The organism is Streptomyces sp. NPDC090045 (assembly GCF_044747975.1).
Taxonomy (GTDB): domain Bacteria; phylum Actinomycetota; class Actinomycetes; order Streptomycetales; family Streptomycetaceae; genus Streptomyces.
In genome coordinates this window covers 173,015-229,752 of the sequence record NZ_JBIVFA010000010.1, presented here as the reverse complement: position 1 = coordinate 229,752, position 56,738 = coordinate 173,015, and the positions used below count along the sequence as shown (strand labels likewise).

48 protein-coding genes and 1 pseudogene (2 of these 49 running past the window's edge) are annotated in these 56,738 nt (G+C 72.0%); 27 read left to right on the top strand and 22 right to left on the bottom strand.

Going from position 1 to position 56,738, the window contains the following annotated elements:
* From ACIPYQ_RS26045 to ACIPYQ_RS25995, 11 genes are all read left to right on the top strand, one after another.
* On the top strand, nucleotides 1-200 hold the 3' portion of the coding sequence (locus ACIPYQ_RS26045; protein ID WP_401255553.1) for a hypothetical protein. 7 nt of this gene lie to the left of the window's left edge; the window shows 200 of its 207 coding nt (coding positions 8-207); its start codon lies off the left edge, out of view; its stop codon occupies nucleotides 198-200.
* A 9-nt stretch (nucleotides 201-209) separates the two neighbouring features.
* Nucleotides 210-590: a PPOX class F420-dependent oxidoreductase gene (locus ACIPYQ_RS26040; protein ID WP_361763084.1), complete on the top strand. Its 381-nt coding sequence runs from the start codon at nucleotides 210-212 to the stop codon at nucleotides 588-590.
* Between the two features lie 45 nt (nucleotides 591-635).
* Nucleotides 636-2,627, top strand: a complete 1,992-nt coding sequence (locus ACIPYQ_RS26035; protein WP_401255549.1) for a hypothetical protein — start codon at nucleotides 636-638, stop codon at nucleotides 2,625-2,627.
* 599 nt (nucleotides 2,628-3,226) lie between these two features.
* Nucleotides 3,227-4,069, top strand: a complete 843-nt coding sequence (locus tag ACIPYQ_RS26030) for a nitrilase-related carbon-nitrogen hydrolase (protein ID WP_327417421.1) — start codon at nucleotides 3,227-3,229, stop codon at nucleotides 4,067-4,069.
* On the top strand, nucleotides 4,066-5,361 hold the full coding sequence (locus ACIPYQ_RS26025; RefSeq protein ID WP_361763090.1) for an aspartate aminotransferase family protein: 1,296 nt from the start codon (nucleotides 4,066-4,068) through the stop codon (nucleotides 5,359-5,361). The genes ACIPYQ_RS26030 and ACIPYQ_RS26025 overlap by 4 nt, the downstream gene beginning before the upstream one ends.
* Before the next feature lie 10 nt (nucleotides 5,362-5,371).
* Nucleotides 5,372-6,772, top strand: coding sequence for a dihydropyrimidinase (gene hydA, locus ACIPYQ_RS26020; RefSeq protein ID WP_361763093.1), 1,401 nt, complete (start codon nucleotides 5,372-5,374; stop codon nucleotides 6,770-6,772).
* Between the two features lie 18 nt (nucleotides 6,773-6,790).
* Complete coding sequence (locus ACIPYQ_RS26015) at nucleotides 6,791-7,792, top strand: TIGR03842 family LLM class F420-dependent oxidoreductase (RefSeq protein ID WP_401255544.1); 1,002 nt, start codon at nucleotides 6,791-6,793, stop codon at nucleotides 7,790-7,792.
* Nucleotides 7,793-8,160: 368 nt separating this feature from the next.
* On the top strand, nucleotides 8,161-9,888 hold the full coding sequence (locus ACIPYQ_RS26010) for a S8 family serine peptidase (RefSeq protein ID WP_401255541.1): 1,728 nt from the start codon (nucleotides 8,161-8,163) through the stop codon (nucleotides 9,886-9,888).
* 149 nt (nucleotides 9,889-10,037) lie between these two features.
* A complete protein-coding gene (locus ACIPYQ_RS26005; RefSeq protein WP_401255538.1) occupies nucleotides 10,038-10,979 on the top strand; it encodes an endonuclease/exonuclease/phosphatase family protein in 942 nt (313 codons plus the stop codon).
* A 15-nt stretch (nucleotides 10,980-10,994) separates the two neighbouring features.
* Nucleotides 10,995-12,089, top strand: coding sequence for an LOG family protein (locus ACIPYQ_RS26000; protein ID WP_401255535.1), 1,095 nt, complete (start codon nucleotides 10,995-10,997; stop codon nucleotides 12,087-12,089).
* A gap of 300 nt (nucleotides 12,090-12,389) precedes the next feature.
* Nucleotides 12,390-13,556, top strand: coding sequence for a DUF418 domain-containing protein (locus ACIPYQ_RS25995; RefSeq protein WP_401255532.1), 1,167 nt, complete (start codon nucleotides 12,390-12,392; stop codon nucleotides 13,554-13,556).
* A gap of 168 nt (nucleotides 13,557-13,724) precedes the next feature.
* Here the strand turns inward: ACIPYQ_RS25995 and ACIPYQ_RS25990 are convergent, their stop codons facing one another.
* The 3 genes from ACIPYQ_RS25990 to ACIPYQ_RS25980 form a co-directional block, all read right to left on the bottom strand.
* A complete protein-coding gene (locus ACIPYQ_RS25990) occupies nucleotides 13,725-13,955 on the bottom strand; it encodes a hypothetical protein (protein ID WP_401255529.1) in 231 nt (76 codons plus the stop codon).
* A gap of 44 nt (nucleotides 13,956-13,999) precedes the next feature.
* Nucleotides 14,000-14,209: a hypothetical protein gene (locus ACIPYQ_RS25985; RefSeq protein WP_361763117.1), complete on the bottom strand. Its 210-nt coding sequence runs from the start codon at nucleotides 14,207-14,209 to the stop codon at nucleotides 14,000-14,002.
* 430 nt (nucleotides 14,210-14,639) lie between these two features.
* A complete protein-coding gene (locus tag ACIPYQ_RS25980; protein ID WP_401255525.1) occupies nucleotides 14,640-16,235 on the bottom strand; it encodes a serine/threonine-protein kinase in 1,596 nt (531 codons plus the stop codon).
* A gap of 172 nt (nucleotides 16,236-16,407) precedes the next feature.
* Here ACIPYQ_RS25980 and ACIPYQ_RS25975 point away from each other — a divergent pair, with 172 nt between their 5' ends.
* The 5 genes from ACIPYQ_RS25975 to ACIPYQ_RS25955 all read left to right on the top strand — a co-directional run bounded on the left by ACIPYQ_RS25975 (nucleotide 16,408) and on the right by ACIPYQ_RS25955 (nucleotide 21,670).
* Nucleotides 16,408-18,384: an FHA domain-containing protein gene (locus tag ACIPYQ_RS25975; protein WP_401255522.1), complete on the top strand. Its 1,977-nt coding sequence runs from the start codon at nucleotides 16,408-16,410 to the stop codon at nucleotides 18,382-18,384.
* A 138-nt stretch (nucleotides 18,385-18,522) separates the two neighbouring features.
* Complete coding sequence (locus tag ACIPYQ_RS25970; RefSeq protein ID WP_362243430.1) at nucleotides 18,523-19,359, top strand: inositol monophosphatase family protein; 837 nt, start codon at nucleotides 18,523-18,525, stop codon at nucleotides 19,357-19,359.
* Between the two features lie 72 nt (nucleotides 19,360-19,431).
* Nucleotides 19,432-20,850 (top strand): phytoene desaturase family protein, encoded by a 1,419-nt coding sequence (locus ACIPYQ_RS25965; RefSeq protein ID WP_401255518.1) that lies wholly within the window; start codon nucleotides 19,432-19,434, stop codon nucleotides 20,848-20,850.
* 24 nt (nucleotides 20,851-20,874) lie between these two features.
* Complete coding sequence (locus tag ACIPYQ_RS25960; protein WP_401255515.1) at nucleotides 20,875-21,087, top strand: hypothetical protein; 213 nt, start codon at nucleotides 20,875-20,877, stop codon at nucleotides 21,085-21,087.
* Between the two features lie 64 nt (nucleotides 21,088-21,151).
* Nucleotides 21,152-21,670 (top strand): O-acetyl-ADP-ribose deacetylase, encoded by a 519-nt coding sequence (locus ACIPYQ_RS25955; protein WP_401255512.1) that lies wholly within the window; start codon nucleotides 21,152-21,154, stop codon nucleotides 21,668-21,670.
* Nucleotides 21,671-21,695: 25 nt separating this feature from the next.
* Here the strand turns inward: ACIPYQ_RS25955 and ACIPYQ_RS25950 are convergent, their stop codons facing one another.
* Nucleotides 21,696-22,178 (bottom strand): Lrp/AsnC family transcriptional regulator, encoded by a 483-nt coding sequence (locus tag ACIPYQ_RS25950; protein ID WP_361769755.1) that lies wholly within the window; start codon nucleotides 22,176-22,178, stop codon nucleotides 21,696-21,698.
* A 136-nt stretch (nucleotides 22,179-22,314) separates the two neighbouring features.
* Here ACIPYQ_RS25950 and ACIPYQ_RS25945 point away from each other — a divergent pair, with 136 nt between their 5' ends.
* Nucleotides 22,315-23,334, top strand: a complete 1,020-nt coding sequence (locus ACIPYQ_RS25945) for a DMT family transporter (protein ID WP_362237134.1) — start codon at nucleotides 22,315-22,317, stop codon at nucleotides 23,332-23,334.
* Nucleotides 23,327-24,541: an aromatic amino acid transaminase gene (locus ACIPYQ_RS25940; protein WP_401255507.1), complete on the top strand. Its 1,215-nt coding sequence runs from the start codon at nucleotides 23,327-23,329 to the stop codon at nucleotides 24,539-24,541. The genes ACIPYQ_RS25945 and ACIPYQ_RS25940 overlap by 8 nt, the downstream gene beginning before the upstream one ends.
* 84 nt (nucleotides 24,542-24,625) lie before the next feature.
* On the opposite strand, the gene ACIPYQ_RS25935 is transcribed toward ACIPYQ_RS25940, so the two are convergent.
* A complete protein-coding gene (locus ACIPYQ_RS25935) occupies nucleotides 24,626-27,124 on the bottom strand; it encodes a discoidin domain-containing protein (RefSeq protein WP_401255504.1) in 2,499 nt (832 codons plus the stop codon).
* A gap of 450 nt (nucleotides 27,125-27,574) precedes the next feature.
* Between ACIPYQ_RS25935 and ACIPYQ_RS25930 the strand changes: the two genes are divergently transcribed.
* Both ACIPYQ_RS25930 and ACIPYQ_RS25925 read left to right on the top strand, forming a co-directional pair.
* On the top strand, nucleotides 27,575-28,717 hold the full coding sequence (locus ACIPYQ_RS25930; RefSeq protein ID WP_401255501.1) for a molybdopterin-dependent oxidoreductase: 1,143 nt from the start codon (nucleotides 27,575-27,577) through the stop codon (nucleotides 28,715-28,717).
* Nucleotides 28,718-28,863: 146 nt separating this feature from the next.
* Nucleotides 28,864-30,930, top strand: a complete 2,067-nt coding sequence (locus ACIPYQ_RS25925) for a SpoIIE family protein phosphatase (protein ID WP_401255498.1) — start codon at nucleotides 28,864-28,866, stop codon at nucleotides 30,928-30,930.
* 73 nt (nucleotides 30,931-31,003) lie between these two features.
* Here ACIPYQ_RS25925 and ACIPYQ_RS25920 read toward each other — a convergent pair whose 3' ends face one another.
* Nucleotides 31,004-33,790 carry a SpoIIE family protein phosphatase gene (locus ACIPYQ_RS25920; RefSeq protein WP_401255495.1) on the bottom strand — a complete coding sequence of 929 codons (2,787 nt, stop codon included), beginning with the start codon at nucleotides 33,788-33,790 and terminating at the stop codon, nucleotides 31,004-31,006.
* Nucleotides 33,787-34,782, bottom strand: coding sequence for a GlxA family transcriptional regulator (locus ACIPYQ_RS25915; protein WP_401255492.1), 996 nt, complete (start codon nucleotides 34,780-34,782; stop codon nucleotides 33,787-33,789). The genes ACIPYQ_RS25920 and ACIPYQ_RS25915 overlap by 4 nt, the downstream gene beginning before the upstream one ends.
* 107 nt (nucleotides 34,783-34,889) lie before the next feature.
* On the opposite strand from ACIPYQ_RS25915, the gene ACIPYQ_RS25910 reads away from it, so the two are divergent.
* A complete protein-coding gene (locus ACIPYQ_RS25910; protein ID WP_401255489.1) occupies nucleotides 34,890-35,471 on the top strand; it encodes a cysteine hydrolase family protein in 582 nt (193 codons plus the stop codon).
* Nucleotides 35,472-35,675: 204 nt separating this feature from the next.
* Here ACIPYQ_RS25910 and ACIPYQ_RS25905 read toward each other — a convergent pair whose 3' ends face one another.
* On the bottom strand, nucleotides 35,676-36,824 hold the full coding sequence (locus ACIPYQ_RS25905; RefSeq protein WP_401255486.1) for a glycerate kinase: 1,149 nt from the start codon (nucleotides 36,822-36,824) through the stop codon (nucleotides 35,676-35,678).
* A 273-nt stretch (nucleotides 36,825-37,097) separates the two neighbouring features.
* Here ACIPYQ_RS25905 and ACIPYQ_RS25900 point away from each other — a divergent pair.
* The 4 genes and pseudogenes from ACIPYQ_RS25900 to ACIPYQ_RS25885 form a co-directional block, all read left to right on the top strand.
* Nucleotides 37,098-37,283: pseudogene (locus ACIPYQ_RS25900) on the top strand (BCCT family transporter); the annotation flags it as partial.
* Between the two features lie 98 nt (nucleotides 37,284-37,381).
* Nucleotides 37,382-37,513 carry a hypothetical protein gene (locus tag ACIPYQ_RS25895; protein ID WP_401255483.1) on the top strand — a complete coding sequence of 44 codons (132 nt, stop codon included), beginning with the start codon at nucleotides 37,382-37,384 and terminating at the stop codon, nucleotides 37,511-37,513.
* An 18-nt stretch (nucleotides 37,514-37,531) separates the two neighbouring features.
* A complete protein-coding gene (locus ACIPYQ_RS25890) occupies nucleotides 37,532-38,032 on the top strand; it encodes an NUDIX hydrolase (RefSeq protein WP_361762057.1) in 501 nt (166 codons plus the stop codon).
* Between the two features lie 35 nt (nucleotides 38,033-38,067).
* A complete protein-coding gene (locus tag ACIPYQ_RS25885) occupies nucleotides 38,068-38,496 on the top strand; it encodes a hypothetical protein (RefSeq protein WP_361762054.1) in 429 nt (142 codons plus the stop codon).
* A 15-nt stretch (nucleotides 38,497-38,511) separates the two neighbouring features.
* Here the strand turns inward: ACIPYQ_RS25885 and ACIPYQ_RS25880 are convergent, their stop codons facing one another.
* The 12 genes from ACIPYQ_RS25880 to ACIPYQ_RS25825 form a co-directional block, all read right to left on the bottom strand.
* A complete protein-coding gene (locus ACIPYQ_RS25880) occupies nucleotides 38,512-38,907 on the bottom strand; it encodes an SHOCT domain-containing protein (RefSeq protein WP_361762051.1) in 396 nt (131 codons plus the stop codon).
* Between the two features lie 117 nt (nucleotides 38,908-39,024).
* The gene (locus ACIPYQ_RS25875; RefSeq protein ID WP_401255478.1) at nucleotides 39,025-39,549 is read right to left on the bottom strand and encodes a methylated-DNA--[protein]-cysteine S-methyltransferase; all 525 of its coding nucleotides are present in this window, start codon (nucleotides 39,547-39,549) and stop codon (nucleotides 39,025-39,027) included.
* Between the two features lie 10 nt (nucleotides 39,550-39,559).
* Nucleotides 39,560-41,044 carry an AlkA N-terminal domain-containing protein gene (locus tag ACIPYQ_RS25870; RefSeq protein ID WP_401255475.1) on the bottom strand — a complete coding sequence of 495 codons (1,485 nt, stop codon included), beginning with the start codon at nucleotides 41,042-41,044 and terminating at the stop codon, nucleotides 39,560-39,562.
* Between the two features lie 194 nt (nucleotides 41,045-41,238).
* A complete protein-coding gene (gene pssA / locus ACIPYQ_RS25865; RefSeq protein ID WP_401255472.1) occupies nucleotides 41,239-42,099 on the bottom strand; it encodes a CDP-diacylglycerol--serine O-phosphatidyltransferase in 861 nt (286 codons plus the stop codon).
* Nucleotides 42,086-42,742 (bottom strand): phosphatidylserine decarboxylase, encoded by a 657-nt coding sequence (locus ACIPYQ_RS25860; protein WP_030010161.1) that lies wholly within the window; start codon nucleotides 42,740-42,742, stop codon nucleotides 42,086-42,088. The genes pssA and ACIPYQ_RS25860 overlap by 14 nt, the downstream gene beginning before the upstream one ends.
* Nucleotides 42,743-42,928: 186 nt before the next feature.
* Nucleotides 42,929-44,134 (bottom strand): acyl-CoA dehydrogenase family protein, encoded by a 1,206-nt coding sequence (locus tag ACIPYQ_RS25855; RefSeq protein ID WP_327412601.1) that lies wholly within the window; start codon nucleotides 44,132-44,134, stop codon nucleotides 42,929-42,931.
* A gap of 2 nt (nucleotides 44,135-44,136) precedes the next feature.
* Nucleotides 44,137-44,649 (bottom strand): MaoC family dehydratase, encoded by a 513-nt coding sequence (locus ACIPYQ_RS25850; protein ID WP_030715386.1) that lies wholly within the window; start codon nucleotides 44,647-44,649, stop codon nucleotides 44,137-44,139.
* Nucleotides 44,650-44,654: 5 nt separating this feature from the next.
* A complete protein-coding gene (locus ACIPYQ_RS25845; RefSeq protein ID WP_361762038.1) occupies nucleotides 44,655-45,629 on the bottom strand; it encodes a CoA ester lyase in 975 nt (324 codons plus the stop codon).
* Nucleotides 45,626-47,695: a protein meaA gene (locus ACIPYQ_RS25840; protein WP_401255466.1), complete on the bottom strand. Its 2,070-nt coding sequence runs from the start codon at nucleotides 47,693-47,695 to the stop codon at nucleotides 45,626-45,628. The genes ACIPYQ_RS25845 and ACIPYQ_RS25840 overlap by 4 nt, the downstream gene beginning before the upstream one ends.
* 31 nt (nucleotides 47,696-47,726) lie before the next feature.
* Complete coding sequence (gene ccrA / locus ACIPYQ_RS25835; RefSeq protein ID WP_361762032.1) at nucleotides 47,727-49,064, bottom strand: crotonyl-CoA carboxylase/reductase; 1,338 nt, start codon at nucleotides 49,062-49,064, stop codon at nucleotides 47,727-47,729.
* Nucleotides 49,065-49,465: 401 nt separating this feature from the next.
* Nucleotides 49,466-50,278 carry a TetR family transcriptional regulator gene (locus ACIPYQ_RS25830; protein ID WP_401255462.1) on the bottom strand — a complete coding sequence of 271 codons (813 nt, stop codon included), beginning with the start codon at nucleotides 50,276-50,278 and terminating at the stop codon, nucleotides 49,466-49,468.
* A 163-nt stretch (nucleotides 50,279-50,441) separates the two neighbouring features.
* Nucleotides 50,442-52,238, bottom strand: a complete 1,797-nt coding sequence (locus ACIPYQ_RS25825; RefSeq protein WP_401255459.1) for a 3-hydroxyacyl-CoA dehydrogenase family protein — start codon at nucleotides 52,236-52,238, stop codon at nucleotides 50,442-50,444.
* A gap of 434 nt (nucleotides 52,239-52,672) precedes the next feature.
* On the opposite strand from ACIPYQ_RS25825, the gene ACIPYQ_RS25820 reads away from it, so the two are divergent.
* Nucleotides 52,673-53,224: an adenylosuccinate lyase gene (locus ACIPYQ_RS25820; RefSeq protein ID WP_401255456.1), complete on the top strand. Its 552-nt coding sequence runs from the start codon at nucleotides 52,673-52,675 to the stop codon at nucleotides 53,222-53,224.
* 49 nt (nucleotides 53,225-53,273) lie between these two features.
* On the opposite strand, the gene ACIPYQ_RS25815 is transcribed toward ACIPYQ_RS25820, so the two are convergent.
* Nucleotides 53,274-54,857 carry an alpha/beta hydrolase gene (locus ACIPYQ_RS25815; protein ID WP_401255453.1) on the bottom strand — a complete coding sequence of 528 codons (1,584 nt, stop codon included), beginning with the start codon at nucleotides 54,855-54,857 and terminating at the stop codon, nucleotides 53,274-53,276.
* A 122-nt stretch (nucleotides 54,858-54,979) separates the two neighbouring features.
* A complete protein-coding gene (locus ACIPYQ_RS25810; RefSeq protein WP_401255450.1) occupies nucleotides 54,980-56,011 on the bottom strand; it encodes an Rv2578c family radical SAM protein in 1,032 nt (343 codons plus the stop codon).
* A gap of 112 nt (nucleotides 56,012-56,123) precedes the next feature.
* On the opposite strand from ACIPYQ_RS25810, the gene ACIPYQ_RS25805 reads away from it, so the two are divergent.
* A protein-coding gene (locus tag ACIPYQ_RS25805; protein WP_401255447.1) for a hypothetical protein crosses the window boundary here: on the top strand, nucleotides 56,124-56,738 show its 5' portion. The gene runs 216 nt beyond the window's last position; 615 of the gene's 831 nt are visible here — the first part of the coding sequence; its start codon is at nucleotides 56,124-56,126; its stop codon lies beyond the right edge, outside the window.

Here is a 56,738-nt window from a genome sequence, read left to right as displayed (position 1 = left end):
CCACGAACGCATCCCAGCGACTCGGTTTCGGAATCCTCGGCGCCCTCCTCGCGGGCGGCCTGCTGCTCGCGGCGTGCGCCGCCCCCGACGGCCCGGCACGCGCCGAAGAGGAGGGCCGCGCCCCCTCGAAGGCGGCCCGCGGTCCCGCCCCGGCGAACGGAACGACGCCCCCGCCCCCGCCGGAAGGCCCTCGGGGCTAGGGTCGCGTCATGGATCTCGAGGAACTCGGCAGAGCGCGCTACATAAGCCTCACCACCTTCCGCAAGGACGGCACGCCCGTGGCGACGCCGGTCTGGGCGGTGGTGGACGGGGGTGAGCTGTACGTGTGGACGCGTACCGAAACGTGGAAGGTCAAGCGCATCCGCAACAACGGGCGGGTCACCGTCACCGCGTGCGACGTGCGCGGGCGCGTCCGGGAGGGGGCGCCGGTGTACGAGGGCGAGGCCCGGCTGCTCGACGAGACGGGGCTGCGGCGGGTGCGGAAGCTGATGTCGCGCAAGTACACCTGGCAGTACTGGTTGGTGGACGTGCCCGCCACCGTGGCCCGGCGCGGGAAGCGGCCGCACACCGCGATCGCCGTCAAGCTTTGAGACTCCCGTAGCCCGCCCGTAACACGGGTGGGATCCAATGCGGTCATGGAGACCGCGACTTCGCTGGCGATCAGTCAACTCTCGGGATATCTGCGGGGGTTGACCCAGAGGCTGGATCCCGGGGCAGGCTGGTACGGGGAGTTCCTGCGCCGGGATCCGGAGGGCATGCGGGCCTGCCTGGAGGGTGCCGCGATGCCGCCGTGGGACGTGGTGGAGTCGCTGCTGCGGGACCTGGAAGCGGCGCGCGGCACGGAGTTCGCGGCGCGCGAGACCGTATACGCGGCGCGGCTGCGGGCGGCGGCGGTCACCGCGTGGGACCGGCTGCCGGGCGGTGAGGAGGAGCTGCGGACCCTGCTCGTGGCGTCGGCCGCGCAGCGGGCGGAGGCGGAGAAGGCCCTGCGGGACCTGACGGCACGGCTCGGCGGGGCCGCCGGCCCGGCGGAGACGGACGCCCTGACCCGCGAACTCTCCTGGACCCAGGACGACGTGGCCCGCGCCGCGGCCCGGCACGAGGACCTCGCGGCCCGCCTGACGTCCCTGCGGACCATCCCCTTACCCGGCGTCCCCCGCCAGCGCCCCCAACCGACCGCCTGGCCCGAGGCCCACCAAGCGACCGACGGGGCCGAACACGCCCACCACCCGACCGGCTGGACCGAAGCCCCGGCCGCCTGGACCGAAGCCCCACCCGAGCGCTCCCACCCGCCGGCCGAAACGCCGGCCGCGCCGCTGCCCGAGACGCCGGCCGACTGGTCCGAAGGTTCGCCTGCGCGGGGCAGCCAGTCGTCCGACGGGGCCGATGCGACACCCGGGTCGTTCCGCCACTCCGTCGGCTGGGCCGGGGTGTCGGACGGCCGGACGGGAGCATCGTCCGGTTGGACGCCGCAGCGGGCCGAGGAGGCCCCGTTGTCGACCGAGGCGGCCGAAGCGCAGGCCGGGTGGACCGGAGCTTCGTCCGAGCAGCCCCGCCACCCGGCCGGCTGGACCGGGGCGCCTGCCGACTGGTCCGAAACGGCGGCCGAGAGAGCCGAGGTGCCACCCGAGCCGCGTCACCCCGCCGACTGGACGGGGGCGCCGTCGGGGTGGACGGGGGAAGGGGACGACGGGGCTGAGCCGTTGAACGGACGGGCCGAAGCGCAGGCCGGGTGGAACGGAGTTCCGCCCGACCCCGGTGGCCGAACGGCCGATGGGGTCGGGGCGCCGGTGGGGCGGGCCGAGGGGCGGTGGCTGCGTGGGGGACGGCGTTCCGGGGGTGCCCGGTACGCCGGGTCGGCGGCCCCCGACGTGCCGGCCTTCACCCCGCCGCCGGGGCAGCCGGCGGGCACGGAGCTGCCGGGGGCCGACGGCCTCGGCCCGGAGCCCGGCCGGCCCGCCCCGCGCGGAGCGCGTTTCGGGCCGCCGCAGGATCCGCTGCCCCGTGGCATCCGGTTCGGCCGGCCCCGGCCGGAGCCCGTGGCACCCCAGGAGGCGGCTCCGGCGGTCGGCGAAGCCGCGCCGCCCCACCCCGCGGCCCCGGCCGGGCCCCCGCGGGCCGTCGCCGCCGAACTGGTCGCGCTCCGCGCACAGGGCCGCAGCGGCGAGGCGCACGTGCTGCTGTGCGAGGCGGCGTTCGGGCCCGCCGAGCGGCTGCCCGGGCTGGCCGCCGAGCTGGGCCGCGCCGGGCTCGCGGCCGACTGGGCCACCCTGCTGTGGGAGGCGGGCTCGCTCCCGCCCGGACAGCTCGCGGCGGCCGCGGCCGCCCTCGGGGACGCCGGCCGGGAGGCCGACTGCGACGCCCTGCTGCGCCAGGGCGTGGCCCGCCCGGCCGCGGAGGTCGCGGACGCCGCGCTCGCCCTCGGCGACGCGGGCCGCCTCCGCGAGGCCGACGCCCTGCTCGGCGCCTTCGTCCGGGTCCGTACCGCCGAGGAGGCGGCCGGGCTGGCCCGCCGCGACCCCCAGTGGTTCGCCCCGCGCCTGCTCCAGGCGGCCCGCGCCCTGCCCGGCTCCCGGCACCGCGACCTCGTCCACGCCCTGCGGGTGGCCGGCATCGGGGCCGGCTAGGCACGGATGGCCGGTTGTGTCAGGGTCTGGCGGAGGGGTGGGGCCGTGCGCCGCTGGCCTTGCCGGCCGGGATGCGGGCTTCGGCGGTTCGGGTGGGGCCGGGTGTGTTCCGGTGCGTCTCCTCGGGCGTCGAACGTGTCGGGGGGTCGGAGGGCCGGGGCACCTTGTGTTCGACGCCCTGCGGGGAGCGCCCCTGCACACACCCGTCCCCCCACTATCCAGCCTCGCCGCACCAACTCCAGCCCCTCCGGCGTTTGAGGAGTGGGGGTCCCCCCGGACGGAGTCTGGGGGAGGGTGCGGGGCGGAGCCCCGGTCTTTGAGCCGCGCCAGCCCTCCCTGCCGGAGCCGTCCTGGGGGCGGGCCCCTCGGAAGCGCTCCGTGGGCCGGGGTTCGGCCGGTGAGGCCACCGGTGGTCCGACAAGCTCCCCCTAACCCGCCCGTCTGCTGACCGCAATCGACCGCGGGGCGACGTAACCTGATCGACTACTCCAACAGCGCACGGCGGTCTTGCCCCACGCTGTGACGGGGCCTACGTTCTACTCCCTACGGACATCATCTACGTGCGTAGAACTCGGCGTTCCCGTCGCGAGGAGCAGCTCATGGCCCAAGTCGTCCGCGCCGCGCTGGTCCAGGCCACCTGGACCGGAGACACCGAATCGATGATCGCCAAACACGAGGCGCACGCCCGCCGGGCCGCCGCCCAGGGGGCGAAGATCATCGGCTTCCAGGAGGTGTTCAACGCCCCCTACTTCTGCCAGGTCCAGGAGCCCGAGCACTACCGCTGGGCCGAGGCGGTCCCGGACGGCCCGACCGTCCGCCGCATGCAGGAACTCGCCCGCGAGACCGGCATGGTCATCGTCGTCCCCGTCTTCGAGCTGGAGAACGAGGGCTTCTACTACAACACCGCCGCCGTCATCGACGCCGACGGCAGCTACCTCGGCAAGTACCGCAAGCACCACATCCCCCAGGTCAAGGGCTTCTGGGAGAAGTACTACTTCCGCCCGGGCAACCTCGGCTGGCCCGTCTTCGACACCGCCGTCGGGAAGGTCGGGGTCTACATCTGCTACGACCGCCACTTCCCCGAGGGCTGGCGCGCCCTGGGCCTGGCCGGGGCCCAGCTGGTCTACAACCCCTCCGCCACCCACCGGGGCCTGTCCTCCTACCTGTGGCAGCTGGAGCAGCCCGCCTCCGCCGTCGCCAACGAGTACTTCATCGCGGCCATCAACCGGGTCGGCCAGGAGGAGTACGGCGACAACGACTTCTACGGCACCAGCTACTTCGTCGACCCGCGCGGGCAGTTCGTCGGCGAGGTCGCCAGCGACAAGGAGGAGGAACTCCTGGTCCGCGACCTCGACTTCGACCTGATCAAGGAGGTCCGCGACCAGTGGGCCTTCTACCGCGACCGCCGCCCCGACGCCTACGGAGGGCTCGTACAGCCGTGACCAACCCGATCCCCCTGCACAGTCGCCACGCCGCCGTCCTGCCCGACTGGCTCGCGCTCTACTACAAGCACCCCCTCGAGCTCACCCACGGCGAGGGCCGCCACGTCTGGGACGCCGACGGCAAGCGCTACCTCGACTTCTTCGGCGGCATCCTCACCACGATGACCGCCCACGCCCTGCCCGAGGTCACCAAGGCCGTCTCCGAACAGGCCGGGCGGATCATCCACTCCTCCACCCTCTACCTGAACCGGCCGATGATCGAGCTGGCCGAGCGGGTCGCCGCACTGTCCGGCATCCCCGACGCCCGGGTCTTCTTCACCACCTCCGGCACCGAGGCCAACGACACCGCCCTGCTGCTCGCGACGACGTACCGCCGCTCCAACCAGATCCTGGCGATGCGCAACAGCTACCACGGCCGGTCCTTCTCCACCGTCTCCATCACCGGCAACCGCGGCTGGTCCCCGACCAGCCTGTCGCCGCTGCAGACGTACTACGTGCACGGAGCCGTCCGCTCCCGCGGCCCCTTCGCCCACCTCGACGACGCCGCCTTCACCGCCGCCGCCGTCGCCGACCTGGAGGACGTGCTCGGCCAGGCCCGCGGGGGAGTGGCCGCCCTCATCGCCGAGCCGATCCAGGGCGTCGGCGGGTTCACCTCCCCGCCCGACGGCCTCTACGGGGCCTTCCGGGAGGTGCTCGACCGCCACGGCATCCTGTGGATCAGCGACGAGGTGCAGACCGGCTGGGGCCGCACCGGCGAGCACTTCTGGGGCTGGCAGGCGCACGCCCAGAACGGCCCGCCCGACATCCTCACCTTCGCCAAGGGCATCGGCAACGGCATGTCCATCGGCGGCGTCGTCGCCCGCGCCGAGGTGATGAACTGCATCGACTCCAACTCCATCTCCACCTTCGGCGGCTCCCCGATCACCATGGCGGCGGGCGTCGCCAACCTCGGGTACCTGCTGGAGCACGACCTCCAGGGCAACGCCCGCCGGGTCGGCGGCCTGCTCCTGGAGCGGCTGCGCGGCATCGCCGCACACGCGCCGGCCGTACGGGAGGTCCGCGGCCGCGGTCTGATGGCCGGGCTGGAGCTGACGAAGCCGGGCACCGACGAGGCCGACCCGGACGCGGCCTCCGCCGTCCTGGAGGCGGCCCGCGAAGGCGGCCTGCTGCTCGGCAAGGGCGGCGGGTACAACACGAGCGTGCTGCGCATCGCGCCGCCCCTGTCCCTCACCGTCGCCGAGGCGGAAGAGGGCGCCGAGATCCTCGAACAGGCCTTGCGCAGCATCGAGTAGGGGGACTCCCATGAGCATCCGCACCCTGATCAGCGGCGGCCTCGTCATCACCGCCGCCGACGAACTGCACGCGGACGTCCTGATCGAGGACGGCCGCGTGGCGGCCCTGGCCGCACACGGCTCGGCGGCCGCCGACGCCTGGACGGCCGACCGCACGATCGACGCGAGCGGCAAGTACGTGATCCCGGGCGGGGTCGACGCGCACACCCACATGGAGCTCCCCTTCGGCGGCACCTCCGCCTCGGACACCTTCGAGACCGGAACCCGGGCCGCCGCCTGGGGCGGCACCACCACCATCGTCGACTTCGCCGTGCAGAGCGTGGGCCACTCCCTGCGCGAGGGACTCGACACCTGGTACGCCAAGGCCGACGGCAACTGCGCCGTCGACTACGCCTTCCACATGATCCTCTCGGACGTCAACGAGGGGACCCTGAAGGAGATGGACCTCCTCGTCGGGGAGGGCGTCACCTCCTTCAAACTGTTCATGGCCTACCCGGGCGTCTTCTACAGCGACGACGGGCAGATCCTGCGCGCCATGCAGCGGGGTGCCTCGAACGGCGGGCTGATCATGATGCACGCCGAGAACGGCATCGCGATCGACGTCCTCGTCGAGCAGGCCCTGGCCCGCGGCGAGACCGACCCCCGCCACCACGGCGAGGTCCGCAAGGTGCTCCTGGAAGCCGAGGCCACCCACCGGGCCATCCAGCTCGCGCGGGTCGCGGGGGCGCCGCTGTACGTGGTCCACGTCTCGGCGGAGGAGGCGGTGGCCGAGCTGGCCGCCGCCCGCGACAAGGGTCTGCCGGTCTTCGGGGAGACCTGTCCGCAGTACCTGTTCCTGTCCACCGACAACCTCGCCGAGCCCGACTTCCAGGGCGCCAAGTACGTCTGCTCCACGCCGCTGCGGCCGAAGGAGCACCAGGCGGCCCTGTGGCGGGGGCTGCGGACCAACGACCTCCAGGTGGTCTCCACCGACCACTGCCCGTTCTGCTTCCGCGGCCAGAAGGAGCTCGGCCGGGGGGACTTCTCCAAGATCCCCAACGGGCTGCCGGGGGTGGAGAACCGCATGGACCTCCTCCACCAGGCCGTCCTCGACGGGCACATCAGCCGCCGCCGCTGGATCGAGATCGCCTGCGCGACCCCGGCCCGGATGTTCGGCCTCTACCCCCAGAAGGGCACCATCGCGCCGGGCTCCGACGCCGACATCGTCCTCTACGATCCGCACGCCGAGCAGGTCATCTCCGCCGAGACCCACCACATGAACGTGGACTACTCGGCGTACGAGGGCAGGCGGATCACCGGACGCGTCGACACCGTTCTGTCGCGCGGCGAACTCGTCATCGACCAGCGCGAATTCACCGGCCGGGCCGGCCACGGGGCCTTCGTTCCCCGCGCCACCTGCCAGTACCTGTAAGCGTCAAGGAGCCGCCCCATGGACTTCGGCCTCGTCCTGCAAACCGATCCGCCCGCCTCGCAGGTGATCAGCCTCATGCGCCGTGCCGAGCGCAACGGCTTCCGCTACGGCTGGACCTTCGACTCCGCGGTGCTGTGGCAGGAGCCGTTCGTCATCTACAGCCAGATCCTGGAACACACCCGCAAGCTCCACGTGGGTCCCATGGTCACCAACCCGGGCACCCGCACCTGGGAGGTCACCGCCTCCACCTTCGCCACGCTCAACGACATGTTCGGCAACCGCACCGTCTGCGGGATCGGCCGCGGCGACTCGGCGATGCGGGTCGCCGGGCGCAAGCCCAACACCCTCGCCCGGCTCGGCGAGGCCATCGACGTCATCCGGGACCTCGCCGAGGGCCGTGAAGCGGAGGTCGACGGCAACCCGATCCGGCTGCCGTGGGTCCGCGAGGGCCGGCTGCCGGTGTGGATGGCGGCGTACGGCCCGAAGGCCCTCGCCCTCGCCGGGCAGAAGGCGGACGGGTTCATCCTGCAGCTCGCCGACCCGTACCTCACCGAGTGGATGGTCAAGTCGGTCCGCGAGGCGGCCGCCGAGGCCGGCCGCGACCCGGCCGCGATCACCATCTGCGTCGCGGCGCCCGCGTACGTGAGCGAGGACCTCGCGCACGCCCGCGACCAGTGCCGCTGGTTCGGCGGGATGGTCGGCAACCACGTGGCCGACCTGGTCACCCGGTACGGCGAGCACTCCTCGATGGTGCCCGACGAGCTCACCGAGTACATCAAGGCCCGCCAGGGCTACGACTACAGCCACCACGGCCGCGCCGGGAACCCGTCCGCCGACTTCGTCCCCGACGAGATCGTCGACCGCTTCTGCCTGCTGGGCCCGGCCGCGGCCCACATCGAGAAGCTCCGGACCCTGCGCGACCTCGGCGTCGACCAGTTCGCCGTGTACGACATGCACGACGCGAAGGAGGCCACGATCGACGCCTACGGCCAGCACATCATCCCGGCGTTCAACACCTGACGTCACCGGTGCGGACGGGCCCGGCGTGGTCCCGCCGGGCCCGTACCACAGGCCCTCGGCCGCGGACTGATCGAGTTGCAACGGTCCTCGGCTGAGAGGAACCTGGTGGTGTGTGATGGGGCTCTCCCATGGAATCGGTCAGCGGCGAGGGCTCCGTGCCGCCAGACCATCTCCTCCACCGCTGCGCGATAGCGGCCGCCGTCATGGCGCTCGGCTTCGGCGTGGGCTCTGCGATGTTCCGTGACAACTGGTCCGGCCCCCCACGGGCGGCGCACGAATGAGCGCCAGTGAGCGCCAGCGCCCCCTCCCCGTGGTGAGCGCCGCATTTCCCGCACGTGGCCCGATGGCCTTGATGAGGGAGAACGCTCATGGACTACAGCAAGCTTGCCCCGTCTCTTGCGATGGCCTTCGACGAGTACGCGGAGGGCCGCGAAGCACTCGCCGACCACGTTCAAGAAGACCAGATGCCGGGTTTCGTGGCGCCACGGGACTTCGCCAAGCCCGCTCGGGTCGTGGTCACACTGGACTGTTCGCCGGACGCTGATTTCAGCGACCTGGAGGGCACCGCCGGAATCCAGATCAACGACGGTGGGTCGAGGGTGCGCACGGCCATCGTCTCGTTCGACGACCTGGCGAGACTGGCCGAGCACCCGGGGGTCGAGCGCATCGCCCCGGCGCAGAGAGTCCGTCCTCTGATGGACGTCGCGCCGGGCGCAGTGGGGATTCCCGGCTTCCGGACGAAGAACCACCTCACCGGCAAGGGCGTCATCATCGGCGTCGTCGACAGTGGGATCGACGCGGGGCACCCGGCGTTCGCCGGCCGCATCCTGCGGATATGGGACCAGGAGGCGCGTGGTGGCGCAGGGGTGCCGGAAGGCAGGTACGGCATCGAGTACACCGGCGCTGATCTGGTCAAGTCCAAGGACGACGACGGGCACGGCACCCATGTCGCGGGCATAGCTGCCGGCTCGGACAGCAAGTACCAGGGTGTGGCGCCGGAAGCGGAGCTCGTCGTGGTCAAGACGGACATGACGAACGCGGGAGTCATCGACGGCATCCAGTACGTGTTCCGCGTGGCCAGGGACCTCGGCAAGGCGGCCGTGGTCAACCTCAGCCTCGGCGCCCACGGCGACCCGCACGACGGGACGGACTCCATGTCCAAGGCGATCGACGACGAGTCGGGTCCCGGCAGCATCGTCTGCTGCGCGGCGGGCAACGAGGGAGAGGACAACATCCACGCCCAACTCGCCCCGGAACCGGGAGAGGTCCTCAGAGTTCTCTGTCTGCACAGTCCGGACCGTGACGGCGTCGTCCAGGAACTGTGGTTCAACGGCTGGTACGCGGGCGGCGACCGGGTGGAAGTGGCGCTCGCCGCGCCGGACGGTCTGACCACGCCGTTCCAGGGTGTTCTGCCGAACGGTCCACTGGGCAACCCGAACAAGGCGTACCGGCTGGGTGACTGGAGGGCGCAGATCGCCACCCCGGGGCGCGACAGCAGGAACGGTGACCACCAGATCACCGTGCGCCTGCGGCCCCCTGCCAACGCCACGGGCTCGCGCACCTGGACGCTGCTGGTCCGGGGGAAGGAGGCGGCCAATCAAAGGACGCGGGTGGACGTATGGGCCCTCGGCGACGGCAGCTTCTCCGGGCCGCACGCCAGGAACTCCATGACCATCGGAGCTCCGGGAACCGCGACGACCGCGATCACGGTGGCCGCCTCCACGACCAAGACCCGCTGGACGGACATCGACGGCACCAGCCGCGAGGCCAGCTGGCTGCCGCCGGACAGCATCGCGCCGTTCAGCAGCATGGGGCCGCGACGTGACGGCAAGGCCAAACCCGATCTCACCGCTCCCGGCGCCATGATCGTCTCCGCGCAGTCCCGCGACTCCAAGCACAGCCGCCGCTGGATGATCGACCAGAAGCACGTGGCGTTGCAGGGCACGAGCATGGCGGCGCCCTTCGCGGCCGGAGCGGTGGCGCTCCTGCTGTCGCAGGACGAGAGCCTCGACCCAGGGAAGGTGCTGTCCACATTCACCTACAAGCAGAAGCCCGACGGGGACACCTGGGGACGCGGCCTGATCGACTTCCCCTAGTCGTCGCGCCGCCGTACCCGTACCGAGGGGGGCTTGCCCGGCTTGCCTGACAAGCCCCCGTGCGGCCCTGCGGCTTCGCCCGTCCCGCGGAGCTGCCCGACGGGGTCGTTTCGAGTTACCGGTCCTTATTCCTCCATGGGAGGACTCTCATGACCACACTGCGATTGGCCACTTTCAATGTGGAGAACCTCTTTGCGCGTTGGCGCTTCAAGGAGGACGTGAATCCGGCGGATGCCAATTCGCGCGGCTGGATAGTCGAGCAGACCCACTTCGTCGAACTGGGCCAGGACGACAAGGCCATCACCGGAGCCGCGGTGCGTGAGATCGACGCGGACGTGCTCGCGCTCCAGGAGGTGGAGAACGTTGACACGCTCAAGCACTTCCGTGCCCGCTCGCTCGGTGGGCGCGAGAAGTATCCGTACGTGGCCGGGGTGGACGGAAACGACATGCGGCTGATCGACGTGGCCGTCCTTTCCAAGTTCCCGATCACGCACATCCGCTCCCACCAGCACCACCTGGACCCCGCCAGCCCCACGACGGGGCTGTTCTCCCGAGACTGTCTCGAAGTCGACGTGGAGGTCGGGACGGGCCCTTCGAAGAGGACCGTGACGATCTACGTCAACCACTTCAAGTCGATGAACGGTGGGCGGAACCAGACCAGGGCGAAGCGGGAGCGGCAGTCCGCGAAGGTGATGGAGATCGTCACCGAACGGTTCGGCCAGACCTCCCCGGGCGACAGTCCCTTCGTGATCCTGGGAGACCTCAACGACTACATGGAGACGAACGGGGACGGGAGTCCGGGCATCGACGAGCTGGTCGGCTGGGATCAGGTGGAGAACGTCGTGACCCGGCTGCCGGAGGAAGACCAGTGGACCCATTTCTGGGCCGGCGGGAACGAATACCGTCAGCTGGACTATCTGCTGCCGTCGGCATCGCTCGCCACGGCGACACCGGCGGCCCCGGAAATCTTCCGTAAGGGGCTGCCGTTGCGGGCGATCCGCTACAAGGGCCCCCGGTTCATGGGCATCGGACTCGACAAGCCGAAGGCCTCCGACCACTGCCCGGTCATCCTCGACATCGAGGTCGGCTGAGGCGAGGTGGACACGATGACCGCATACGAGGCGAGAACGACCCTCTACACGGCGGACGAGCTGCTCGAGGGCTTCCTGCCCGACGACGAACTGGGTTTCACCGAGACGTACGACTTCTCCGTCTACCGCAGGTTCGTCAAGGACGGAGGCACCGCGCCGTTCTCGCCCGAGGTCCGTCTGCGGCAAGCCGCGCACGATGCCGGCATCTCGGGCGCCCTCGCGGAGCATCTCGGTACGGCGCCACCGCTCGTCGGAGTGATGGGAGGCCACAGCCTGAGCCGCAAGGAGCCCGCGTACCTCCTCGTAGCCGACCTCGCGAGGCACCTGACGAGGAACGACTTCCTCATCGCCACGGGCGGCGGGCCCGGCGCGATGGAGGCCGCGCACTTGGGCGCCATGTTCGCCGACGCCGATGACGCCGCCATGGAGAAGGCGCTGGAGGTCATCGGTGGAACCCCGAAACTCCCCCGTCTGAACGGCGAGCTGTTCGGCGCCGACGGCTCGGTCCTTCCCGAGCGGCGGGAGGATCTGCGGGCGGCTCACCTCTGGCTCAAGGCCGCGTTGCAGGCCAAGGACCTCTGCCCGGGACAGCAGCACGGCAAGAGCCTCGCCATCCCGACGTGGAAGTACGGACAGGAACCCACCACGCCCTTTGCCACCGTCTACGCGAAGTACTTCCAGAACAGCATCCGGGAAGAGGCGCTGGTGGCCAGGGCCAGGACGGGAATCATCTACGCACGGGGCGGCGGTGGCACCATCCGGGAGATCTTCCAGGACGTCGAGGAGAACTACTACGAGGAGGACACCGCCAAGTTCACGCCGATGATCTTCTTCGACCCCGACGGATACTGGCAGAACGACGTCGACATCGACCCGGAGACCGGGCGGAACCTACGCCGCCAGGGCGTCAGGCTCGACGGCGTGCTGGAGGAGATCTTCAAGATCGCCCGAGCAAGGCATCACGACACTGCAGAGTGCCTCGCGAAGATCCGGTTCACGGTCGACTTCGACGACATCGTCAGGCTGCTGAAGAGCCACCAGGACGCCGCCCAGGAGAACCGCGCACTGATGCTCAAGCACTACGCCGACGCTCGCCCCGCCGCCCTCTGACGGCGCTGTCCGGGGCCGGCCCTTCGATGCTGGGACGCCGTACCGGCACAGCCGGACGGCGTCCCAGCCACACCGTGCAGAGGCACTTGCTCCGGGGCTCGACGTGATCCGGGAGTTGTGCCACCGACGGCTAAGGTGAGCTCGGATCGAACAGAGGGGCGTGCCGACCCTTCCCCCACGCCGGGCGTCGCTGACGACAGCAGGGAGCAGGACCCCTGCACGCCCATGACAACCTGGGGGGAAGCAGTGCCCGTAGCGGCTGCGCAGACACGAGGAGACCGGCCGACGCGCATACCGGAGGTGGATGCTCTGCGCGGGTTCGCGCTCATGGGCATCCTGCTGGTCAACGCGCTGATGATGGCCGGTCCGTACGGCCTCGGAGGCGTCACCGATCCGGATGCCTCGGCACTCGACCGGACGGTCGAGGGTGTCGTCCAGACCTTCGCGGTCGGCAAGTTCTACCTGATGTTCTCGTTCCTCTTCGGCTACAGCTTCACCCTCCAGCTGGCCTCCGCCGAACGCGCCGGCACGAGCGCCGTTCCCCGCCTGCTGCGCCGCTCACTCGGCCTGCTCGTCCTGGGGGTTCTCCACGCCGTACTCCTCTACACCGGCGACATCCTCACGACGTACGCGGTGCTCGGCCTGATCCTGATCGCCGCACGCAACTGCACCCCCGGCGCGGCACTGCGCGCCGCCCGGATCCTGTACGGCTGCCTCAGCGCCCTCCTTCTCTTTGTCGGCGCGGGGACCCTGCTCATGTCGGATGCCGAAACGGCCGAAGCGGACGCCGAGCTCGCGGAAGGCGTGCCCGAACTGATCGCCGGCTACCGCGGCGACGCCTCGTCCGTCGTGCGCACCAACATCGGTGAGCTGCCCGACCAATTCCTCGCCGCACTGCTGCTGAGCGGCTTCGTCATGGCGGCCTTCCTGATCGGGCTGCACTGCGGCAAGCGGCGCCTGCTCGCCGACACGGGGCACCACCTCGTACAGATGCGCCGCATCCTCCTCGTCGGTGCCGCCGTGGGCCTGCCCGGCAGCCTCTTCGCGGCCCTGACCGTCGGCGGCCTGCTCGGTCCCCGGTGGTCGACCTTCAGCCAGATGGTGGGAGTCGTCGCGGCCCCCGGCCTCACCGCCGCGTACATCTGCGGGATGCTCCTGCTCATGAGGACCGCCCGCGGCGCGCGCATCGCAGCGGTATTCGCCCCCGCCGGCCGGATGGCCCTGACGAACTACCTCACCCAGTCCCTGATCATGGCCCTCGTCTTCACCGGCTACGGCCTGGCCCTGTACGACCGCCTCAGCCCCGCCGCCGTCGTACTCGGCGCACTCGTGCTCTACGCCGGTCAACTCGTCCTCAGCACATGGCTCACCGCGCGATACCGCTACGCCCCGGTCGAATGGCTCCTCCGCACGATCACCCTCGCACGGCCTCCCCACGACCGTGAACGGTCAACAGCCACACGGTGACGCAGGCGCCCCCGGCTGCGCACATGACCGGCCGGACAGGTCCTAGGCGACCACCCCCGCCGCGATCACCTGCTCACCCTGATCATGGACGGCCTCGCGAACCCCGGTGCCAGGTGAACCGCGCCGGCCGGGTGCTGTCCGGGGCTGCAGGGATCGCCCGGACGGGTTCTAGCCGGGCTCGTCGTACACGTGCGGCCTCCCGCCCTGCCAGGCGATGACCTCGGAGTCACCGAGGACGAGGCCGTCCGGGTCGGGGATGTCGATCCGCCGCAGGAACTCCACCAGATCGCGGTCGCTGTAGGCGACGCCGAGGACGGTGTCGACACCGCGGATCCGGATCACGACCCGCCGGCCGCCCGACGCGGAAATCCGGTGCACGAGGATCGGCGCCTGCTCCATGGCCCCATCCTGCCGCCGACACCCCGCCAGGGCATCCGGAGCCCTTACTCGCCCCACTCCTCCGGGCCCCCGCCGAGCCACCGGATCGGTGGCCAGCCGTCCGCGGTCTCCAGGCCGGCCGCGCGGAGCAGTTCCTCCACGCCCGGGAAGGAGTGCGCGATGCCCAGGGCCCGGTCCTCGGCGTGAACGTGCGCCACGACGGCTCGGCCGTCTCCGCCGAGCGGGTGGACGACGATGTACACGCTGTCGGCCATACCTCCAGGATGCGGCTGTCCGGTCGGTCCGGCACGCCGGGTCAGGCAGGGAGTCGGGCATATGTTCGAATGATGCTCAGCGGGAGCCCTCGCCCGCCCCCGGCTCCCAGAGGTGACTGACGGCCTCGCGACGGTCGGCGCCACACGCCTTGCACTGCATCCGAGCCGACGTCACGCCGTGCTCCGTGGAGAGGTCACTCCACTCCACCTGGTTCGAGTCCTGACTGCCGCACGCCCGGCACGGCCACCAGCTCATCGAGTCCGTCACGGCGCACCTCCTGTAGGCCACGAGCCTCCGTCTGCGCAGGGGGGCCGGGGCCGGGCGCATGGGCTTGGCGTGGCCCCTCCCTGCTCAGCGTGCGCCAGATGTGTCTCAACGGCATGCGGAGCTGGTCGTCCCCCGGCGTCCCATCACCTGCACCGGCCGGGATCAGCCGGTGCAGGTGATGGAGAAGGGGACGGGGTTGGAGGTGGTGCGGGTGGGGCTCTGGAGTTCCACGGCCATCCCGGTGGTCAGGGTGCCGGTCTTGGCGTAGGTCGTGAGCCGTACGGTGTCGTGGCCGGTGGGGTTGTCCTTGTTCCCGATGGACAGGGTGCGCCAGTGCGGATCCACCACCGAGCCGTCGCCGGACACCCAGCGGTAGGAGATCAGGGTCGGCTCGGAGGCGGTGAAGGTCGCGGTGAACGCCGGGGCCCGGCTCTCGGGGGTCGGGCATCTGCCGGTGTAGGTGGTGTTCGCGCCCGCCACCGACATCCGTACGCCCGAACCGGAGGCGGCGTCCCCGTCGTTGCCGTCGAGGGCGTGCACCAGCCCGGCGGCGACCAGTACGCAGGCGGCCGCGCCGGCCGCGACGAAGGCCACCGTACGGCGCTTGCGGGGCGGGGCTTCGGGCGTCGCGTGCGCGAGCGGTGCAGGCGGCGTCGCCGCGGCGGGCTCCGACGGCTCCGTGGTGGTGGTGGTGGCGGCCGGTGCCGGCGCGGGGACGGCGGCCGTGGCCGTTTCGGGCTCCGCGGGAGCCGGCAGGACGCGGGCGGCGGTCGTGGTGGCGTCGGGTTCGTGGGCGATGCCCCGCAGGGCTTCGGCGGCTTCGGCGGCCGGGGTCCGTTCGGCCGGCTCCTTGCGGAGCAGCCCGGCGATGACCGGCGCGAGCGGCCCGGCCCGGGTCGGCACCGGAGGTTCCTCGTCCACGACGGCCCGCAGGGTGCTCAGCGCACTGTCCTGCCGGAACGGGGAGATCCCCTCCACGGCCGCGTACAGCATCACGCCGAGGGACCACAGGTCCGACTCGGGGCCCGAGGGGCGGCCCAGCGCCCGTTCCGGCGGCAGGTACTCGGGGGAGCCGACCACCTCGCCGGTCAGGGTCAGCGCGGTGCTGCCCTCGACCATCGCGATGCCGAAGTCGCTGAGCACCACCCGCCCGTCGTCGGCGAGCAGCACGTTCGCCGGCTTCACGTCGCGGTGCTCCACGCCGGCGGCGTGCGCGGCGCGCAGCGCGCTCAGCACCTCCGCGCCGATGTGCGCGGCATGGCGCGGGGTGAGCGGCCCCTCGGCGCGCAGCAGATCGGCCAGCGACCGCCCGCGGACCAGCTCCATGACGATCCAGGGCCGGTCGTCCTCCATGACCACGTCGTGGACCGTCACCACGTTGCGGTCGGGTATCCGGGCCGCCGCCCAGGCCTCCCGCTCCAGCCTGCTGTACATCCGCGCGATGTCGCCGGCCCGCAGATGCGCCGGGGCCCGGACCTCCTTGACGGCGACCTCGCGGTGCAGGGTCTCGTCGCGGGCCCGCCACACGGTGCCCATACCGCCCTCGCCGAGCCGGGACAGCAGCCGGTAGCGGCCGGCGATCAGCCGTTCCCCGCCCGGTACGCCCAGTACGTCCGGTGCACCCGGGGCGGCGGCGGTCGCGGCCGTGTCTGCGCAGGCCGCGGTGGTGGCCGCCGTGGTGGCCGTGCCCGCGGTGGCGCCTGCCGTGGTGGCCGCGAGCGTGCTGTCCGTCACGGTCTCGGATTCCTCGTTGTGCATGGGGGCGGTTCTCCCTCTGATCGCCTGCCGACGCCAACATCACGTACGGACCCGGATCCCCGGTTCAACGATGTGACCGGAAATTTTCGAAAATGGTTGAACCGAACACGTTCGCGACGGCGTGTTGCTGTCGTACGAGGAGTCAGCAGGCGTCTTTTTCAAGGAGTGTGGAGTGCCTTCGGTCATCGTTGGACGCACGGGTCCCTTCACCGGGCAGAGCGTGGTCCTGGGCGGCGAGCCCCTCAGCTTCGGGCGCAAGAGCGACAACAGCGTCGTGATCGTCAGTCCCAGTGCCTCCCGGCTGCACGCCGAGATCCTTACCGAGGACGCCGGTTTCGTCCTCTACGACCGGGACAGCCGGAACGGCACCTTCGTCAACGACCAGCGCGTCACGCGGCATGTGCTGCGTCCGAACGACTGCATCCGGATCGGCGACGAAACGTTCCTCTACGAGGCCCAGGACGCCATGGAGACGGTCATGGACCTCTCGCTCCTGGACGTGCCCCGCCCGAGTGCCGCGGACCCCGGCACGCTGCGGGTCACCATCACCGGCGGCGGCCCGGTCGGCCTCGCCTTCGCCCTGGCGCTCGACGAGATGCTGCCCGGGCGCACCGCCATCACCGTCTTCGACGGGCGCTGGACCAGGAAGGGCTCCTCCGTCGTCTGGAAGGACGAGACCCAGGGGAACTTCCGCCGCCAGCAGGTGGTGACCGTCCAGAGCCGGCAGTACCTCGCCCTGTCCGAGGAGGTGCTCGCCGCCCTCTTCGACGACGAGGGGGCCTACTCCGAGATGTGGCCCGTTGGCCCGGACTCGGTCGACGGCCGCCCGCCCCGCAACATCCGGATCGCCCACATCGAGGACCGGCTGCTGGACCTGGCCAACCGGAAGTCCTCGATCCGGCTGGTTCCCAAGCGGTTCGACGTGGCGGAGGAGCAGAACCGGATCACCCAGGAACACGTTCTGGTGGTCGCCGAGGGCGGCCGCTCCCGCACCCGCGAGCACTACGCCGACCGCTTCGGCGCGGCCGACGCCTCGATCTACTCCCTCGACGGCGAGCACCTCCAGGACGTCGTACTGGGGCTGCGCGTCAAGTCGAGGCTGCCGGACCCGATGAGCGTGCTGCTCACCGTGTCGCAGAACCGCTTCCTGCTCAACTCGCTGCGCGGCGAGGGCTTCCTGAACATGCGGCTCACCCGGGAGGAGGTCAAGAACGTCATCGGCATCGACCCGGTCCGCCACGTCTTCGAGGAGTGCATCGCCGCCCGCCCCTGCCTGATGAGCCGGCAGGAGGAGGACAACGAGTTCCGCTGCCCCACCCACGGCACCCTCTTCCTGCCCGCCCTGCTGCGCGGTTCCCCGCTGTGGAAGGAGATCCGGCAGGGCCTCAGCCTGTTCGGGGTGGCCGAGGAGGACCTGTCCGCGATCACCTCGTTCCGGCTGGACATGGTGCAGCGCCCGCGGTTCACCGCACAGCTGCACCGCCCGACCGCGACCACCCCCGGCACTTTCGGCTTCCTGCTGGGCGACGCGGCCAACGCCATCCACTTCTGGCCGGGCCGCGGCCTCAACAGCGGCCTCGCCTCGGCCACTTCGCTGGCCCGCTCGCTCAGCCGAGCCTGGCAGGGCAAGCCGCTGCGGGACGCCGACTTCATCCGGCACGAGGCGGCGATGTCCATGCTCCAGTACCGGCACAAGAGCCGGGCCTGGAACGCCATGGTGACCACCGACGAACAAGGTGTCACCCGCGCGATCAAGGACATCATCGGGCGCAGCGCGGAGGCCGGTGTGGGTGCCGGTGCGGCCGCCGGTGCCGGTGCCGGTGCCGGTGCCGGTGCGGCCGCTGGGGCCGGCGCTGCGGGCGCGGCCGGTGCCGCGGACGGGAGCGACCTGGACGCGCTGCTGGACCGTATGGCGGGCATCCGCGAACGGCTCGCGCCCCGCATGCCCGGCCTCCCCGGCGACGGGGAACTGCGGTCCCACCTCGCCTCGATCGCCCCGGCCACCCTGCGCACCCTGCGGGAGAGCGGCGCCTGGGACACCCTGATCGTCGGCGGCGAGGAGGCCGACATCGACCTCTTCTACCAGTCGGACTCCCCGGTCTTCGTCCCCCGTCCGGCCGACCCCCGGAGCCCGTCTCCGGTCGGCTGACCTCCTTCGGAGGTCTCCAGGGCGCCGCCCCCGGCAGGGGGCGGCGCCGACCCGGTTCACCCGCAGTACACCCGGAATCCAGCGGTCCGATGCGGATTGTGGGTGGGGTTTGCCGTGCGGGCGTGATGTGATGGGCACATGATCGATGAGTTCCTTACCCATGGCCTGCCGGATGTGGAAGAGGCCGTCCGCAAGGCGGCGGCGATCGAGATCATGCCGAGGTTCAGGCAGCTCGCCGAGCACGAGGTCGACGAGAAGAGCGGGCCCCACGACCTGGTGACCGTCGCCGACCGCAAGGCCGAGGAGCACCTCACGGCCTCCCTGACCCGCCTGTTGCCGGGTTCGGCCGTGGTCGGCGAAGAGGCCGTGCACGCCGATCCCACGGTGTACGAGGCGCTGCGCGCGGACGCCCCGGTGTGGATCGTCGACCCGGTGGACGGCACCCGCCAGTTCGTGAACGGCGACCCGGCCTTCTGCACCCTGGTGGCGCTGGCCCTGCGCGGGGAGATCCTCGCCTCCTGGACCTTCGCCCCGGCGCTGGAGGAGCTGGCGACGGCCGTGCGCGGGCAGGGAGCGTACGTCAACGGCGAGCGGATCCACAGCGGTTCGCCGGAGGCCGGCGCCGCGCTGCGGGTCGCCATCGCCCACCCGCTCTACACGTCCGACGAGAACAAGCGGACGCTGGCCCGGCTGGACGTGCCCGGGGTGGCGGCCAGGCCGTGCGGTTCGGCGGGCCTGGAGTACCTGAAGGTGGCCCGCGGCGAGATGGACGCCCTGGCCTTCACCTGGCCCTCGGCCTGGGACCACGCGGCCGGGCTGCTGCTGGTCGCCGAGGCCGGCGGGGCGCAGAGCACGGTCGAGGGTGTCCCCTTCCGGGTGGACCGCGACAACGCGCTGCCGTTCGCCGTCGGGCGGGACGAGGCCACCGCCGTACGCATCCGGGAGCTCCTCCGAGGCGGCCGGGCCCCGTCCTAGGGGTGTCCAGCCCGGGCTACGGGGCGCAATATCCTGGAGGCGCAGGCGCCGCCGGAAACGAAGGAGTCGCAAGTGCCGTCGATTCTCGATGTGGTCGTGGTGGGGGCGGGGCCCAACGGGCTGACCGCTGCCGTCGAACTGGCCCGGCGCGGCTTCTCGGTGGCCGTCTTCGAAGCCGCCGGCACGGTGGGCGGCGGTGCCCGGACCGAGGAGCTCACCCTCCCCGGCTTCCGGCACGACCCGTGCGCGGCGGTGCACCCGCTCGGCGTCGGCTCCCCGGTCTTCGCCACGATGCCGCTGAAGCGGTACGGGCTGGAATGGCTGCACGCCCCGCTGCCGATGGCGCACCCCTTCGACGACGGAACGGCCGCCGTCCTGTCCCGCTCGGTGGCGGAGACGGCCGCGTCCTTCGGGCCGCGGGACGCGGGGGCCTACCGGCGTCTCGTCGGGCCGTTCCTCGGCAAGTGGGACACCCTGGCCCGGGACTTCATGTCCCTGCCGAGCACCGCGCTGCCCCGGGACCCCGTCACCCTCGCCCGCTTCGGGCTCGCCGGGCTGCCGCCCTCCACCTGGCTCCTGCGCCGCTTTCGCGACGAGCGGGCCCGGGCCCTGTTCGCCGGGCTCGTGGCCCACGTCATCGCCCCGCTCGGCGGGATCGGCACCGGCGCCGTCGGCCTGGTCTTCGCGCTGGCCGCGCACGCGAACGGCTGGCCGACGGCGCGCGGCGGCTCGCAGTCCGTCTCCGACGCGCTCGCCGCCTACCTGCGCGACCTCGGCGGGACGATCCACACCGGCTTCGAGGTCAAGCGGCTCGACGACCTCCCGCCGGCCCGGGCGTACGTCTTCGACACCTCGCCGACCGCGCTGGCCCGGATCGCCCGGCTGGGGCGCGCCTACGACGGCTACCGGTACGGCGCCTCCGTCTTCAAGATCGACTACGCGCTGGACGGCCCGGTCCCGTGGACCGCCGAGGAGCCGCGCCGCGCCGGCACCGTCCAGATCGGCCCGCGCACCCGCGACATCGACGCCGCCCTGCAGCTGGCCTCGGGCGGCCGGGCCCCCCGCAACCCCTTCCTCATCACCGCGCAGCCCAGCCTGGTCGACCCCGGCCGGGCGCCCGAGGGCAAGCACGTGTTCTGGGCGTACGGGCACGTTCCGGCGGGCTGGGACGGCGATCTCACCGAGGCCGTCGAGCGTCAGCTGGAGCGCTTCGCCCCCGGCTTCCGCGACCTGGTCCTGGCCCGTGCCACGGCCGGCCCGCCCCAGCTGGCCGCCCGCAACCCCAACTACGTCGGCGGGGACATCGCCTGCGGAGCGGCCTCGGGGCTGCAGCTGCTGCTGCGCCCGAAGATCACCCTCTCCCCGTACACGACGGCCCACCCGGCGGTCTTCCTCTGCTCGTCGGCGACCCCGCCGGGTCCCGGGGTGCACGGCATGTCCGGCCACAACGCCGCCAAGGCGGTCTGGCGCCACCTGCGCCAGGACGCCTGACGCCGGCCCCGCACGCACATTTCCATGGCGCAGGAGGAAGTAGTGGTTCTCGGCAACGACACGGGCGACAGGGAGAGAGGGCTCTTCTACTTCGACCTGTGCAGCGCGGTGATCATGGCGGTGCTCACCGCGATATTCGCGGCACGCGGCGAATGGATGCTCACCGCGGGATTCGCTGCGGCCACGCTCGGCTGCCTCTTCACCGCGGCGTTCAGGCAGCGTAAAAGGCACGGATAGACAGACGCGGGCCCTCGGCCGCCGTGACGGCCGGCCGGCGGCGCCGCTCGCGAAAGGACTACCGATGGTCCGCATCACCCTGGTCCTCGGCGACATCACCGCCGAGAAGGCCGACGCGATCGTCAACGCGGCCAACTCCTCGCTCCTCGGCGGCGGCGGGGTGGACGGCGCCATCCACCGCCGCGGCGGGCCGGAGATCCTCGCGGCCTGCGAGGACCTGCGGCGCTCGCACTACGGCAAGGGACTGCCGACGGGCCGGGCCGTCGCCACCACGGCCGGCAGGCTCGCCGCCGGGCACGTCATCCACACGGTGGGCCCGGTCTGGTCGCGCGAGGAGGACCGGTCGGAGCTGCTCGCCTCCCGCTACCGCGAGTCGCTGAGGATCGCCGACGAACTGGGCGCCCGTACGGTCGCCTTCCCGGCCATCTCCACCGGCATCTACGGCTGGCCCATGGACGACGGGGCCCGCATCGCGGTGGAGACGGTGCGGTCGGCCCGGACCGAGGTGCAGGAGGTCAGGTTCGTCCTCTTCGACGCGGCCGCCTTCACCACCTTCGAGACGGCCCTGTCGGACGCCCGCTAGGCCGCTCCGCCCCCGCGGCGATTCGTCACGGCGATCGCCTCGAGGCGCCAGGGTTGGGCCGGGGGTAGGTCCTGGACTGTTTGACGCTGCCGTACGCGAAGCTCGACTCGATCGAGGCGATACCGGGGATGGCGTGGATGCGGTGGCGCACCAGGGCTTCGTAGGCCTCCAGGTCCTCGATGACGACGCGGAGCAGGTAGTCGCTGCTGCCCGCCATCAGGTAGCAGTCCTGGATGTGCTCGATGACGGCGACGTGCTCCTCGAAGAGCCGCACCGCCTCCGCCGTGTGGCGTTCCAGGCGGATCCGTACGAAGACGGTGACCGGGAGCCCGAAGGCCACCTGGTCGACCATGGCCGTGTAGCCGCGGATCAGGCCCGCCTCCTCCAGCCGCCGGACCCGGCGCAGGCAGGGTGACGGGGACAGCCGGACGCGGTCGGCCAGGTCCTGGTTGGACAGGCGCCCGTCGGCCTGCAATTCCCGGATGATCTGCAGATCGACTGCGTCCACGGCCCCTCCTTGGCAGATTCTGCCCCAAACGTATGTCCGAGCGACAGAACTGGCAATCGGCTGCCCCGCCCGAAGCCCTAGCGTTGCCCTGGAACGGACCGGACCGGTCCGAGTCCCAGAGGCTGGAGCATTTCCCTTGGTCGCGACGCACACCACCCGGGCGACCGTGCCTCCCGATGCGGCGGGCCCGCGGGCCGGACACCCCGGCCGGCGCGGGCTCTCCCCGCAGCTCCTCACGCGGTTCCTCCCGCGGCTCTCCCCGCAGGCCGAGGGCCTGCTGGCGCTGCTGGTGACCGTGGCGATCTGGGCGGCCTTCGCGCTCAGCGCCCGCGCCCTGAGCGCCTCCTCCCTGCTGCCGGCCGACGCGGCCCTGCTGCGCTTCGGCGTTCCCCTCGTCGTGCTCCTCCCCGCCCTGTGGCGCCGCCGCCACCGCATCGCCGCGGTACGGCCCGGCGCCGCAGCCAAGATCATCTGCGGTGCGGGGGTGCCCTTCTTCCTCGCGGCGATGCACGGCGGCGCCCTGACCTCCGCCGCCTTCGTCGGCTCGATCGTCCCCGGCATGGTCCCGCTCTTCGTCTCCGCGATCATGATCCGCCGCGGGCACGGGGTGCCCCGCGGGACGCAGACGGCCGGACTCGCGCTGATCGCGGCCGGCGTCGCCGCCCTCGTCTGGCGCTACGTGGTCCCGGTGGACACCGACGTGCTCGCCGGCTCCGGCATCCTCCTGGTGGCCAGCGGACTGTGGGCCCTCTACACGGTGGGCCTGCGCGAGGTGGACCTCGATCCCGTCGGATCGATCGGACTGCTGTGCCTGCCCTCCTTCGCCGTGATCGCGGTCCTGGTCCTGACCGGGGTGCTCCCGACGGGCATCGCGCACGCGGCGGGCAGCGACATCGCGCTGTTCCTCGTGGTGCAGGGGCTCGGCGTCGGGCTGTGCGCCGGCCTGCTCTACGCCTTCGCCATCCGCAGGCTCGGCGCCGAGCGCAGCTCGGTCGTCGGCAGCCTCAGCCCCGTCGCCGTCGTCCTGCTCGCCATCCCCCTGCTCGGCGAGACGCCCACCCTCGCCGTGCTCGTCGGCGTCCCCCTCATCACCGCCGGCGTCGTCCTCGCCAACCGCCGTCCCCGACCCCGCCCCGAGGTTCCCGCAGATGCTTGAGCTCCTCCCCCCGCCGCCCACCGATCCGCTGTGGGACCTGACCTACGAGTTCGGCAGCGACGAGCGGCCCGAACGGCTGAACCTCGTCCTCGGGGTCTACCGGGACCAGACGGGAACCACCCCGGTCATGGCCGCCGTGCGCGAGGCCGAGATGCGCCTGGCGGAGCGCTCCGAGTCCAAGGAGTACCGAGGGCTCTCCGGGAACGCCGCCTTCAACCGCTCCCTGCTGGACCTGGTGCTGGGTCCGGGCGGGCCGGCCGACCGGGCCGCGGCCGTCCAGACCGTCGCCGGCTCCGGTGCGCTGCGGCTGCTGGCCGATCTGGTCTGCCGGACCCGCCCGGGCACCACGGTGTGGATCAGCGATCCCGCCTACGTCAACCACCGGCCCATCCTGGAGGCCGCCGGGCTGAAGGTGCGTACGTACGGCTGGCGCGACGCCGAGGGCGGCTTCGACACGGCCGGCGTCCTGCGCGAGCTGCGGGAGGCCCGGCGGGACGACGTGGTGCTGCTCCAGGGGTGCTGCCACAACCCCACGGGCGTGGACCCGCTGCTCGACGACTGGGAGGCGCTGGCCGACTCCGCCGTCCGCGGCGGCTGGGTGCCCTTCGTGGACCTCGCCTACCACGGGCTCGGCGACGGCCTGGAGGCCGACCTGCTGGCCACGCGGATGCTCGCGGCGCGCGTGCCGGAGATGCTCATAGCCGTCAGCTGCTCGAAGAACTTCGGCCTCTACAGCGACCGCGTCGGCTGCGCCATCGTGCTCGGGTCCTCGGCCCAGGCCGTGCGGCACGCCGAGACGGCCCTGCAGAACGCCGCCCGGACCCTGTACTCGATGCCGCCCGAGCACGGCGCGGCCGTCGTCACCACGATCCTGGAGGACCAGGGGCTGAGGGCCGCCTGGCGTGCGGAACTGGACGTCATGCGCAGCCGGATCATGGCCAACCGGGCCGATCTGACCGCCCACCTGAGCGCCCTGGGCTGCGCCGAGCAGGCGCGCTCCCTCGCCCGGCAGAAGGGGATGTTCTCGATGCTGCCGCTCACCGCGCCGCAGATGCTCCAGCTGCGCAGGCAGTACGCGATCTACGGTACGACCTCCGGGCGGATCAACATCGCGGGCATCCCGGCGCACCGCATCCCCTGCCTCGCCCGGGGCATCGCGGGAGTCCTGGGCACGGCCGACACGCTCCGGGCCGTGCAGACGGCGTAGCCGGGGAGGAGCGGTGCCCGGCCGGAAACCACGGCCGGACACCGCTCGGGACCATCCGGGCTCACCCGGGTGCCACCCCGGGGGTCAGGAGACGGTCAGGAACTTGGCGATGCTCGGGACCCCCTGGGCGTCGAGGGCGAAGAGCATGTAGTTGCCCGGCAGGACCACACCGGTGTCGGCGGGAACGGACACCGTGTAGGAGTTGGTTCCGGCGGCCGTGGACACCAGGGGGACCCGGCGCTGGTCGTTGTCGGTGGAGTGGGTCGCGGCCGCGGCCCGCATCAGGACGAACGACGCCACCGGGCCCTCGGTGCTCACCGTGAGCGAGGTGCCGGGGGCCGTCCGGGAGGGCACGCCACCGGAGATGACGGGACGCGGCTTCGGCGTGCCGTCCGCGTTCAGCAGGTACGGCGGCGTGAAGACCGCCCCGTCGGCGTGGTTGGTGGCGCAGTCGCCGCACAGGCCCCCGCCCCCGGAGAAGATCCGCCCGTCCGGCAGCAGGTTGGCCACGCTGTGGTAGTTGCGCGGCACGGCCATCGAGGCGAGCGGGGTGAAGGCTCCCGTCGCCGGATCCCACAGCTCGGGCGTCAGCACCGAGGTCGCGTCGCTGAACGGCACCGGATAGGCCTGCCCGCCGAAGACGGCCACCTTGCCGTCGGGCAGGACGACGCTGTTGCTGAAGGCGCGGGCGTGCTCCATGTCCCCGGTCCGGGCGGCCTGCGCCTGGCTGCCCGAGACGCTCACGGTGTAGGCGCGCCGGGTGGCCGGGCTGTCCTGGTAGGCGGGGGAGCCGCCCAGGGTGAGCAGCTTGCCGATGTCGTAGGAGACGGCGTTGCCGGTCATGGCGTCCTGGCTGTCGGCCCGGGTGCCGGCGGCGGTGATGCTGCCCTGGCCCGTGGTCGAGATCCAGTTCATCTGCTTGCTCGGTCCCAGCTGCAGCACCTTGCCGCCCGAAGTCGCGTACAGCCACATGTGGTTGTCGGCCCGGTAGGGTCCGGCCGGGTCGGCCGTCAGCGCGGGCACGGCGGAGACGCCCGGGAGCTTGCGCCAGGTACGGGTGTCCGGCGACCAGGCCTCACCGGCCTTGTCGCCCGCCGCCCCGCTCCAGGAACCGCCCAGCACGAAGGCCTCACCGGTGGAGAGGAGCGTCATCGCCTGGTAGCCGCGGGCGATGTTCATGCTGGTGGTGGCGGACCAGTCGTCGGTGGCCGGATCGTAGATGCTCGCCTTCTCCGCGTTGCTGCCCCCGGTGACCAGCACCCGGCCGTCGGCCAGCATGGCGATGCCCGGACAGAACATGTCGTGGCCGGTGTTGTCGATGCGCCGCTGGGTGACCTTGCCGGTCTTCAGGTCCAGGATCGCGGTCTGGGTGTAGCCGTTGCTGCCGCCGAAGCGGTCGACCGCGTACGCCGACCAGGCCAGCAGCTTGTCGCCGGGCAGGGCGGCGGTGGCCACGGGCACCAGCGGGAAGCCGGTGATCCGCCCCCAGGAGCCGTGGACGGCCGGGCTGGCCGGCCCGCTCAGGCGGATCTCGGCGGCCGAGGTCCACGGGCCGCGGGCGCCGGCCTCGCTCGTCACGGTCAGGCGTACGTAGCGGGCCTGCTCGGCCCGCGTGAAGGTGGCGGTCTTGACGGTGTCGTCGTCCCGCCAGGTGCCCGAGGCCACCGGCGCGGCGAAGGTGAGGCCGTCGGTGCTGGTCTGGACGCTGTACGCGCCCGCCCGCCCGTTGGCTCCGTCCGCGCGCGGGTGGTACACGAGCGCGGAGACGGCCGACGTGCGGTGCATGTCGATGGTGATCGTGTGCGGCAGCGGGGTGGCGGTGCCGCTCCACTTGCTGTGCCAGATGGTGCTGGTGCTGCCGTCGAGCACGTTGGCCGCGCGGCCGTTCTCGCCGGCGGTCTCCTCGTCGCTCGAGGTGGCCGTCCATCCGGTCCGGGACAGGTCGACGGTGGCCGCCGGGGTGCCGGGGTCGCCCAGTACGTCGATCTCGGCGGCGGAGCTCCAGGGTCCGCGGCCGCCCGCCTCGGTGAGCGCCGTGAGGCGCACGAACCGGGCTCCCTGCGGGGCGAATCCCAGCGTCTTGGTGGCGGCGTCGTCGGCGAGGGTGCCCGTGGCGACGGGTGCTCCCCAGCCCTGTCCGTCCGTACTGAGACTGATGCTGTACTCACCGATGCGCCCGTTGGGCCCGTTCGCGCGGGGGCGGTAGACGAGTGCGGAGACGACCGAGGTCTGCCGCATGTCGATGGTGAGGGTGTGCGGCAGGGGAGTGGCGGTGCCGCTCCACTTGCTGTGCCAGATGGTGTTGGTGTTGCCGTCGAGCACGTTGGCCGCGCGGCCGTTCTCGCCGGCGGTCTCCTCGTCGCTCGCGGTGGCCGTCCATCCGGTCCGGTCGAGGACGGGAGCCGTGGGTTCCATCGCGTTCGCCGGCGCGATGCCGTGGTGCGGCGACTGCTTCGCGGTCTGCTGGTCCTGCGGGACGGGCGTGGGCCGGGGGGCCGGTGCCCGGCCGGCCGCCGTGCTGGAGACCCCGAGCCACGGGGTCAGGCCGATCAGCAGTGAGCCGAGGCCGAAGGCTATGAGCAAGTGGGAACGGCGTAACAGGCGTGGAAAGGCGAGGGAGCGCCTGGACTGCAATCTGACCTCCTGGGGCGACGGGACATGCCCCAGAGAACATAGGTCAGATCAATCGCAACTCTCCTGGAAAAAGGGAGAGTTGGCGTGAAGCGGCATTGCCGCTGAAATGTGCGCGTACGGGCCCGGACACGACAGTCCCCGGCAGTTCCGTCGATTCCATGAGCCATCCGCCGTCGCCGATGGCTCCCCTGGTCGACAGATGCTGCCGGGGGCCTGGCCAGAGCCTGGACAAGGGTCACGCGGGCCTGAGGACGTCTCCAGAGGGAGGTGCGGCTCTATCCGGTTATCCGGTGTATTGATGAGTTTCCTCCCTATTCATCCGTAGTCAAGACCCTGCCGGAAGTACGCTGAAAGTAAATCCGCGCCGCGCTCGGAACGAGTCCGACGGAAGGTGCCGCGATGACCGCATGGCCGGTTTCACGAGGTGCGCGAGGGCCCGGTGCCACGGTCTGGGAGCCCGAGACCGTGACGGCCGACCCGTACAACGCCCAGACGCCTTCGGCCGCGCTCGCCGAGCCGGTCACACCCGTGGGGGCCTTCTTCGTACGCGACCACTTCGGCATCCCGCGCACCGACCCCGCCCGGTGGCGGCTCCGGTTCGACGGCGCCGCGGCCGCTCCCTTCACCCTCGGCCACGCGGAACTCCTCGCGATGGAACACCGGGAGCTCGACGTCGTCGTGGAGTGCGCGGGCAACGGCCGCGGCCTGATGAGACCGCCCCCGCCCGGCCTGCCGTGGAGCCAGCAGGCGGTGGGCTGCGCGCACTTCGCTGGCGTGCCCTTCCACGCCCTCGCCGAACGGGCCGGGATCGATCCGGCCGTCGTGGAGATCGTCTTCACCGGAGCCGACTCCGGCACCGTGCACGGCCGCCCGACGCCCTTCGAGCGCAGCCTCCCGCTCGCCGTGGCCCTCCACCCGGACACCCTCCTCGCCACCCGCATGAACGGCGAGCCGCTGGCGCCCGAGCATGGGGCGCCGGTCCGCCTGGTGGTCCCCGGCCGGTACGCCGTCGCCGATGTGAAGTGGCTGGTCGGGGTGCGGGCCGTGACGCACGCGTTCACCGGCGCCTTCCAGACCGTGGAGTACCTCTACGTCGCCTCGCGCGGCACCCCCGAGGGGCCCGTCACGACCGTGCGGGTGAAGTCGGTCATCACCGAGCCCGAGCCGGACACGGCCGTGTGCCGCGGCCACGAGACCCTGGTCCGCGGCCGCGCCTGGTCGGGCGGCGGGGTCCCCGTACGGAGCGTCGAGGTGCGGGCCGCATACGAGGACGACGGCCCGGACCCCGACGGCGGCCGAGCCGGCGGCGACGGGGGCGCAGACGGCGCCCTGGACTGGCGCCCGGCCGTGCTCGAACCGCCGGCGGGCCCGTACGGCTGGAGCGGCTGGTCGTACCGGTGGACGCCGCAGCGCCCCGGACCGTACCGGCTGCTCTCCCGCGCCACCGACGCCCACGGCGACACCCAGCCGGCGCACGCCCCGTGGAACGCCCGCGGCTACGGCTGCAACCCCGTGGCCTGCGTCGAGGTGGTCGTCGTATGAGCCGGCGGAACGGGCCGGCGGCCGGTCGCCCCGCACCCGCCCGGCCTGCACCCCTGCCGCCTCCGCCACCGGACACAGAGCCCCGCGCCCACGCCTCGGATAGGGTGAATCGGTAGGAATCAGCCCCCCGGGGTGAGGTCGGTGCATTGGACACTTACCAGTCGACGAGCGAGGTGCCGGAGCAGCCGGTGGCGGCTGTCGGGTACGCGGGCGTGCTCCGCGAGCTGCTGCCGATCGCCCTCTGGCGCGAGGACGCCGACGGCCGCATCGTCGAGTGGTCGCTGGCCGCCCAGGACCTGCTCGGGCACCGGCCCGAGGACATCATCGGCCGGCCCGGCGCCGCAGTCCTCGTCCCCGAGGCCAACCGGGAGCTCGCCGACCAGCTGACCCGGCGGGTCCAGGCGGGCGAGACCGTCGTCGGCACCCTGCCCGTGCGCCACCGCGACGGCCACCGCGTCCCCATGGAGATGTGGATCGTGCCCGCCGTGGACCCGCAGGGCCGCACGGGCGCCATGCTCATCGCCGTGGAGACCTCCGAGGTCCTCCACATGCGGGACTCGCTGGCCGCCCTGCAGAGCCTCTTCACCCAGTCGCCCATCGGCCTCGCCACCCTCGGCCCCGACCTGCGCTTCCTCCGGGTCAACGACGCGCTGGCCCGGATGAACGGCGTCTCCGCCGCCGAGCACCTGGGCAGACGGCTCACCGAGGTGGTGCCCGGGGTCAACGCCGACGCCCTGGAGGCGACGATGCGGCAGGTCCTCGACCGGGGGACCGCCGTCGTCGACGTCCGCCGCACCGGGCGGACCCCCGCCGACCCCGAGCACGACCGGACCTGGTCCTGCTCGTACGCCCCGCTGCTCGACGGCTCCGGCCGGGCCCTCGGGGTGATCGCCTCCCTCATCGACATCACCGACGGCCAGCAGGCGCAGGCCGAGGCCGAACGGGCCCGGCACCGGTTCGCGCTGCTGGCGGAGGCCGGCACCCGCATCGGCACGACCCTGGACCTCCACCAGACCGCCCAGGAGATCGTGGACGTGCTGGTACCGCAGCTCGCGGACTCGGCCGACGTACAGCTGCTCGAAGCGGTGCTGGGCCCCGACGAGGGCGTGGTGCCCGCCGCCTCCACCCGCGGCGTCCTGCGCCGCCTGGCGGCCCGCTTCCCCGACCCGACCGCCCCCACCGCGAAACTCACCCCCGGCCAGACCTTCCAGATCCCCGTGGGCACCCACTACGAGCGGATCGTCACGGAGGGGCGGCCCATGAACCTCTACGTCTCCGACATCCCGGCCTTGATCACGTCCCCGCGCGCCGACGCCCTGCGCGCCTACCTCGCCACCCTGGGCTCCGCACGGCTGGTCCCGCTCGTCGCGCGCGGCACGGTGCTCGGCGCGGTCACCGTGACGCGCACGCGCGAGCGGGAGCCCTTCGACGAGCAGGACTGCGTACTCGTCGACGAGCTGGTCGCCCGCGCGGCCCTCAACATCGACAACGCCCGGATGTACACCCGCCAGCGGCAGGCGGCCCTGACCCTCCAGCGCAGCCTCACCAACAGCGCGCTGCCCGAGGTCCCCGGCCTCGCGCTCACCGGGCGCTACCTGCCCGCCAGCGACCACGACGTCGGCGGGGACTGGTTCGACGTCATCCCCCTGCCCGGCGGTCGGACCGGGCTGGTCATCGGGGACGTCATGGGCCACGGCATCCACGCGGCCGCCGTCATGGGGCAGCTGCGCACCGCGGTACGGACCCTCGCCCGCCACGACGTGTCCCCGGCGCGGATGCTCGCCTCGCTCGACGCCGTGGTGGCCGACCTGGGCGAGGACGAGATGGCGACCTGCGTCTACGCCGTGTACGACCCGGCGTCCGGCGGCTGCGTCGTCGCCCGCGCCGGGCATCCGCCGCCGGCCGTGGTGGCCACCGACGGGAGCGTCTCCTTCCTCGACGGACCGCCCGGCACCCCGCTGGGCACCGGCGGGCAGGACTTCCGCACCGAGGAGCTGCGGCTGCCCGAGGGGAGCCTGCTCGTGCTCTACACCGACGGCCTCATCGAGGCCCGGGACCGGGACCTCGACCAGGGCATGGACCAGCTGGCGCAGGCCCTGCGCCGGGGGGAGCAGCCGCTGGAGGCACTGTGCGACGGGATCCTGCGGTCGCTGCTGCCGTGTGCCCAGGAGGACGACGTGGCGGTGCTGCTGGCCCGGACCCGGCCGGCGTGACGGGACGCCACGCGGCGCCGCACGCGGCACACCCCGGCCGCCGGCCACACCTCGGCCACCGGCCATGGCGCGGTCACCAGGCCATGTTCTCCAGCGCGTCCAGGTCCGGCGGCCCCGGTTCCTGATCCCCGCCCCCGGTCAGGGGCAGCTCGGCCCAGATGACCTTGCCGCGCTCGGTGTAGCGGGTGCCCCACCGGTCGGCGTACTGGGCGACGAGGAACAGCCCGCGCCCGCCCTCGTCGGTGGTGGCCGCGTACCGCAGGTGGGGGGAGGTGCTGCTGCCGTCGGAGACCTCGCAGATGAGGGTGCGGTCGCGCAGCAGCCGGACCCGCACGGGCGCGCTCCCGTACCGGATGGCGTTGGTGATCAGCTCGCTGAGGATGAGTTCCGTCGTGAAGGAGATCTCCTCCAGCCCCCAGGCGGCGAGCTGCGCGGAGCCCGCGTTGCGCACCCGCGAGACGGCCGAGGCCTCGCCGGGCACCTCCCACTCGGCGATGCGGTCGGCCTCCACCCGCCGGGTGTCGGCGACCAGCAGGGCGATGTCGTCGCTCGGCACCGGGAACAGCATCACGGCGAGCACGTCCGCACAGGCCTGCTCCGGGCTGCGGCCCGGCCGCGACAGCGTCTCGCCCAGCAGGCGCAGGCCGGTGTCGAAGTCCCGGTCGCGGTCCTCCACCAGGCCGTCGGTGAACAGCGCGAGGCGGCTCCCCTCGGCCAGCGTGAACTCGGTGGTCTCGAAGGGCATGCCACCCACGCCGAGCGGGAGCCCGGCCGGCAGCTCGGGGAACTCCACCTGTCCGTCGGGGCTGATCAGCGCGGGCCCCGGGTGCCCGGCGCTGGCCATCGTGCACCGCCCGGAAACCGGGTCGTAGATCGCGTAGAGACAGGTGGCACCGGTGACCGCGGCGGGCTCGGGCTCCCCCTCCGGGTCATCTCCGTCCTCGTCCGGGACGGCCCCGGTCTCGTTCTGGTCGATCCGGTGGATCAGCTCGTCCAGATGGCCGAGCAGCTCGTCGGGCGGCAGGTCCAGGGTGGAGAAATTGTGCACGGCGGTCCGCAGCCGGCCCATGGTGGCCGCCGCGTGCACCCCGTGCCCGACGACGTCGCCGACGACCAGGGCCACACGGGTGCCGGGCAGCGGGATCACGTCGAACCAGTCCCCGCCCACCCCCGCCTTCGCGGGGAGATAGCGGAATGCCACGTCCACGGCGTTCTGCTCGGGCAGCACCCGGGGCAGCAGGCGGCGCTGGAGGGTCACGGCCATCGCGTGCTCGCGGGTGAAGCGGCGGGCGTTGTCGATGGAGACGGCCGCGCGTGCGCCCAGCTCCTCCGCGAAGGACAGGTCCTCCTCGTCGAAGGCCTCCGGGGTGTCGGCCCGCCAGAAGTTGGCCATGCCCAGGACCACGCCGCGCGCCTGGAGCGGTACGGAGATCAGCGAGTGGAGTCCGTACTCGAGGGCCTCGCGGGTCCCTTCCTCGTCCTGGGCCCGCCAGCCCATGGCCGCGTTCAGGTCGGCCGCGAGCACCGCGTGTCCGGCGTCCAGGGCCGCCGCCATCGGGGCCGTGGGCACGACGAACCGGATGACGTCGCCGGCCGGCTGGAGCGGCGTGTCGGTGCGGATGCCGGTGATGGCCGCCCGGCGCATCTCTGAGTAGGTGCCGGAGGCCGAGGAGGGCTCGTCCCCCCGCAGCACCGGATCCAGCAGCTCCACGGTGACGAAGTCCGCGAAGCGCGGGACCGCGACCTCCGACAGCTCCTCGGCGGTCCGCACCACGTCCAGGGTGGTCCCGATCCGCACCCCGGCGTCGTACAGCAGCTGCAGCCGGCCGCGGGCCACCTCGGCCCGGCCGGACACGGCGGCGAGCTCCGTGGAGTCGCGCAGGGTCACTACGCTGCCCGTGGACATGCCCCGGTACTGCTTGGTGGGCCGTACGTTGACGGCGAGCAGCCGGTCGCCCGCCAGGTGCACCTGGTCCGTCACGACCCGGCCGGAGACGAGCAGCTCGGTGGTGCGCGGATCGAGACCGAGGTCGGCGACGGCGCGCCCCTCGGAGTCCGGCGTCAGGTCGAGGAGCCGGCGGGCCTCGTCGTTGGCGAGGACGAGCCGGTCGTCCGCGCCGATGATGAGCACCCCCTCGCGCACGGCGTGCAGCACCGCCTCATGGTGCTCGTTCATCCGGGTCATCTCGGCGGGGCCCAGGCCGCGCGTCTGGCGCCGCAGCCGGCGGCTGACCAGGGCGGCGCCCGCGGTGCCGAGCGCCAGGCCGCCCGCGGCCGCGCCGAGCAGCAGCGGCAGCTGGCCCTCCACCACCATGGAGACGTTCGCGACCTCTATGCCGGTGCCGACCAGGCCGACGACGACGCCTTCGGCGTTCCGTACGGGGACCACGGCCCGGACGGCGTCGCTCGGCTCGCCCCTGAAGGTCTCGGTGAAGGAGCGCCCGGCGACGGCGCGGCTGAGGTCGCCGGTCGCCCGTTTGCCGATCAGTTCGGGAATCGGGTCGGTGTAGCGGACCCCGTCGGTGTTCATCACGGCGATGAAGTCGACGCCCGAGGCCCGGCGGGCGGCCTCGGCCAGCGGCTGGAGCGTGGGGGTCGGATTCCGCGACGCCAGGGCCGCCGCGAGACCGGGGGAGTGGGCGAAGCCCTCGGCGACCGCGAGCGAGCGGTGGCGGGCGTCGCGCTCGCTGTCGACCCGGGCCTGGACCACCAGGGCCACCGCGGCAGCGGTGATCAGCAGCAGCACGATCACCGCCTGCAGGGCGAAGACCTGACCGGCGACGCTGTGGGCCCCGAGGGACAGGCGTGCCCGCAGGCGCGAACCCCGCCCGGTCGGCTGGCGACCATTACGTCCGGTCATGAGCCCTTTCTAACACTGTCCGGAGGGTTTGGAGCGGCTGCGGGGGCGGCGGCGGCCGCACGATACGCACGGGGGCCGAGGCCGACGTACGAGGTGAAGTGCTGGCGGAAGGTGACCTCGCTGGCGAAACCGGCCCGCCGGGCCACCTCCGGCACCGGATGGTCGGTGCGCTCCAGCAGCTTGCGGGCCGCGTCCAGCCGGTGGCCCAGGAGCCAGCGGTGCGGGGTGGTGCCGGTGGCCGCGGCGAAGTGCCGGGCGAAGGAGCGCGGGGACATGCCGGCCCAGCGGGCCATGGTGGCCACGGACAGCGGCTCGTGCAGGGAGCGCAGGGCCCGCTCCCGTACGGCGGCCAGTGCCTCGGCGGTCCGGTCCGCGGCCGGCACGGGCCGGTCCAGGTACTGGGCGTGGCCCCCGGTGCGGAAGGGGCCCGTCACCATCGAGCGGGCGATGGCGGCGGCGGCCTCGGCGCCGTGCGCCTCCCGGACCAGGTGCAGGCAGAGGTCGATCCCGGAGGCCACCCCGGCGGAGGTCCACAGCCCGCCGTCCTCGACGTAGAGCGGGGCGTCCTCGACCACGACCTCCGGGTAGCGGGCGGCGAGCTGCGGCGCCAGCCACCAGTGGGTGACCGCCCGGCGGCCCGCCAGCAGCCCGGCCTCCGCCAGGACGAACGCTCCGGCGCACAGGGCGGCGATCGGCACGCCCCGGCCGTGCACCTCCCGCAGGGCCGCGAGGACCGGCCCCGGCGTCGGATCGGACGGCTCGGCCAGGGCCGGTACGACGACCAGGTCGGCCGAGGCCAGCCAGTCGAGCCCGCCGTCGGGCGCCAGGGTCAGCCCGCCGGGCAGCGGGATCGGACCGGGCTCCGCGGCGCACCGGCGCAGCTCGAACTCCGGAACCCCGGCGCGGCTGCGGTCGGGGCCCCAGACCTCGGTGATGACGGCGAGGTCGAAGCTGCGGATACCGGGCTGGACGACGATGGCGACGCGGCGCATGGGGCCAGTGTGTCAGCAGGGGCGTGACTGCCACCCTGGCAGGATCCCATCGGTCCGGGACCTCGCAGCCGCTGTCGGGCCCGCGGCCCGGCGGACAGCATGGAGCCATGACAACGACCGCGATCGAGATCGCCCCGAACAGTGCCCTGCTGGTCATCGACGTGCAGAAGGGCTTCGACGACGCGTCCTTCTGGGGGCCCCGCAACAACCCGGCCGCCGAGGACAACATCGCCGCCCTGATGGATGCCTGGCAGGCGGCCGGCCGTCCGGTGGTCCTCGTCCGGCACGCGTCCGTGCAGCCGGGTTCGGTCCTCGCCGCAGACCACCCCGGCCACGCCTTCAAGGACCTGGTCGAGAAGCGGCGCGACGGGGCCCTGCTGGTCACCAAGACCGTGAACTCGGCCTTCTACGGGACCCCGGACCTGGCCGACTGGCTGAAGGCCCAGGGCATAGGCCAGCTGGTGGTGGTCGGCATCCAGACCAACATGTGCGTCGAGACCACCGCCCGGATGGCGGGGAACCTGGGCTACGAGGTACTCGTCCCGCTCGACGCCACCCACACCTTCGACCTCGCCGGGCCGGCGGGCCTGAGCCTGACGGCGGACGAACTCGCCACCGCCACCGCGGTGAGCCTCCACGGCGGCGGCTTCGCCCGCGTGATCACCACGGCCGACCTCCTCGAGGCATAGCCCCGCCCCAGCCTCGCCCGACGGCACCATTCAGCCGTGCCGGGGCCAGATCCAGCCCCTCCGGCGTTTGAGGAGCGGGGTCTGGGGCGGAGCCCCTGGGGGCACCTCCCAGCGGTAGCTGGGGGAGAACCCGGCTCCGCCGGGCACCGGGCTCCGCCCGGACCTGCGCCTCAAACGCCGGCGGGGCTGTACTAGGCGGCCGCGTCAGAGAACGTCGGCTGCGATGGTGGCCGCGACCCGCTCCAGCAGGGGACCCGCGTTCGGGATGGACTTCGCCGGGTCGGGCTCCAGGTCCGTGAGCGGGTACGCCTTGCGGATGCCGGCCGCCTCCAGGGCCTCCTGGGTCAGCAGCAGCCGGCCGCACACCGCCACCACGGGCTTGCCGGCCGCGCGCGCCGCGGCCGCGACGCCCGCCGGGGCCTTGCCGTGCAGGGTCTGCTCGTCCAGCGAACCCTCACCGGTGATGACGAGCGTGGCCCGCTCCAGGGCCGGGGCGAAGCCCAGCACCTCCAGCATCAGCTCGATGCCGGGACGGAACGTCGCGCCGAGCAGCAGGGCGCCGTAGCCGATGCCGCCCGCGCCGCCCGCACCCGGGAGCACCGCACACTCAGCGGCCTTCGCGCCGATCGACTTCTCCAGCACCACCGCGAAGTGGGCCAGCGCCGCGTCGAGCGTCGCCACGTCCTCGGGCGAGGCCCCCTTCTGCGGGCCGTAGACCGCGGCGCAGCCCTTCGGGCCGGTCAGCGGGTTGTCCACGTCGCTCGCGAGGACGAATTCCACGTCGGCGAAGCGCGGGTCGACGCCGGACAGGTCGGCCGAGGCCAGGTCGGCCAGTGCGCCGCCGCCCGGACCGACGGGTTCGCCGTTCGCATCCAGGAACACGGCGCCCAGCGCGGCCAGCATGCCGGCGCCGCCGTCGGTGGTGGCACTGCCGCCCACGCCGAAAACGATCGAGCGCGCGCCCGCGTCCAGCGCGGCCTTCAGCAGCTCGCCCGAGCCGTACGTGGTCGCCGTCAGCGCGGCGAAGGTGCCCGCCGGCAGCAGCTGCAGCCCGGAGGCCTCCGCCATCTCGACCACCGCGGTGCCCTCGCGCAGTGCGAAGGCGGCCGTGACCTGGTCACCGAGGGGTCCGGTGACCCGTACCTCCCGGCGCTCGAAACCGGCGGCCACGGCGGCCGCGACCGTACCGTCGCCGCCGTCCGCGACGGGGAGGGTCTCGATCTCCACGCCCGGTACGGCCGAGCGAAGGCCGGCCGTCACCCGCTCCGCGACCTGAACGGCCGTGAGCGAGCCCTTGAATTTGTCCGCGGCGATGAGTACGCGCGCGGCCTCAGTTACTGCTCCGTCCGTCACCTTGCTAATCCCTTGCTATCGAACAGTGCAGTCGCGCCGCCATGAGCTTATCCGGAGGATCCTCCTATGCCCATGAGTGGCCTGGGCCACACCCGGCGCGCCATGCCCCTAAATACGGATATACGCCTGCATAGTGTGGCCGCATGAGCGCCGAATCACTGGAACAGCCACGTCCGGACGCCCGGGCGCGGCCTCCGGCGGCCCCGTAGACGGCGCACCCGACCGCACCGTCGTCACCATCGGCGTGATCGCGGTACTGGCCGTCGTCGCCCGGCCCCGCCGCCCGCCTCCGGGGCGGCCCCCCGCACGGGCGCCGCCGCCCTCGCGGCCATGGAGTACTCCTGCTTCCACTGGACCCTCACCCCCTGGGCCATCTACGGCATCGCCGGCCTGGCCCTCGCCTACGCGACCTTCCGCAAGGGCCGCGGCAACCGCCTCAGCTCCGCCTTCTCCGGCCTGCACAAGGGGGTGAAGTGGCTGAGCGCCACCAATATCGTGCTCGCCGCCGCGGCTCCCTCCACCCGCCCACCTGGCTCGTCGTCACCCGGGGCGTGCTGATGGCCGCCGTCCGGGCCGTGGTCGGCGACGCCGTCACCGAGCAGGGGCCCGACCGCCATCCGCGGCTGCGGCGCGTCGCCGGGTCCAAGGGCCGGGACCGCGGGGACGGGCCTGGCGGCTCCGGGGCGTGATCTCGGTAGGGTGGCTGCGTGACCACCACGGATGACTTCGCCACGTACATCGCGAGCCTGCCCAAGGTGCTGGCCGGCGCGGCCGCCCTCTACCGGGACGCCGAGGGCAGGGTCCTGCTCGTCGAGCCCAACTACCGCGAGGGGTGGACCCTTCCGGGCGGCACCATCGAGTCCGACGAGGGCGAGTCGCCGCGCACCGCCGCCCGCCGCGAGAGCGCCGAGGAGATCGGCCTCGACCTCCCGCTCGGCCGGCTGCTCGCCGTCGACTGGTCCCTCGGCGCCGACCGCCCGCCGCTGGTCGCCTACGTCTACGACGGCGGCGTGCTCGACGCCGGACAGCTCGCCTCGATCAAGCTCCAGCAGGAGGAGCTGATCTCCTGGCGGCTGGTCGAGCCCGCCGAACTCGCCGCGCACCTCCCCGGATCGCTCGGCCGGCGTACCGAAGAGGCGTACCGGGTACTGCAGTCGGGCGAGGGCACGGTGGAACTGGAGAACGGCCGCCGACCGGCCGTTTCGTAACACGAGGCTTACTGCGAGCAGGACAGAATCAGCTGATGATCACGATGTACGCCTGGCCCAGTACCGCAGACGGGCCCGACGCCCTTCCCATGGTCCACTTCACCACCGACCAGCAGTCCGCCGGAGAGGTGACCCCGGAGGGGATGCCGGTCTGGATGTTCGACACGGCGATCCGTGAGGGCGGCTGGTCCCGGTTCACCGACTACGAGGGCTGGTCGGTGCCCGCCACCGAGTGGCGGGCCCTGTACCGGCGCGAGGACGACCTGCTCGCCGTCAGCGGCCCCGGCTCCTGCGAGGGCTGGTACGAGGGAAACCTGGGGGCCGACGCCGAATGGGTGGCGGCGGCCGCCGCCCAGCAGAGCGTGGTCCTGCTCGCCGCCCCCGTCCAGCACCCCTCGCTCTACAGCTACGCCGTGGAGGCCGGCGCCGCCTTCGCCCTGCTGGTCCCGCTCCTCGTCGTCTGACCCCGCAGGAGACGCTCAGGCCAGGAGCTTGGCCTTGGCGCGGTCGAACTCCTCCTGCGTGATGTCGCCCTTGTCCTTGAGGGCGGACAGCTTGTGCAGCTGGTCGGCCGCGCCGACGCCGCCGGTGGGACCCGCCGCCTGCTGGACGTAGCTCCGGAAGGCCGCCTCGTTCTCCTGCACCTGCTTCATGTCCCGCTCGCCCATGCTCCTGCCCCGGGCGATGAGGTAGACGAACACGCCGAGGAACGGCAGCAGCAGCACGAAGATCAGCCATCCCGCCTTCCCCCAGCCGCTGAGGCTGTGGTCACGGAACAGGTCCGTGATGACCTTGAAGAGCAGGAAGAACCACATGATCCACAGGAACAGCCACAACATCGTCCAGAAGACGTTGAGAAGTGGGTAGTCGTCCATGCCCGGCTCCGATCTTGTCGCGATTCCTTCCTTCATACGCCCGCCGCACCGGGTACGCATGCGGAGCGGGGCACCGGGAGGACGGGCTCGGGACCGGGACCGGGGCCGGGCGGGGTCCTAGATCAGCTGGTCCTGGAGCGGCTGCCCGGACTCGAAGGCCAGCAGCCGCACCTTCCGGTCCAGCCCGCCGCCGTAGCCGGTCATGCCGCCCGAGGCGCCGATCACCCGGTGGCACGGCACGATGATGCCGACCGGGTTCTTGCCGTTGGCCAGACCCACCGCGCGCGAGGCGTTCGGCTTGCCCAGCTTCGCCGCGAGCTCCCCGTACGACCAGGTCTCGCCGTACGGGATCCGTACGAGCTGGTCCCAGACGCTGCGCTGGAAATCGGTGCCCTCCAGACGCAGGGGCAGGTCGAACGCGGTGAGCTCCCCGGCGAAGTACGCGGCCAGCTGGCGCTCCACTTCGGGGAACGGCTCCTCGGTGGCGGCGACCCGCTCCCCGAAGGACTCCTCGGCCGGCCGGTGGCGCTGCCCCGTCATGTAGAGGCCGCTGAGGACGCCGTCCGTGGCGACCAGGGTGAGCGGGCCGTAGGGGCTGTCGACGACGGCGTGCTGCTTTCCGCTGTTCACGGTGGTTCGCATGATGTGCTCCTCAGACCGGCAGGTGGTTGATCGGGTGGGCGTCGGTGGCCCACAGGTACTGGACGGCGTACGCGCGCCACGGCCGCCAGGCGGCCGCACGGGCGGTCAGCGCGGCGGGGCCGGCCGGCAGCCCGAGCCTCTGGGCCGCCCGCCGCACCCCCAGATCGGACGGCAGGAACGCGTCCGGGTCGCCGAGCGCCCGCATCGCGATGATCTCGGTGGTCCACGGGCCGAAGCCGGGCAGCGCCGACAGCTGCGCCCGGGCCTCCTCCCAGTCGCTGTCGAAGCCGAGCGGCAGCGAGCCGTCCGCGAGCTCCGAGACCAGGGTGGTCAGCGTCGTGCGGCGGCTGCGCGGCAGGGCCAGGGACTCCGGGTCCAGCGCGGCGAGCGCCTGCGGGGAGGGGAACAGGTGCGTCAGCCCGCCCAGGGGGTCCTCGACGCGCTCGCCGTGCGCGGTCACCAGCCGGGCCGCGTGCGTACGGGCCGCCGCGGTGGACACCTGCTGGCCCAGCACCGCCCGTACGGCGAACTCCTGCGCGTCGACCGTCCGGGGGACCCGGCGCCCGGGGGCCTTGTCCACGAGCGGGGCCAGCAGCGGGTCGGAGCGCAGCTGCTCGTCGACGGCCTCCGGGTCGGCGTCCAGGTCGAGCATCCAGCGGCAGCGGCTGATGGCGATGGTGAGGTCGCGCAGGTCGGTCAGGGCGAGGCGGCAGCCGATGTGGTCGGGCTGGGGGGTCAGGGCGACGACGCCGGTGCCGTGGGGGAGGCGCAGGGTGCGGCGGTAGGCGCCGTCGCGCCACTCCTCTACGCCGGGGACCGCGGTCGCGGCGAGGTGCCCGAAGAGGTTGTCGGGGTTCAGAGGGGCCCGGAACGGCAGCCGCAGGCTGATCGTCCCCGGGATCCGGGGCGGATCGTTCTTGTGGCGGCCGGCCTTCAGGGCCCGCTCCCGCAGCTCGCTCGGGGACAGGGCGAAGACCTCGCGGACGGTGTCGTTGAAGGTGCGGATGGAGGAGAACCCGGCCGCGAAGGCCACGTCGCCCATGGGCAGCTCGGAGGTCTCGATGAGCAGCCGGGCGGTCTGCGCGCGCTGGGCCCTCGCCAGGGCGAGCGGGCCGGCCCCCAGCTCGGCGTTGAGCTGCCGCTCCACCTGGCGGGTGGAGTACCCGAGCCGCGTCGCGAGCCCCGGCACGCCCTCCCGGTCGACGACCCCGTCCTGGATCAGCCGCATCGCGCGCGCGACGGCGTCGGCCCGTGCGTTCCACTCCGGCGAGCCGGGGCTGGTGTCGGGCCGGCACCGCTTGCACGCCCGGAACCCGGCCTGCTGGCAGGCGGCGGCGCTGGGCAGGAAGGTCATGTTCTCGACCTTCGGCGGGACGGCGGGGCAGCTGGGCCGGCAGTAGATCCGGGTGGTGAGCACGGCGGTGAAGAACCAGCCGTCGAAGCGTGCGTCCTTCGACTGCACGGCCCTCACGCAACGCTCTGTATCGGTGTGCATGACTCCAGGATCCGGGCTGCGGATGCCTCCGGCTGGCGGTTTTCCGACATCAAGGCTAGCGGGAAATACAGCCTCGCCGGCGTTTGAGGCGCGGGGCCCGGGGGCGGAGCCCCCGCAACGGCGCCGCGCGGGCTGGAAAACAAGAGGGCCCCTGGATGCCGATGGCATCCAGGGGCCCTCTCTCACAGCTGAGCTCAGCGCAGCGTCGCGGCTCGTGCTTCCCGCCTGTTGTGACGGAACGTGTTCGCCCGGCGGGTCGTCGCGAACAGCGGAATGGTCGCCGCCATCGCGATCTGCAGGGCGCAGCCGGTCTGGAGCAGGAGCTGACCGCCCGGGGCGTCGAACGCCCAGGCCGCCAGCAGCCCCATCGCGCTGACGATCCAGCACAGCATCGCCACGGCGAGCACGCCCCGCGGCTTCGGGTACTCGACCCGGCTCACCATCAGCCAGGCCACCCCGATGATCGCCAGCAGGGTCGGGATGAACGGCAGCTCCAGCAGCACGATCGAGACGACCGTCAGCGCGCCGAAGGGGCTCGGCATGCCCTGGAACACGCCGTCCTTCATCGTCACGCAGCTGAATCTCGCGAGTCGCAGCACCACGGCGAGCAGCACCACGATCGCGGCCAGCGCCGACATCTTCTGGTGCGCGTCCACGGCGACCATGCCGTAGACGAGCACGAAGTAGGCCGGGGCCAGGCCGAAGCTGATCAGGTCGGACAGGTTGTCCAGCTCGGCACCCATCGGCGAGCTGCGCAGCTTGCGGGCCACGATGCCGTCGAAGAGGTCGAAGACCGCGGCGAGCAGCATCAGTATCACTGCCGTCGCGGCGCTGTTACGGGCCATGCCCGACTCGCCACTGCCGGTGAGGTGCGGGATGAGGATCCCGGTGGTGGTGAAGTACACCGCCATGAATCCGCACGTCGCGTTGCCGAGCGTGAGGGTGTCCGCTATCGACAGCCGCAGCGAGAGCGGCATGTCGTCCTCGGCGGACTCCTCCTCGACAGGTTCGGGCACCCAGCCGGCGGCCGGAGTCTCAGGGTCAGTCACGGTCAATTCGTGTCACCCCCGCGGTGGTGGCCTGACCGACCTCGACCGCGACCTCGACTCCCTCGGGGAGGTAGATGTCGACGCGGGAGCCGAAGCGGATCAGACCGATGCGTTCGCCCTGCTCCACCTTGGTGCCGGCCGGCAGGTACGGGACGATGCGACGGGCGACGGCGCCGGCGATCTGCACCATCTCGATGTCGCCGAGCTCGGTGTCGAAGTGCCAGACAACGCGCTCGTTGTTCTCGCTCTCCTTGTTGAACGCCGGGACGAATCCGCCGGGGATGTGCTCCACGGACGTCACCGTGCCCGCGAGGGGCGCGCGGTTGACGTGGACGTTCAGCGGGCTCATGAAGATCGCGACCCGGGTCCGTCCGTCCTTCCACGGCATGATGCTCTGCACCACACCGTCGGCGGGGGAGATGACACGGCCCTGAGCGATCTCACGCTCGGGGTCGCGGAAGAACCACAGCATGCCCGCGGCGAGCGCGGTGGCGGGCACGGCCGCCGCGGCCCAGCGTCCGGACTTGCGGGCCCGGGTGAGGCTGAGCGCCGCGGTGGCGACGGTCGGCAGAAGCCACGGCGATGCTCCGCGCGCGAGGCGTACGCCAAGGAGGCTGTCGCGAGGTGCAGAGGTTTGGCTGTGGGGCATGGATGACCTTCGTAGCGGGTGATTGCCGCGCCGCAAACAGGGGGACGGGACGGCGGCTTTACTGGAATGCTATCGGTTGCACGCAACAACTGGGCAAGCCAGAAGCCGAGTCGATGACCGTCGGCCAGTGACTGGTAGTAACCCTTTCGCGACGAACCCATGGATGATTCGCCGCAAAAGGGACTTTCAGCCCTGGAGTCGGTACTCCTCGAGCAGGCGTCGCCCAATGATCATTTTCTGGATCTCGGCGGTACCTTCACCGATCAGCAGCATCGGAGCCTCCCGGTAGAGACGCTCGATCTCGTACTCCTTCGAGAACCCGTATCCGCCGTGGATGCGGAAGGCGTCCTCGACCACCTCCTTGCAGTATTCGGAGGCGAGGTACTTCGCCATCCCTGCTTCGAGGTCGTTTCGTTCCCCGGAGTCCTTTTTGCGTGCTGCATTGACCATCATCGCATGGGCGGCTTCGACCTTGGTAGCCATCTCGGCCAGCTTGAACTGGATGGCCTGGTGTTCGGCGATCGCCTTGCCGAAAGTGTGACGTTGCTGGGCATAGGAGACACCCAGTTCGAAAGCACGCTGAGCGACGCCACAGCCACGCGCCGCCACGTTCACGCGGCCGACCTCGACCCCGTCCATCATTTGGTAAAACCCTCGGCCCGTCTGGCCTCCGAGGACCCGATTGGCCGGAATGCGCAGTCCGTCCATGATGAGCTCGGTCGTGTCGACGCCCTTGTAGCCCATCTTGTCGATCTTCCCCGGGATGGTCAGGCCGGGACGGACCTCACCGAAGCCGGGCTCCTTCTCGACGAGGAAGGTCGTCATCGACTTGTGGGGCGCCGTGCCCTCGGGGTGTCCTTCGTCACTTCGGACGAGAACGGCCACCAGGGTGGAGCTGCCGCCGTTCGTCAGCCACATCTTCTGGCCGTTCAGGACGTACTCGTCGCCGTCCTTCACCGCCTTCGAGGAGATGGCCGACACGTCGGAGCCCAGGGCCGGCTCGGACATCGAGAACGCGCCCCGCACCTCGCCAAGCGCCATCCGGGGGAGGAAATAGTCCTTCTGCTCCTGCGTGCCGTGCTGCTTGAGCATGTACGCCACGATGAAGTGGGTGTTGATGATGCCCGAGACGGACATCCAGCCCCGCGCGATCTCCTCGACGCACAGGGCGTAGGTGAGAAGCGACTCACCCAGGCCGCCGTACTCCTCCGGGATCATCAGGCCGAAGAGGCCGAGCTCCTTGAGACCGTCGACGATCTGCTGCGGGTACTCGTCGCGGTGCTCCAGCTCGGTCGCGACCGGGATGATCTCCTTGTCGACGAACTCCCGGACGGTCTTCAGGATCTCCCGCTGGACGTCCGTGAGCCCGGCGGTCTGGGCGAGTCGGGCCATGGCTACTTCTCCTGGGTCTTCAGCTGGGGGCGGCCGGGCTGCTCGCCGCCGCGCTCCTTGATGTACGTCTCGGTCGGGACCATCACCTTGCGCCGGAAGACGCAGACGAGGGTGCCGTCCTGCTTGTAGCCCTTGGTCTCGACGTAGACGATGCCGCGGTCGTTCTTCGACTTCGACGGGGTCTTGTCGAGGACCGTGGTCTCGCCGTAGATGGTGTCGCCGTGGAAGGTCGGCGCCACGTGCCGCAGGGACTCGATCTCCAGGTTGGCGATGGCCTTCCCGGAGACGTCCGGCACGGACATGCCGAGCAGCAGCGAGTAGATGTAGTTGCCCACGACCACGTTCTTGCCGAAGTCGGTCGTGTTCTCCGCGTAATTGCTGTCCATGTGGAGCGGGTGGTGATTCATGGTCAGCAGACAGAAGAGGTGGTCGTCGTACTCGGTGACGGTCTTTCCGGGCCAGTGCTTGTAAACCGCCCCGACCTCGAACTCTTCGTACGTGCGTCCGAACTGCATCGGGATCAGGCCTCCGGGATCTCGAACTTGGTGGTGCGCTCCATGCCGGCCGCCCGGCCCTTGCCCGCGATGACCAGGGCCATCTTGCGGCTGGCCTCGTCGATCATCTCGTCGCCGAGCATCGCGGAGCCCTTCTTGCCGCCGGCCTCCGAGGTGCACCAGTCGTACGCGTCGAGGATGAGCTCGGCGTGGTCGTAGTCCTCCTGGGAGGGGGAGAAGACCTCGTTGGCCGCGTCGACCTGGCCGGGGTGCAGGACCCACTTGCCGTCGAAGCCCAGCGCCGCCGCCCGGCCCGCCACCTCGCGGTAGGCGTCCACGTCACGGATCTGGAGGAAGGGGCCGTCGATCGCCTGGAGGTTGTGCATGCGGGCCGCCATCAGGATCCGCATCAGGATGTAGTGGTAGGCGTCCGCGCCGTAGCCGGGCGGCTGCATGCCCACGACCAGCGACTTCATGTTGATGGAGGCCATGAAGTCGGCCGGGCCGAAGATGATGGTCTCCAGCCGGGGCGAGGCGGCGGCGATCTCGTCGACGTTCACCAGGCCCTTGGCGTTCTCGATCTGCGCCTCGATGCCGATCTTGCCGACCTCGAAGCCCATCGTCTTCTCGATCTGCGTCAGCAGCAGGTCCAGGGCCACGACCTGCTGGGCGTCCTGGACCTTCGGCAGCATGATGCAGTCGAGGTTCTGGCCGGCGCCCTCGACCACCGTGATGACGTCGCGGTACGTCCAGTGCGTGGTCCAGTCGTTGACGCGCACGACCCGGGTCTTGCCCGTCCAGTCGCCGTTGTTCAGCGCGTCCACGATCGTGTGGCGGGCGCCTTCCTTGGCGAGCGGCGCGCAGGCGTCCTCCAGGTCCAGGAAGACCTGGTCGGCCGGCAGGCCCTGGGCCTTCTCCAGGAAGCGCGGGTTCGAACCCGGGACCGCGAGGCAGGAGCGACGCGGGCGAAGACGGTTCACCGGGTGGACGGGCGTGGTCATGCGGGGACCTCCGTGCTTGCAAGGATTTCGAGAGGGGCGAGTTTGTTGGCTTTGCGGATCTCGTCGACGATACGTCCGATGATCTCCGTGATGCCGAAGTCCTTCGGGGTGAAGACGGCGGCGACTCCGGCCGCCTTGAGCGTCACGGCGTCCGCGTTCGGAATGATGCCGCCGACGATGACGGGGATGTCACCCGCCCCCGCCTGACGGAGCCGCTCCAGGACGTCCGGGACGAGAGCGCTGTGCGAGCCGGACAGGATGGACAGTCCCACGCAGTGCACGTCCTCGGCCAGCGCCGCGGAGGAAATCTCCTCCGGGGTCAGCCGGATGCCCTGGTAGACCACCTCGAAGCCCGCGTCGCGGGCCCGGACGGCGATCTGCTCGGCGCCGTTGGAGTGCCCGTCCAGACCCGGCTTGCCGACCAGCAGGCGCAGCCGGCCCGAGCCGAGCTCGTCGGCCGTCCGCGCCACCTTCTCGCGGACCTCGTGCATCGGGGTGCCGGGCTCGGCGGTGACCGCGACCGGGGCCGAGGAGACCCCGGTCGGGGCGCGGAACTCGCCGAACACCTCGCGCAGCGCGCTCGACCACTCGCCCGTGGTGACACCGGCCCGGGCGCACTCCAGGGTGGCCTCCATCAGGTTCTCGGTGCCGGCCGCGGCCTCCTTGAGGCGCTCCAGCGCCTGCTGGGTGGTGGGGAAGACGAACGGGTCGCCGTTCCCCTGCCGGTCCGAGGACTCCTGACGCTCCGCCCGCCAGCGGACGATGCGCTCGACGGTGAGCGCCTCCGTTGCCGGGTCGACCGTCATGATGGCGCCGTCCAGGTCGGACGTGAGGGGGTTCTCCTCGGTCTGCTGGAAGCAGTTGACACCGACGATCTTGTCCTCGCCGGCCTCGATCCGCGCCCGCCGCTCGGCGTGCGAGGAGACCAGCTCGCCCTTCAGGTACCCGGACTCGACGGCGGCCATGGCGCCGCCCATCTCCTGGATCCGGTCGATCTCGGCCAGGCAGTCGGCGACCAGGGAGTCGACTTTGGCCTCGATGACGTGGGATCCGGCGAAGATGTCCTCGTACTCCAGCAGGTCGCTCTCGTGCGCCAGGACCTGCTGGATGCGCAGCGACCACTGCTGGTCCCAGGGCCGGGGCAGGCCCAGCGCCTCGTTCCAGGCGGGCAGCTGCACGGCGCGGGCGCGGGCGTCCTTGGAGAGGGTGACCGCGAGCATCTCCAGCACGATGCGCTGGACGTTGTTCTCCGGCTGGGCCTCGGTCAGACCGAGCGAGTTGACCTGGACGCCGTACCGGAAGCGGCGCTGCTTGTCGTTCTCGATGCCGTAGCGCTCACGGGTGACCTTGTCCCAGATGCGGCCGAAGGCGCGCATCTTGCACATCTCCTCGATGAAGCGGACGCCCGCGTTCACGAAGAAGGAGATGCGGGCGACGACCTCGCCGAAGCGCTCCTCGGGCACCTGGCCCGAGTCGCGCACCGAGTCGAGGACCGCGATCGCCGTGGACATCGCGTACGAGATCTCCTGGACCGGGGTGGCCCCGGCCTCCTGCAGGTGGTAGCTGCAGATGTTGATCGGGTTCCACTTCGGGATGTGGTTGACCGTGTACGCGATCATGTCCGTCGTCAGGCGGAGGGACGGCCCCGGCGGGAAGACGTGCGTCCCGCGCGAGAGGTACTCCTTGACGATGTCGTTCTGGGTGGTGCCCTGGAGCTGGGAGACGTCCGCTCCCTGCTCCTCGGCGGCCACCTGGTAGAGCGCCAGCAGCCACATGGCGGTGGCGTTGATCGTCATCGAGGTGTTCATCTGCTCCAGGGGTATGTCCTGGAACAGCCGCCGCATGTCGCCCAGATGGGAGACCGGGACCCCGACCCGGCCCACCTCGCCGCGGGCGAGGATGTGGTCGGGGTCGTAGCCGGTCTGGGTCGGCAGGTCGAAGGCGACCGACAGACCCGTCTGGCCCTTGGCGAGGTTGCGGCGGTACAGCTCGTTGGACGCCTCGGCCGTGGAGTGGCCGGCGTACGTCCGCATGAGCCACGGACGGTCCTTCTGGCGCTCTGTCATCTCAGGCGATCCTTATGGCCTTTGAGCCGACTCAGACGTTGCGGAAGCGGTTGATCGCGTCGAGGTGCTTGGCGCGCATCTCGTGGTCACGGACGCCGAGGCCCTCCTCGGGGGCCAGCGCGAGGACGCCGACCTTGCCCTGGTGGAGGTTGCGGTGGACGTCGTAGGCGGCCTGGCCGGTCTCCTCCAGGGAGTAGACCTTCGACAGGGTGGGGTGGATCTTGCCCTTGGCGATCAGGCGGTTGGCCTCCCACGCCTCGCGGTAGTTCGCGAAGTGCGAGCCGATGATCCGCTTGAGTGACATCCACAGGTAGCGGTTGTCGTACTCGTGCATGTAGCCCGAGGTCGAGGCGCAGGTGGTGATGGTGCCGCCCTTGCGGGTGACGTAGACCGAGGCGCCGAAGGTCTCGCGGCCCGGGTGCTCGAAGACGATGTCGATGTCCTCGCCGCCGGTCAGCTCGCGGATGCGCTTGCCGAAGCGCTTCCACTCCTTCGGGTCCTGGGTGTGCTCGTCCTTCCAGAACTTGTAGCCCTCGGCGTTGCGGTCGATGACCGCGGTCGCGCCCATCGCCCGGCAGATGTCCGCCTTCTCGGGGGAGGAGACCACGCAGATCGGGTTGGCGCCGCCGGCGAGGGCGAACTGGGTGGCGTACGAGCCGAGCCCGCCGCTCGCGCCCCAGATCAGGACGTTGTCGCCCTGCTTCATGCCGGCGCCGTTGCGGGAGACCAGCTGGCGGTAGGCGGTGGAGTTGACCAGACCGGGGGAGGCGGCCTCCTCCCAGCTCAGGTGGTCCGGCTTCGGCATCAGCTGGTTCGACTTGACCAGGGCGATCTCCGCCAGGCCGCCGAAGTTCGTCTCGAAGCCCCAGATGCGCTGCTCGGGGTCGAGCATCGTGTCGTTGTGGCCGTCCGAGGACTCCAGCTCGACCGAGAGGCAGTGCGCGACGACCTCGTCGCCCGGCTTCCAGGCGTTGACGCCGGGGCCGGTGCGCAGCACGACGCCCGCGAGGTCGGAGCCGATGACGTGGTACGGGAGGTCGTGGCGCTTGGTGAGCTCCGACAGGCGCCCGTAGCGCTCCAGGAAGTTGAAGGTGGAGACCGGCTCGAAGATCGAGGTCCACACGGAGTTGTAGTTGACCGAGGAGGCCATGACGGCGACGAGGGCCTCGCCCGGGCCGAGCTCCGGCACCGGGACGTTGTCCAGGTGGATGGACTTGCGCGGGTCCTTCTCGCGCGTCGTCAGCCCCGCGAACATCTCCGCCTCGTCCTTGTGCACGGTGATCGCACGGTACGAGTCGGGCAGCGGCAGGGCTGCGAAGTCTGCGGCAGTGGCGGACTGCGACTGAATCGCGTCCAGGATGTCCTTCACGAGAGAGCCTCCGGCTAGCGCTGATGAGGGTGCGCTGAGGTAACGGGGTGCGTGGTGCTGGTGTGGTGTGCCGTCGGTCCGGCTGGTGCGGTGGTGCTGGGCGACGCCCGTGGTGAGGCGTGCGGTGCCTGGTGACGCAGGCAATCCGGGGCGCGTTCCGTGCGGTGTGGGCACGGGTCGCGGGGACATCCGGACGAGATTCAACGTATGGCACCCCGTGTCACCCGGCAAGGCACCGCGTGCCAAAACTTTCTCTCATTTGCCGATTGACCTGCACCGATGAGCGATGATCGATCAAAGTTACCGTCGAGTACGGGCAAGCCGGACATACTCCGGACACAAAAAAGCGGCCGCCCCCGAAACGGGGGCGGCCGCTGTGACGAGAGTCGCTACGGGTGTCGCTACTTGGTGCGCAGGGCCTCTTCGATGGTCCGCATGACCTCGTCGAGCGGAGCGTCCGTGCGGGCCACCGCGACCAGCACCTCGCCCTCCGTACGGACCGCCGCGGGCGCGGCCGGCGCGGTGCTCAGGGTGCGGCCCGCGCCGATCCCCGTGCCGAAGGTCTTCCGGACGATCGAGAAGGCGTGGTCCAGCTGCGCCTCCACGTCCCCCTGGCCGCCGGCCCGCAGCCAGCGCCGCAGCACGTGGTTGTGGGCGGTGACCACCGCCGAGGCGGCCACCTCGGCCAGCAGCGGGTCGTCGTTGCCGTCGTGGTGGTCGTGCTCGTCGAAGTGGGCCAGCAGATAGCGCGTGAACAGCCGCTCGTACCGGGCCACCGAGGCGATCTCCCGCTCCCGCAGCGCCGGCACCTCGCGGGTCAGCCGGTAGCGCTCCACCGACACCGCCGGCGAGGCGGCGTACATCTTCATGACTTCCTTGATCCCGCGGCACACCGTGTCGAGCGGGTGCTCGTGCGCCGGGGCCACGTCCAGGACGGCCTCGGCGCGGGTCAGGGTGTCGTCGTGGTCCGGGAAGATCGCCTCTTCCTTGGACCGGAAGTGCCGGAAGAAGGTCCGGCGCGCCACCCCGGCGGTCGCGGCGATCTCGTCGACCGTCGTCGCCTCGTACCCCTTGGTCGCGAAGAGCTCCATGGCCGCGGCGGCGAGCTCGCGGCGCATCTTGAGCCGCTGGGCGGCCGCCTTGGTGCCGACCGGGCTCTCCGGGGTGTCGGAGGCCGTGGCGGCGCGGGGCGAGGTCTTGGCGGGCTGGGACATAGAGCGAAAGTACTTCATTCGAGCAGGGGAGCGCGCCTGCGGGGGGTGGGAGAGGGGTGGATGCGGGGGAGAGCCCGCACTGGGCTCGGGAGGGTCAGTCCGCCGTGAGGGTCCGGCGGACCCGAGCAGCCCTCCCCACGCATCCGGCTCGTGGCCCGACCGGTTACCGGCGGGCGTACTCACGGAATCCGCGGCCGGTCTTCCGGCCCAGGCAGCCCGCCGCCACCAGGTGCTCCAGCAGCGGGGACGGGGCCAGGCCGGGGTCGCGGAACTCCTTGTGGAGGACCTTCTCGATGGCCAGCGAGACGTCGAGGCCGACCACGTCGAGGAGCTCGAACGGCCCCATCGGGTAGCCGCCGCCCAGCTTCATCGCCGCGTCGATCTGGTCGATGCCGGCGTAGTGCTGCTCGACCATCTTGATCGCGTTGTTGAGGTACGGGAACAGCAGCGCGTTCACGATGAAGCCGGCCCGGTCCCCGCAGTCCACCGGGTGCTTGCGCACCTTCACGCAGATCTCGCGGACCGTGGCGTGCACGTCGTCGGCGGTCAGGACGGTCCGGACCACCTCGACCAGCTTCATGGCCGGCGCCGGGTTGAAGAAGTGCATGCCGATCACGTCCTGCGGGCGCGAGGTCACGCGGGCCACCGCGATCACCGGCAGCGAGGAGGTGGTGGTGGCGAGCACCGCACCCGGCTTGCAGACCTTGTCGAGGGCGGCGAACAGCTCCTGCTTGACCGCCAGGTCCTCGGCGACGGCCTCCACGGCCAGGTCCACCTCGGCGAAGGCCTCCAGCGAACCGGCCGGGGCGATCCGGTCCAGGGTCCGGTCCGCGGCCTCCTTCGTCAGCCGGCCCTTGGACACCGCACGGCCCAAGGACTTGCCGATGGCGGCCTTCGCCGCGTCCGCCTTCTCCTGGCTGCGGGCGGCCAGGACCACGTCGTACCCGGCCTGGGCGAAGACCTGGGCGATGCCGCTCGCCATGGTGCCGGAGCCGGCCACGCCGACCGAGCTGACCGGACGGCCCGCACCGAGCAGGGACCCGTCCAGCGGGGTCTGGAGGTCGCGGACGACCGTGGAGCTGCCGGCCGCCTCGTACGTGTAGAAGCCGCGGCCCGACTTCTGCCCGGTCAGGCCCGCGGCGGCGAGCTGCCCGAGGATCGGGGCCGGGGCGTGCAGCCGGTCGCCGGAGGAGGCGTACATGGCCTCCAGGACGGTGCGGGCGGTGTCCACGCCGATCAGGTCGAGCAGCGCGAGCGGGCCCATCGGCAGACCGCAGCCGAGCCGCATCGCCGCGTCGATGTCCTCGCGGGAGGCGTACTTCGCCTCGTACATCGCGGCGGCCTGGTTGAGGTAGCCGAAGAGCAGGCCGTCGGCGACGAAACCGGGCCGGTCGCCGACCGCGACGGGCTCCTTGCCGAGCTCGCGGGCCAGCTCGGTGACCGCCTCCACGGCCGGCGGGGCGGTGAGGACGCAGGAGACGACCTCGACCAGCTTCATCGCCGGGGCCGGGTTGAAGAAGTGCAGGCCCAGCACGCGCTCGGGGCGCTGGGACTCGGCGGCCAGCCGGGTCACCGAGAGGGCGTTGGTGCCCGTGGCCAGGATGGCGTCGGGGCGCACGATCGCGTCGAGCTCGCGGAACACCTGCTGCTTGACCTCGTACGACTCGGGAACGACCTCGATCACGAGGTCGGCCTCGGCGGCGGCGGCCAGGTCGGTGAAGGTGCGGAAGCGGGCGAGCACGTCCGCCCGCTCCTGCTCGGTGAGGCGCTCCCGGGTGACGGAGCGTGCGGTGGCCGACGCGAGGGCGGCAGCGGCCCGGCGGGCCGCGGTCTCGCTGACGTCGATGCCGATGACCTCGCGGCCGGCCCGGGCGAGGACCTCGGCTATGCCGGTGCCCATCGTGCCGAGGCCGACGACGGCGATGGTCTGGAGGGTGGGCTGACTGGACTGACGGTCCATCGAGGGACTCCAGTGGAAGAGGGTGACGACTGAGGGACGCGCGGTGCACAGCGCGCGGGTGCCGTACGGAATGCCGTGCGGAGGGTCGTACGGAATGCCGTGCGGTGAAGAACCCCGGGCGGCGGCCCAAGGGGAGGGAACCCGGCGGGAGGGCCCAGAGGGAGGGCAGCCCGGAGGGTGGAAGCGGTGGAACCCTGTCCCGGGGTCACACCGTGCGAGAAACGAACCGACCGGCACGGGGCGGCTGCGTCACCAGGCCGTCCTCGTACGTGTTGCGTTACGAGGACAGTAACTCGTCGGTAACTGGTGCGCCATAGCGCGGAGATGTGACCTGTACCGCCCAAATGTACCGATCATCGATCATCGATCAACCCGCCTCCGCCGATCTCCCGGAACCCGGCGTGGCGGCTCCCGCGTCGGCCTAGGGTGGCCGCGTGAACGACGTGCTGGAGCGCCTGCGGGCGGAGGCGGGGCAGTCCCCCGAGTACGAGGTGCTGCTCACGGCCGGCCCCGACGACCTGGCGGCCTCCCTGACCTCCGCCGGGCTGCCCCTGTGGGCCCGCGAACTGGCCGCGTACCGGCTGGGCCTCGCGGGCGACCGCCGGGCCTTCGAATCCCTCGTCCTGCTCCTCAACCACCGGGACCCGCCCCGCTGCGCCGCCGCCGCCGAGGCGCTGGCCGTCCTGGACGACCCGCGCACCGCCCGCGCGGCCGCGGCCCTCGCCACCAACGGCCTGCGCACGGCCTACGCCCTCCAGCCCGTCCGGCTGCTCACCGCCCTGCGCGCCCCCGAGTCCGTACCCGCCCTGCTGACCACCCTGTCGCGGCTGCTGTCCCCGAACGACCCGTACTGGCGGGTGGCCCTGGCCTGCGTCGAGGGGCTCGGCGCCCTCGCCGACCCCCGCGCGCGCGAACTCCTCACCCGCGCCCAGTCCCACCCCCGCCTCGCGGTGGCGGCCACGGCCGCACTGCGCGCGCTCGCCTGACGGGACCGGCGCCGGCCGCCCGGCCGGGGCCGGTCCCGTCAGGCGACGCTCAGCCCCGGAAGCCGAGCAGGCCGTGCAGGGCCGCGCCGCCCGCCGAGGGCGGGACCGCGCGGGTCGCCGCGGCCGGCTTCGGGGCCGCCTGCGCGGGGCAGGTGGCGTCCGCGGCCCGCCCCGTCCTCAGGTACGCCGACACCTTCTCGTCCAGGCACTTGTTGCCGCTCAGGGCGATGCCGTGGTTGCCGCCGCCCTCCTCCACCACCAGGGCCGAGCCCTTCAGCTTGTCCCGCATGCTGAGCGCACCCCCGAACGGGGTCGCCGCGTCCTCCGTCGCCTGGAGGAGGAGGGCCGGGGGCAGATCGGCGTTGGTCACGTCCGGGGCCTGCAGCGCCTCCGTCGGCCAGAACGCGCACGGGGCGTTGTACCAGGCGTTGTTCCAGGTCATGAACGGGGCTTCGGCGTGCGTGCGCCACATGTCCGCGCGCCACTGGTTCCAGTCCCTCGGCCAGGCCGAGTCCCGGCACTGCACCGCCGTGTAGACGCTGTAGGCGTTGCCCGCTGAGGGCTCCACCGCGCCGAACCGCTCGTACGCCGCCACCAGCGGCTTCGGGTCCTGCTTCACCTCGTACGCCGCGAAGGCCTCGGCGAGGTTCGGCCAGTAGCCGTTGAAGTAGCCGCCCGGCATGAAGGTGTCCTCCAGTTCGGACGCCCCCACCTTGCCGCCGGCCGGCGTCTGCCGCACCCCCTCGCGCATCGCGTACCAGCGCTCCTCGACCACCGCCGGGTCGGTGCCGAGCCCGTACGTGGCGTCGTGGGCGGCCACCCAGGCCAGGAACGCCTTGTGGCGGGCGTCGAAGGCCCGGTCCTGCGCCAGGTTGTCCTCGTACCAAACCCCGCCCGGGTCGACCACGGAGTCCAGGACGAGCCGGTGCACCCGGCCCGGGTGGAGCTTGGCGTACACCGCGCCCAGGTAGGTCCCGTACGAGTAGCCGAAGTAGCTGATCCGCTGCGCGCCCAGGGCGGCGCGCAGCAGCTCGATGTCCTGCGCCGCGGACACGGTGCCGATGTGCGGCAGCACGTCCGCGTGCTTGGTCCCGCAGGACTCGGCGAAGGCCCGCACCCGCTCCAGGTTGGCCGACTCGGTTGCCGCGTCGCGGGGTACGGAGTCCGGGCGGACGGGGGCGAAGTGGCCGGCCCCGCAGTCGAGGGCGGGCTCGCTCTTGCCGACGCCCCGGGGGTCGAAGCCGATCACGTCGTACTGCGCGGCCACGTCCTTGGGGAGGGCGGAGGCGATGAATCCGGCCAGGCTGCGGCCGCTTCCGCCCGGCCCGCCCGGGTTGACCAGCAGCGGGCCCTGGGAGGTGGCGGCGGTGTGGGGCACCCGGGTCAGGGCGAGGGAGATCTGGCGTCCGGCGGGCCGGGCGTGGTCGAGGGGGACCTTGAGGGAGGCGCACTGCAGGGTGGGGTAGCGCGGGGTCGCGCAGCCGGTCCACCGCAGCGCGGCGGCCTGCTCCGCTCCGGGGGCCGCGGGGGCCGCAGGAGCCGCAGGGGCCGCGGTGACCGGGCTCGCGAGGGCGGCGGCGACGGTGGCGATCGACAGCAGGACTGCGGCGCGCTTCTTCAAGGGGTGGAGCATGGGGCCTCCCAGCCGAGGGTTCTGGGCGGAATCGTCCCGGAAACCACGCCCGGAAGGCGGTATTTGGCTGCTCATTGGCCCGATGTGATGAGCCTTCAGCGGCCCGCGGAGGCCGTCCGAGGTCAGAGCAGGGTGAGCTGGGTGGCCCCGGCGGGAGCCTCCGCGGCCGGACGCTCGGGTGTCACGACCCGGCGGGCCCCGCCGCGCCGGGACGGCCCGATGCCGAATTCGGCCGCGAGTTCGTGGACTTGGCGGGTGATCTGGCGCTGGTACCAGGTGGGGGCGTACGAGCCGCCCGCGTACATCCGCTCGTACCGCTCCACGAGGTGCGGATGGTGCTCGCCCAGCCAGGCCGTGAACCACTCGCGGGCGCCGGGGCGCAGATGGAGTACCAGGGGTGTCACGGAGGTCGCGCCGGACTCGGCGATGGCGCGGACGGTGGCCCGCAGCTGCTCCGGGCGGTCCCCGAGGAAGGGGATCACCGGGGCCATCAGCACCCCGCACTCGATGCCGGCGTCGGTGAGGGTCCGTACGGCGCCCAGCCGGGCGGCGGGGGAGGGCGTGCCGGGCTCGACGGTCCGCCACAGCGGGGTGTCCGTGAAGCCCACGGAGACCGAGATCCCGACCTCGGTGAGCTCGGCGGCCTCCCGCAGGAGGGGGAGGTCGCGCAGGATCAGCGTGCCCTTGGTGAGGATCGAGAAGGGGTTGGCGCGGTCGCGCAGCGCCTCGATGATGCCGGGCATCAGCCGGTAGCGGCCCTCGGCGCGCTGGTAGCAGTCGACGTTGGTGCCCATGGCGATGTGCGCGCCGCTCCAGCGGGGCGAGCCGAGCTCGCGGCGCAGCAGCTCGGGGGCGTTGGTCTTGACGACGATCTGCGAGTCGAACCCGATTCCGGTGTCGAGGTCGAGGTAGCCGTGCGTCTTGCGGGCGAAGCAGTACACACAGGCGTGGCTGCAACCCCGGTAGGGGTTGACGGTCCATTCGAACGGCATGCGCGAGGCGCCGGGCACCCGGTTGACGATCGACCGGGCCCGCACCTCGTGGAAGGTGATCCCGCGGAATTCGGGGGTGTCGAAGGTCCGCGTCACGACGGCGTCGGCCCCGAAGAGCGCGGCCGGACCCGCGGTGCCCTCGGTCAGGTTCTCCCAGCGCATGGTGCGCCTCCCTCGCTAGCCCTGCCGAGAGAATAGAACAAATGTTCCCATGATCGTGCGGACCGGGATATCCGCTGGTCGGAGCGGTGGCGGGCGTGCGAGGCTGCGCCCCATGGCGAGATACAGACTCACGGTGTGCCTTCCGGGCGGAGCCCGGGACCGGCTGGAGGAAGCGATCGCGGAGGCGATGGAGCCCTTCCGGATCGAGGGGCCCCGCCCGTACTCCGACGACCTGTGGATCTGGGACCACTGGCGGATCACGGGCGGCGCCGAAGGGTGCGGCCACCGCATCCGGCCGGGCCACGAGGCGGATCCCCGGATCGTTCACGCCCAGCCGTACCCGGACGGTTCGCGGGAGCCGAGCCGGCCCGGCTGGTGCGCGGGCGGCCCGCGGGGACTGCTCGTCGTGGGCGACGCCCGGAAGCGGGCCGTCCGGCTCGCCGGCACGGTCTGGGACGGCTGGCAGGACCTGCTCCGCGAGCACCCGCTCGGCCGGCCGTGGGAGGAGTACCGGCCGGCCCGGCCGCCGGGAGTCGGCACGGACGTCCACACCGAGCGGTGGCGGGCCGCCCACGCCGCGTACCTCGCGCAGACCCCCGCCGCGGCCTTCCGCGAGTGGGCCGCCGGGCTGTCGCTCGACCCGGCGGACGAGGAGTTCCGCTTCGCGCTCCTCGACGCCGCCGACCCCCGCCGGTGGCTGGGCGAGCGCTCCCGGGAGGAGTTCGTC

Excerpts from the sequence above, each read along its gene's own strand:
- ACIPYQ_RS25860 (WP_030010161.1), bottom strand. The coding sequence starts at position 42,742 with ATGCCCCACAGCCAAACCTCTGCACCTCGCGACAGCCTCCTTGGCGTA.
- ACIPYQ_RS25845 (WP_361762038.1), bottom strand. The coding sequence starts at position 45,629 with ATGACCACGCCCGTCCACCCGGTGAACCGTCTTCGCCCGCGTCGCTCC.
- ACIPYQ_RS25940 (WP_401255507.1), top strand. The coding sequence starts at position 23,327 with ATGCTTGAGCTCCTCCCCCCGCCGCCCACCGATCCGCTGTGGGACCTG.
- ACIPYQ_RS26000 (WP_401255535.1), top strand. The coding sequence starts at position 10,995 with ATGACCGCATACGAGGCGAGAACGACCCTCTACACGGCGGACGAGCTG.
- ACIPYQ_RS25955 (WP_401255512.1), top strand. The coding sequence starts at position 21,152 with ATGGTCCGCATCACCCTGGTCCTCGGCGACATCACCGCCGAGAAGGCC.
- ACIPYQ_RS25985 (WP_361763117.1), bottom strand. The coding sequence starts at position 14,209 with ATGGCCGACAGCGTGTACATCGTCGTCCACCCGCTCGGCGGAGACGGC.
- ACIPYQ_RS25885 (WP_361762054.1), top strand. The coding sequence starts at position 38,068 with ATGATCACGATGTACGCCTGGCCCAGTACCGCAGACGGGCCCGACGCC.
- ACIPYQ_RS25870 (WP_401255475.1), bottom strand. The coding sequence starts at position 41,044 with ATGCACACCGATACAGAGCGTTGCGTGAGGGCCGTGCAGTCGAAGGAC.
- ACIPYQ_RS25980 (WP_401255525.1), bottom strand. The coding sequence starts at position 16,235 with ATGCACAACGAGGAATCCGAGACCGTGACGGACAGCACGCTCGCGGCC.
- ACIPYQ_RS25895 (WP_401255483.1), top strand. The coding sequence starts at position 37,382 with ATGGCCGCCGTCCGGGCCGTGGTCGGCGACGCCGTCACCGAGCAGGGG.
- hydA (WP_361763093.1), top strand. The coding sequence starts at position 5,372 with ATGAGCATCCGCACCCTGATCAGCGGCGGCCTCGTCATCACCGCCGCC.
- ACIPYQ_RS25970 (WP_362243430.1), top strand. The coding sequence starts at position 18,523 with ATGATCGATGAGTTCCTTACCCATGGCCTGCCGGATGTGGAAGAGGCC.
- ACIPYQ_RS25875 (WP_401255478.1), bottom strand. The coding sequence starts at position 39,549 with ATGCGAACCACCGTGAACAGCGGAAAGCAGCACGCCGTCGTCGACAGC.
- ACIPYQ_RS25825 (WP_401255459.1), bottom strand. The coding sequence starts at position 52,238 with ATGGACCGTCAGTCCAGTCAGCCCACCCTCCAGACCATCGCCGTCGTC.
- ACIPYQ_RS25960 (WP_401255515.1), top strand. The coding sequence starts at position 20,875 with ATGGCGCAGGAGGAAGTAGTGGTTCTCGGCAACGACACGGGCGACAGG.
- ACIPYQ_RS25920 (WP_401255495.1), bottom strand. The coding sequence starts at position 33,790 with ATGACCGGACGTAATGGTCGCCAGCCGACCGGGCGGGGTTCGCGCCTG.
- ACIPYQ_RS25810 (WP_401255450.1), bottom strand. The coding sequence starts at position 56,011 with ATGCGCTGGGAGAACCTGACCGAGGGCACCGCGGGTCCGGCCGCGCTC.
- ACIPYQ_RS25815 (WP_401255453.1), bottom strand. The coding sequence starts at position 54,857 with ATGCTCCACCCCTTGAAGAAGCGCGCCGCAGTCCTGCTGTCGATCGCC.
- ACIPYQ_RS26035 (WP_401255549.1), top strand. The coding sequence starts at position 636 with ATGGAGACCGCGACTTCGCTGGCGATCAGTCAACTCTCGGGATATCTG.
- ACIPYQ_RS25990 (WP_401255529.1), bottom strand. The coding sequence starts at position 13,955 with ATGGAGCAGGCGCCGATCCTCGTGCACCGGATTTCCGCGTCGGGCGGC.
- ACIPYQ_RS25910 (WP_401255489.1), top strand. The coding sequence starts at position 34,890 with ATGACAACGACCGCGATCGAGATCGCCCCGAACAGTGCCCTGCTGGTC.
- ACIPYQ_RS25880 (WP_361762051.1), bottom strand. The coding sequence starts at position 38,907 with ATGGACGACTACCCACTTCTCAACGTCTTCTGGACGATGTTGTGGCTG.
- ACIPYQ_RS25830 (WP_401255462.1), bottom strand. The coding sequence starts at position 50,278 with ATGTCCCAGCCCGCCAAGACCTCGCCCCGCGCCGCCACGGCCTCCGAC.
- ACIPYQ_RS25915 (WP_401255492.1), bottom strand. The coding sequence starts at position 34,782 with ATGCGCCGCGTCGCCATCGTCGTCCAGCCCGGTATCCGCAGCTTCGAC.
- ACIPYQ_RS26005 (WP_401255538.1), top strand. The coding sequence starts at position 10,038 with ATGACCACACTGCGATTGGCCACTTTCAATGTGGAGAACCTCTTTGCG.
- ACIPYQ_RS26015 (WP_401255544.1), top strand. The coding sequence starts at position 6,791 with ATGGACTTCGGCCTCGTCCTGCAAACCGATCCGCCCGCCTCGCAGGTG.
- ACIPYQ_RS25855 (WP_327412601.1), bottom strand. The coding sequence starts at position 44,134 with ATGGCCCGACTCGCCCAGACCGCCGGGCTCACGGACGTCCAGCGGGAG.
- ACIPYQ_RS25930 (WP_401255501.1), top strand. The coding sequence starts at position 27,575 with ATGACCGCATGGCCGGTTTCACGAGGTGCGCGAGGGCCCGGTGCCACG.
- ACIPYQ_RS26030 (WP_327417421.1), top strand. The coding sequence starts at position 3,227 with ATGGCCCAAGTCGTCCGCGCCGCGCTGGTCCAGGCCACCTGGACCGGA.
- ACIPYQ_RS26040 (WP_361763084.1), top strand. The coding sequence starts at position 210 with ATGGATCTCGAGGAACTCGGCAGAGCGCGCTACATAAGCCTCACCACC.
- ACIPYQ_RS25850 (WP_030715386.1), bottom strand. The coding sequence starts at position 44,649 with ATGCAGTTCGGACGCACGTACGAAGAGTTCGAGGTCGGGGCGGTTTAC.
- ACIPYQ_RS26010 (WP_401255541.1), top strand. The coding sequence starts at position 8,161 with ATGGACTACAGCAAGCTTGCCCCGTCTCTTGCGATGGCCTTCGACGAG.
- ACIPYQ_RS25840 (WP_401255466.1), bottom strand. The coding sequence starts at position 47,695 with ATGACAGAGCGCCAGAAGGACCGTCCGTGGCTCATGCGGACGTACGCC.